The organism is Nonomuraea spiralis, from assembly GCF_014648435.1.
Classification (GTDB): Bacteria; Actinomycetota; Actinomycetes; order Streptosporangiales; family Streptosporangiaceae; genus Nonomuraea; species Nonomuraea spiralis.
This window is the reverse complement of the sequence record NZ_BMRC01000005.1, coordinates 355,040-410,789: the sequence shown is the minus strand read 5'-3', so window position 1 is coordinate 410,789 and position 55,750 is coordinate 355,040. Positions and strand designations below refer to the sequence as shown.

Sequence of the window (55,750 nt, the reverse complement as noted above, 5' to 3'; positions counted from 1 at the left end):
CCGCTCGCGCACCTTGCCCGCGGGGCCGCACATGGTCATCGCGTCCACGAGCTCGTCGGGCAACATCGCCATGGCCTCGCCCTGCCGCCCGTCCAGGAAGGCTTCCCGCATGCGGGCGGCCTCCTGCTCGAAGCCGAGCGTGGCGGCCAGGCGATTGTAGAAGTTCGTCCGGCGTGAGCCCATGCCGCCGAGGTAGAGGGCGAGCATGGGCCGCATCATGTCGTAGGCCAGCTCCTGGTCCTCCTCGACGAGGGTGAGCACCATGGGCGCGATGTCGAGGTCGGCGCCGTTCAGGTGTTTGGCCATCTCGGCCAGGTGGTCGGGCGGGAAGTGGATGGCCAGCCAGCCGTCGGCGAGCTCGCCGGCCAGCGCGACCATCTTGGGGCCCATCGCGGCCAGGTAGACCGGCAGCCGTTCCTGCACCGGCGAGACGGCCAGCGTCAGTTCCTTGCCCTCGCTGCCGGGCAGGGGCAGCGACATCGTGGCGCCGTCGTGCCGTACGGGCTCGCTCCGCAATGCCTTGCGCACCACCTGGAGGTAGTCGCGGGCGCGGGCCAGCGGCCGTTCGAAGCGTTCGCCGTGCCAGCCCTCGACCACCTGCGGGCCGGACAGGCCGACGCCCAGCCGGGCGCGGCCGCCGGAGAGCTGGTCGAGGGTGGCCGCCGTCATCGCGGCGACCACGGGTTTGCGTCCCGTCATCTGGAGCACGCCGGTGCCCAGCGCGATGCGCTCGGTCTGGCCCGCGATCCAGGCCAGCAGGCCGGCCGGGTCGGTCCCGTACGTCTCGGCCGCCCACACGGACGAATAGCCGAGGGCCTCCGCCTCCCGTACCAGCGCCAGGTGGTCGGCCGGGCCGAGGCCCGCGCCACCCCAGTAGCTCATGCTGTAACCGAGGCGCATCCCATCTCCTCAGAGATCGCGGCGGCCAGGACGTCTGGAGTGTCCTCGGCCAGCCAGTGGGTGGAGTCGAGTTCCCGCAGCGAGGGCCCGTGCTCGCTCTGCCGCCGCCAGCCCAGCAGGCCGCCTCTGGTCAGCGAGGCGTCGCGGGCGCCGTACAGGACGGAGACGGGCACCGGCAGCGGCGGCCCGGGGCGGTGGTGGTAGCCGGCCAGCAGCCCGAAGTCGGCGCGCAGCGCCGGCTCCAGCACCGGCCAGAGCGCCTCCCGGTCGGCCAGCTCCGGCGGGACGCCGCCCAGCTCGATCAGCTGCTCCCAGAACAACCACGACGGCAGCGACGGCAGGCGGCGCAGCAGCAGGGTCACGTCCGGCGCGGCGAACGAGCCGACGATCAGCCGTTCCGGCCGCCCGCCCAGCTCGACCACGCGACGGCCGACGAGGTAGGCCAGCAACGCCCCGCTGCAGTAGCCGAACAACGTGTACGGCTCGCGCCACCCGGCGAGCTCGCGCGCCAGGTCCTCGACCAGCCCGTCGAGGTCGGTCCGCGGCTCTTCGGCGAGCCTGGCCTGCCGCCCCGGCAGGTTGACCGACCACAGGCCCACCTCGGGCGGGAGGTGTCCGGCGAGCTCGCCCAGCGAGGCCGGCCCCCCACCCGCGTGCGGGAAGGCGACCAGCGCCCGTTCCCCCTCCTTGACCTGGACGAACCACGGCGTCATCGGGCCTCCCCCAGATGCTGGGCCAGTTCGGCCGGCGTCGGATGGTCGAACACGGCCCGTACCGAGACGGCACGCCCCGCCAGCTCCTCCAGCGGCCCGATCAGCCGCACGGCCAGTACGGAGTGGCCGCCGTTGAGGAAGAAGTTGTCGTGCGGGCCCAGGCCGGGTCGCTTGAGCGCGTCCCGCCACAGCGCCACCACCTGCTGGACCAGCCCGTCGCCGGCCTCCCGCGCCGGGGCGCCGTCGTCGGCGGGCACCACCAGCTCGCGATAGGCGATCTTCCCGTTGGCGGTGGTCGGGAGCCTGTCGGTGACGAGGTAGCGGGTGGGGACGGCGTAGTCGGGCAGCCGCGTCCTGGCGAAGCGCCACAACTCCTCCTCGGCGGCCTGGCCGGTGACCTCGACGAAGGCGACGAGCCGTCCGTCGGTCTGCGGGTCGCCGTCGAGGATCACCGCGGCCGTCCGCACCGCGTCGTGCTCGTGCAGTGCCGCCTCGACCTCGCCGAGCTCGATGCGGTGGCCGCGCAGCTTGATCTGCCGGTCGTCGCGGCCGAGGAGCTCCAGCGTGCCGTCGTGGCGGACGCGCGCGCGGTCGCCGGTCCGGTAGAACCTGCCGTACCGGTCGTGCTGCCCGAAGCGCTCGGCCGTCAGCTCGGGCCGGTCGAGGTAGCCCGCGCTCACTCCCGCGCCGGCGACGCACAACTCGCCCGGCACGCCCGGCGGCAGCTCACGGCCCGCGGGATCGGTGACGAAGATCTGGGTGTTGGCCAGCGGCTCCCCCGCGGGGACCGGATCGAGCGGCGGCTCGCGCAGCTCGGCGGCGGTGGACCAGATGGTGGTCTCCGTCGGGCCGTAGACGTTGAACACCCGGCAGCCCAGCTCCAGCAGGTCCCTGGCCAGGGCGGCGGGCATCGGCTCGCCGCCGCACAACACCGTGCGCCCGGCCAGCTCCCGCCGGGCTTCCGGCGCGACCAGCCGCCACGCGGTCGGCGTCGCCTGTACGACCTGGACGCCGGTGTCGGCGATCAGCTCCAGGAACCGGTCCGGCTGCAGTTGGTCCTCGTCCGAGGCCACGACCACGGTGCCTCCGGAGGCCAGCGGCAACAGCAGTTCCAGCCAGGAGATGTCGAAGGAGGTGGTGGTGGACCACAGGACGCTGGTGGGCGCGCCCAGCCGGTCGGCGAAGTCGAGCACCAGGTTCGTCAGGTTCCCGTGCGTGACCTGCACACCCTTGGGCCGCCCGGTGGAACCGGAGGTGTAGATGACATAGGCGATATTTCCGTACTCGACCGGTACGGGTTCCCCCAGCGTGCCGGGCATCGGCGTGACCGGCGTGTCGCCCGCCCACCGCGGCGTGCCCGCCCCGACGACCAGCCGCGCACCCGAGTCGGCCACCTGGTAGGCCAGGCGCGACTCCGGTTGCCGCACGTCCAGCGGCAGGAACGCCGCTCCGGCCTGCCACACGCCCAGCACCGCCGCGACCAGGTCCGCCGAGCGGCCCAGGGCCAGGGCGACGACGTCGCCGGGCCGTACCCCTCGCTCGCGCAGCAGGTCGCGGACCGCGGCCGCGCGCCCCAGCAGCTCGTCGTAGCCGACCTCGCGGCCGCCCTCGCGCACCGCCACGGCCGGGCCCGGCACGATGCGCCCGGCCAGCGTGCCCGGCCAGTCGCGGCGTGTGTCGTTGACCCGGCCGAGCAGCGCCCGGTCGGCCGGCGAGAGCACGTCCGGCACCCGGCCGCGCGCCGCCCGCCGCACCACCGCGCACATCCTGGCCGTGAACGCCGCGATCTCGTCCTCGTCGTGCACCTCGGTGCTGTGCACCATGCGGACGGTCAGCCGGCCCGGCTCCTGGATGACGTTGCACTGCATGTCCAGGCGGCTGCGGTCGATCAGGTTGTCGACGTACCCGGGCACCTCGCCCTGGACGTGCACCTTCTCGTCGCTCCAGGGCCGGTAGTTGAACATGTGCCGGAACAGCGGGACCCGCCAGTCGTCCGTGCCGTGCCCACGGCGGGTCAGCACCGCCTCCACCGAGGCGCCGGCGTGCTCGACACCGTCCGCGAACGCCTCCTCCACGCGCCTGGCGACCTGCTCGAAGTCGTCGTCCAGCTCGACGTGGACACGCAGCGGCAGCGTGCTCACGGCGTAGCCGACGCGCCGGTGCTCCTCGCCCGTCTTGGTGCTGACCGGCATGCCGATCACCAGGTCAGGACCGGCGCCGTGCCCGCGCAACGTCAGCAGGAAGGCGGTGGCCAGCACGATGTTGCCGGTGGTGCGCAGCCTGGCCCGCAGGTCGTCCAGGGCCGCCACCGTCTCGTCGTCCACCTGCCACGAGCAGGTGTGACCGGCGAACGTCGGACGGACCGGCGAGTGCCTGCTCCCCGGCAGCACCATGGCGTCGGGGTCCACGCCGTCGAGCCGGTCCAGCCAGTAGCCGATCGACTCCTCCGACGGCTCCGACGGCTCCAGCATCGGCGCGGGCCCCGCCAGCTCGGGGGGCAGCGTGCCGTGCCCGGTCTGGCTGTCGTAGAAGCGGCCCAGTTCCTCCACCAGGAGCTGCATGGAGGTGCCGTCGATGATGATGTGGTGGCCGGCCAGGCACACCACGGTCCCGGCGCCGTCGGGCAGCGTGAAGTGTCCCACCCTGATGAGCAGGTCGCGGCCCAGGTCGAAGGGCTCGTCCAGGAAGGACCGCAGGTCCGCGACCAGTGTCTCCTCCGTCGTGGCCCGCGTCTCGACCTTGAGCTGGGCGTCCTGGGGCGCCACCAGGTGCCTGACGGGCGTCCCGTCCACCACGGGGAACCGCAGGCGCAGCGCCGGATGCCGCTTGATCAGCCGGTTCACCGCGATCTGCAGCGGCAGCCTGCGCAGCGGTGTCACGAACCTGAGCGCCACCGCCAGGTTCGAGACGCCGCTGTCCGGCGCGAGCTGCTCCAGCACCCAGAACGAGTACGGCACCGCCGACAGCGGACGCGGCTCCTCCACCGGGGCGGGCAACTCCGGCTGCGGACGCGGGACGGGCACACGCTGCAGCGGATGATCAGGGTCGAGCGCGGCCCAGTCCACCCGTCCGCCGCCCGTCCAGAACCTGGCCACGGCGGCCAGCAGCCCGGCGAGGTCGCCGCCCACCGGGATCTCGGTCCCGGCCGTCTCCCGCGTGCCGAGCACGTCCTCCAGCGGACGGTCGCCCGCGAGGAGCGCCGGATCCGGGGCCTGCGCCCGGACGCCCCAGGCGGCGAGCGTGGCGGCCAGCCCGTACGCGGCGGTGAAGCCGGGTGGCGCCTCGACGCCGCGCGCTTCGAGGGCCTCCTCGCACACGTCCACGGCCTCGGTGAACACGCGTTCCACGCCGTACAGGCCGGACGCCTCGGCGGAGCCGGACAGGTGCACCGGCCCCTGCTCGTAGGTGTGCTCGCGGCCCAGTGCGAGGGCGGCCTCGGCGGCGCCGCAGCAGACCACCGCACCTCTCACGGGGTGGTGGACACGTCCCTGCTGCAGGGTGCCGGCCGCGTCGGCGTAGCGGTCCTCCGGCAGCCCGGCGAAGAAGCCGGCCAGGCTCCGCCGTACGGACTCGGCCTCCTCGCGGGTACGGCCGGACCACACCACGACCCGGGGGCGGCCGTCGCCCGGGGCGTGCACCTGCGGATAACCGTCCTCCACCTCAAGGTCGTCAGGCCAGATCACCCGGTGGACCAGGTCGCCGTCGAGCAACGCCCGGTCGAGCAGCCGCAGGACCAGGGTGCCGCGCAGCGTGCCCGGCGGCAGCTCGCCGGCGTCGGTCACGGCCAGCTCGCACTCCCCGGCCAGCAGCGCCGAGCAGGCCTTGCCCACCCCGCCGTACAGCCGGACGGCCTGCGCCCCGGGATCGTGCCCGGCCTCCTCGGCCGCGCCCACCTCCAGCGGGAAACGTCCCATCGCGATCACGGCGACGGGCTGATCGTGCGAGGTCACCGACCGTCCTCACGGATCCTGGCGCGCACGTCGCGGCGGCTGCCGCCGAGCGGACGGCGACGGGCGCCGCCGTCCTGCCTGGCGGGCGCCTCGCCCTGGGTGATCAGGTTCGCGAGCGCACGCAGGTTCGGGTGGGTGAACATGGCGGTGACCGGCAGCTTCAGGCCCAGCGTGCCGGTGATCTCCTCGTGCAGCTCGACCAGGGCGAGCGAGTCGAACCCCGCTTCGAAGAAGTTGAGGTCGGGATCGAGAGCGCGGCCTAACCTGCGCTCCACAAGAGATGCCACCGCGTCGGCCTGGGTCATCCGGCGTCCTTTGTCTCGCCTGCGATCGGACGGGATCACCGTCCACGTCCCAGCAATCTTGCCGAGTGCCATAATCCACCACAAGCCCGTATTTATTGGGATTTCGGACACGCACTGTGGTCATCACCGGGCCGGTAGCACAGCGTGGCCGTCCCCGGACCGGTGTCGATCCTCACCGCATGAGCTGGGCGGTGTTGATCTTCACCTCGAAGACGTCGCGGTACGGGCTCGACCCACCGCCCACGGGCCACAGGTAGGGCAGCGGCTGGGTCAGGTCGAAGGAGATGGTCGGGTTGGTCGGCTGGACGGTGTCGACCGGATAGATGGTCCATCGCGGGGTCGCCGGTTCCGGGGTCCCGGGGGAGGGTTGCGGGTCGGCGGGGGTGGGACGGGGGCCGGGGTTCGTGGGCTGGGACAGCGGCGGGTCGATGTTGACGTAGGTCATGGTCGAACGCGGGCCCACGTTGGGGGTGCTGGTGCCGCCTCCCCCGCCGCCGCCCGTGCCGCCGGTCGACCCGCCGCCGCTCTGGGTGGCCTTGGCGGGCAGGTAGTGGCGGTCGCTGTGGTCGGGGTCGCACGGCTCCGCCGCCCTGGCCGGTGGAGGCGCCCCGTCGGACGCCTTGAGGCGCAGCCCGAGCTCGCCTGCGATCATCAGGGCGTAGTGGCCCGCCAGCGCCTTCTGCCCCTCCTGGTTGGGGTGTCCTGACTGCTGCGTGCGGTTGAAGGAGTTTCCTTGCACCGCGGGGCTCCAGGCGACGCCACGAACGTAGGGGGTTCTGGTTCCCAGCTCGTGGCCGGCGAAGGCGTTCGCGATGTCCAGCATGTCGGTGGCCATCCCATGGTCGGCCAGGACCTGTTGCGCCTTCTTGATGGCAGCGGTCAGCCGAGGGCCGAGAGCGCGGAGATGCGCCCAGTCCGCAGGACGCACCACCCATCCCATCAGGCCTCCAGGTTGGAGACCGTCCGCGAAGGGCTGGGGATAGTTGACCATCATGATCCTGGCCTTGCCGCTGGTGGCGCCGTTCATCGCCCGCACCAATTGCACCAGCCGCGCCGAGATGGTCGACGGTTGCGTCAGCGGACGGACGAACGGCGGACGCGGTGGTTCCGAGTCCGCCCATTCCTGCTCGGAGGTGCGGGTGACGTCGAGCAGCGGCGCGATCTCCGCCTCGATGCTGTTCAGGGTGCTCGTGCTCTTGTCGAGCACGGCCCTCAGCATGGGCCCGAAGCGGGCGTCGTTGCCGCCGAAGCCGGAGATCACCAGGTCGGTGGCGGCGTCCAGCCCCTCGTTCTGCGGCAGGTTGACGCGGCCCTCGTCGTTCTGGCCCACGAAGAAGTGCTCGGTGGCCGCGCCGGAGGAGGCATTGAAACGGACGTCGAAGAAGACCTCGGGATTGGCGCGACGCAGCAGATCGATGGCCTGCAGAACCGCGGCGTTGGCCGAACGGTGACGGAAGTCCTCGTCGTAGTCGGCCTCGCTGTGACCCTCCGCCGGGATGCGGCCGCCGTTGGGCCCTGGAAGGAAGCGCATGGGTTCGGGAAGGAAGCCGCGCTTGTTGTAGTAGTTTCCCGCCCCCTCTCCCGACATGTACGAGTCGCCATTGATGACGATCTTCACGATCCGCTGCCCCGGCCGGGGGACCCCCTGGCGGAACTGGACGGGCTTGTCGTCCCCCCAGAACAGCGGTCCGCCCGGCCCGGTGGCGACCGGCGGGCAGGTGTCGGTCGGCGCGTACCGCTGAGCCAGGTACTGCAGGCCGCCGACGGCCGGGAGGTTCGCCAGCGATTCGGCGTCGTAATCGTCGAGCAGCGGGATGTCGGTGATGGGGGCGGCGCTCGCGGGGGTGGAGCCGGAGCTCGCGACCAGGGCGATGGCGAGGGCCCCCGCGGTGAGGGCACGGGGCAGGGGCCGGCGTAAGGATCTTCGCGTCATGCCGTCAACTATGAGCAACCCTCACTTGGCCTGCCTCCTTCTGGGGAACGAGGCCGCTTCTCCGCCAACTGGCCGCCCGTCCTCCTACGACAGGCCGGTGCCCACCCGGCCGTCGCATATTGCACCAATCGATGCAAAACCGGTAGCGTGCTCGTATGGCAAGGCCGAGATCGTTCGACGAAGACCGGGTCCTGGACACTGCGATGCGCACGTTCTGGGCCAACGGCTACGAGTCCACCTCGACCAGGGACCTGTGCGAGGCACTCGGCCTGGACCGCAGCAGCGTGTACAACGCCTTCACCAACAAGCGCGAGCTGTTCAAACGCGCGCTGACCCGCTACATGGACGCCACCACCGCCGACCAGCAGCGGATCCTCGACGATGACGAGCTGCCGGCGACCGAGCGGATCCGCGCGCTGTTCGCCAGGATCCTCCGGACGGAGGCGGAGAACCGGCGCGACGGCCACGGTCTCGGCTGCCTGACCGTCAACACCACGATGGAGCTCGCCGGCCGCGACCCGGAGATCGCCCTGATGCTGGCCCGCGACACCGAACGCCGGATCGCCGGCCTGACCACGGCCATCAGGAACGGCCAGCGCGCCGGCGACATCGGCTCCACCCGCGATCCCGCCGAGCTCGCCAGGTTCGTCAACGCCGTGATCGCCGGGATCCGGGTGGCCGCCCAGGGCGGCGCCGACGACGCCACCATCGAGGCCGTCGCGGCCACGGCCATGGACGCCCTGGCCTGACCTCTGCTTTTTTCATGCCCGAGTTCTACACCGATTGATGCAAAAAGGAGTCCCCTTGCCCAGAGCCGTCTACGTGCTGGCCATCGGCATCTTCGCCATGGTGACCAGCGAGTTCGCCGTCGGGGGCCTGATGCCCGAGTTGGCAGGCGGACTCGGCGTGACCATCTCCCAGGTCGGCTATCTGATCACCGCCTTCGCGGTGGCCATGGCGGCGGGCGGCCCACTGATGACCGTCGCACTGGTACGGATCCGCCCGAAACCCGCGCTCATGCTGCTGTTCGCCGTCTTCCTGGCAGGCAACGTGCTCGCCGCCGTCGCCCCCTCCTACTCGATCATGATGGTCGCGCGGCTCGTCACCGGCGTCGCCTCCCAGGCGTTCTTCGGCGTCGCCATCTCGGTGGCGGTCCAGCTGAGCCGCCCGGAGATACGCGGCCGCGCCCTCGCCGTCGTCCTGAACGGGCTGATGCTCGGCACCCTGCTCGGCCTGCCGCTGTCCACGCTGATCGGCGGGCAGTTCGGCTGGCGCGCCGCCTTCTGGGCCGTCGGCGCCCTGACCGTCGTCGCCGCGCTCGCCACGATGGCGGGCGTCCCCAGGCTCGGGCGCACCGACGGCGGCGACGGCGACTTCAGGCAGGAGCTCGCGGTCTTCAGGAACGGCCGGCTCTGGCTGGCGCTGGCGACCAGCACGCTCATCATCGGCGCGACCTTCGCCGCCTTCAGCTATCTCAGCCCGATCCTCACCCAGGTCACCGGGTTCACGTCGAAGGCCGTCCCCCTCCTGCTCGTCGCGTACGGCGCGGCCACCGTGGTCGGGAACTTCGTCGTCGGGCGCCTGGCCGACCGGCACACCATCGGCGTCCTGCTGTCCGGGCTGGTCCTCAACACGGTCTTCCTGGCCGGGTTCGCGCTGTTCGCCCATCTCAGCGTCCCGGCGGTGCTCGCCATGCTGGGCGTCGGGCTGGTCGGAGTGACCATGAACCCGGCGATGGCCGTACGGGTCCAGCGCGCGGGCAACCCGGGGCCGCTGGTCAACACCGTCCACGCCTCCTTCATCACCCTCGGGGTGATCATCGGCTCCTCGGTCGGCGGGCTGGTCATCGACCGGTTCGGGCTACGGGCTCCGCTCTGGCTGGGCGTCGGGCTGGCCGTACTGGGGACGGTGTCCCTCCTGCCCGAGCTGGCGCGTACCAGGGCCAGGTCGTCGGCGCAGAGCCCCGCCCAGGAGCACGCCGAAGCCGCCACTCCCTGACCTGGCGCCCGCGACAGGTGGGGCGGTCCACTGAGTGGACCGAACGTTGCCCGTCCACCGCGCCCGCCAACAGCATGGACGCGACGTAAGTGATCGCTCACATACGGCGACGTCCCGCGAGGCGGGCGGGCCGTTCCACGGAAGGACGAGCAGCATGAACGACAGATCGGCGAAGGCCCTGTCCCGGGCCCTGATCGCGGCGGCGGTGGCGGGGGCGGCGGTGCTGGCGCCCGCCGCGGCCGGCGCGAGCGTCGTCCGGGCCGCGGCCGACCCGACGTGCGGGAGCCGGGTCTCCAGCCTGGTCTTCCCCGGCCTTTCGGCCCGGGCCTGCATCTGGGGGACCGGCGCCTCCTGGAAGCAGGCCCAGACGGAGGTCTTCAACGGGACGGGCTTCGCGGTGCGGGTCGAGACCCTGACCGCCGCGCTCGACCCGCTGCCCGGGAACGCCCGGTGCACCGCCATCGACCTCCAGAACGGGCAGACGGCGTTCTGCGCCACCCAGGTCGTGCCCGACAACAACCCCTTCCAGTTCGACCGCGCCATCGGCTCCACCGAGATCAGCGTGCCGGGCCGGCGGGAGCAGTTCGCCTTCTCCTCCCCCTTCGTCGGCTGACCGGGAAGAGCCGGACCGGCTCTTCCCGGTCAGCCGTCCGCGCGACGGCTACTTCTCGGCGATGAACTCGTGGTACCGGCCCATCCAGTACGGGAGCAGGTACGAGGTGCCGTCGTTCTCGCCGTAACCGTCGCCGCCCTGGTCCAGCTTGTACGGGTCGTGGTTCCAGTGGCTGACCACCCGCTCGTCGACCGGGAGCACGGTGCCGCCACGGAGCATGCCGAGCTTCTTCGGGTCGGCGTCCGGGCGGATGTGCTGGCCGAGGTTGACGATGTCGAGGCGCTGGCTGTTGCTCTGCTTCCAGTCGATCATGTTGAGCGGGAACCGCTTCAGCGTGTCGATCGACTGCCGCAGCCAGGGCCCGTTCATCTCCAGCGGGAACGGGCCGTAGGCGTCGGTCCAGACCTGGTCCTTCAGGGTGACGCCGGCGATGAAGTTGAAGAACGGGTTGAGCTCGTACTGCTCCTGCTGCCAGTAGTCGTAGAGGGAACGGGCCCAGGTGGCCTTCAGGCCGGCGTCCTGCTCGTAGCGGAGCAGGTGGTAGTAGTTCATGAAGGCCATCTCGTCGTCGGACTGGTTGCCGCCGCCGACGCCCGGGGTGACCTTGGGCTGCTGGGTGTTCAGGTCGTAGCCGTCCTCCTCGATGAGCTTGGCCTTGGCCTGCGCGTACTTTTCCGGATTTTTCGCGACATGCTCGGCGATCGTGAGGAATGTGATGATCGTCTGGCTGTTGAGGCCGCGTTCCTCCCTCCGCCACGGGTTGCCGTTGAGCTCCTTCGGGTTGAAGAAGCCCCAGCGGGTGGGCTTGCCGTCATGGTCGGTCAAGGAGAAGTCGTGGTCGATCAGGTGGTCGGTGAGCCTGGTGACGACGCCCGCGACCTCGTCCTTCTCCGTGCCGGTCGCGACCAGGTCGTAGTAGAGCGCGTAGAGGAAGTAGTGGCCCACCAGCTCGTCGGAGCTGGCGTCGGTCTTCCAGAACCACTTGCCGTCGGCGCTCTTGGGCCAGCGCGGGACCAGGATCTTCCAGTACGCGTCGCCCTTCTGCTTGTCGCGGTCGTGCTGCTCGTTGTCCTTGATGTTCGGGTCGGTGGCCGTGGTCTCCAGGATCGTCCGGGCGATGAACCCCTTGGGCGCCGGGTTGGTGCCGCTCTGGGTGACGTCGCCGAGGAACTTCAGGGCCTCGAACGCCTTCCGCGCGTTGGCCTTCGCCGTGGCGTCCTTGGTGGCGGCGTACTTGAACACCTCGGCGGCGCCGTACATGCCGGTCCACAGGCCGTCGTTGTCACTCGCGCCCTGGCCGTACTGGGTGAGGTCGCCCGGCCTGGCCAGCCCGATGCCCTCGACGAATCCGTACGGGGTGCGCTTGTGCCTGGCCTGGATGGCCTGCTCGTAGACGGCCGCCTTCTCCGCCAGCGTGGTACGGCGGGCCTCGATGACGCCGGCGGCCGTGGCGGTGCCGAAGTAGGCGTTGGCGTTCCCGTCCACGGTGACGGCGGTGACCGTGTCGTCCGGCAGCCAGCGGCGGCCCTGGCGGTACTCCCAGGTGGTGCCGTCGAAGTGCACGGCGCCCTTGGCCGTGCCGAGCCAGACGTCGCCGTCGGCGCCGGGGGCGATCGCGGTGAAGCCGAGCATGGGCAGGCCTTCGGCGGGGCCGTACTGCTTGAGGGTGGCGCCGTCCCTGAGCCCGAGGCCGGTGGCGCCTGCGAGCCAGAGGCGGCCCTTGGAGTCGTAGGCCAGGTGGGTGGTGCCGACGGCGGGTGAGATCTGGGTCCACGTTCGGCCGGTCGTCTCGAAGACGGCCGTGGCGGTGGCGACGGCGACGGCGCCGGACCTGGCGCGGGCCACGGCGGTGGCCTGGCCGGGCAGCCGGTCGGGACGCCACGAGCCGCCCGGTCCCTTGCGGTAGAGGCGGTCGCCCTGGACGAGGATCAGGTCGTCGCCGCCGACCAGCAGGGCCGTGGCCGGGTCGGTACCGGGCGGGAGCCGGTCGGCGCCTCCCTTGGTGGCGTCGGCCCCGCCCTGGCCCTTGGCCGCGTCCCTGATGGTCAGCAGGCCGTCGGCGGTGAGGGCGACGAGGTCGTCGCCGCGCCAGACGACCTTGTGGGCGGGCGTGGCCGACAGGGACGTCCAGGCGCCCGAGGCGTACAGGGCGACGCCCTTGTCGTGGGCGGCGGCGACCACGCCGCCGGGGCCCGCGGCGAGTGCGGTGATCTTGCCCTGCAGGGCGGGCAGCGTGGCGCCGACCTGGAGGACGAAGGGGTCGACGACCGTCGCGGCCTCCGCGGGTACGGCCGTGGCGGCCGGTCCCACGGTGAGCGCGACGGTCGCGGCGAGCAGGAGGTTCTGGAGTCGTGCCATGGGTGTTCCTCCGGATCAGGGGGCTGCGAGATACAGTAAAGAGTCTTTATTGCATTCGGGCAAGAGTCTTTACTAGAATTCGCGTCATGTCCCAGCATGCGACGCTCACCACCCTGCGCGAGATCAACGCCTCCGTGGTCCTGGAGTCCATCCGGGCCGACCCGCCGATCTCGCGGGCCGAGGTGAGCCGCCGCACCGGCATGACCAAGCCGACCGTGGCCAACGCCCTCGACCTCCTGGTGTCCGCCGGCCTGGTCCGCCAGGCCGAGCCGCCCGGCGAGATGCACTACGGCGCGGTCTACTTCGAACCGGTGCACACGTTGGCCCATGTCCTGGCCCTGGACATCGGCACCCGCTTCGTCCGCGGCGCGCTGAGCGACCTGCGCGGCACGATGCTGGCCAGGCACGACGAACGCATCGACGACTCCGACCCGGCGACGATCCTGCGCGCCGCCGTGGCCGTCCGCGACGCCCTGTCCCCCGGCGGGCCCCCGGGCGGCGTCCCGCCCGGTGGCCCGGCGGGCGGGGGGATCGAGCTGGTCGCGGCCGGGGTGCCGGGTGTCGTGGATCCCGAGGAAGGGGTCATCCGGCAGAGCAACCGGCCCGCGCTGGAGGGCATGGCGATCCGGACCGAGCTGGAGGCCGCGCTGGGAGTGCCCGCCGAGGTCGAGACCGACGCCAACCTGGCGGTCATCGGCGAACACGCGCTGGGGGCCGGCCGGGGCGTCGCCGACTTCGCGTTCCTGTCCATCGGCGCCGGGGTCGGGGCCGGGCTGATCCTGGGCGATCGTGCGCATCGAGGGCATCGGGGGGCCGCGGGCGAGGTCGACGATCCCCCACCCGGGGAGGACGAGCTGCCCGACAGCCCCTCCGGCGACGCGCTGATGAGCTGGGCCCGTACCTGGATCGCGGCGGGTCTGCGCGACGGGGACACCACGCTGCGGCTGGACGCCACGCCGGAGGCCATCTTCGCCGCCGCCTCCCAGGGTGACGGCCTGGCCTCGGCCATCGTCGCCGAGGAGGCCCGGCGGATCGCGTCGCGGATCGCCACCATCTCCCGGGTCGTCGACGTCGAGCTGGTCGTGCTCGGCGGCGGCATCGGGCTGGCCTGCGCGGGCATCCTGCCCGAGATCGACGCCGCGCTGGCGGGCATGCTGCGGCACCCGCCCCGCGTCGAGGTCTCGGCGCTCGGCAACGCCCCCGTGCTGACCGGCGGCCTGGCGCACGGCACCCGCCTGCTGAGGGCGTCGGTCGCCACCCGTCGTATCTCGGCGGCGGCCAAGGTCTCCGGGGCGGCGAAGGCCACCATCACGGGTTCCGGATCGGAGGGACGATGAAGATCACCGTCGTCGGGGGCGGCTCCACGTACACGCCCGAGCTCGTCGGGGGGCTCGCCGAGCTGGAGCTCGAAGAACTCGTCCTCATGGACCCCGACCGGGAACGCCTCGACGTCGTCGGCGGCCTGGCCACCCGGATGCTGCACGACAGGAAGACGCGCGTCAGGCTCACCACGCACCTCGACGACGCCGTCGAAGGCGCGGACGCCGTGCTGCTGCAGTTGCGGGTCGGCGGGCAACGGGCCCGGCACGGCGACGAGACCTGGCCGCTGGAGTGCGGCTGCGTCGGCCAGGAGACCACGGGCGCGGGCGGCCTGGCCAAGGCGATGCGGACCATTCCTGAAGTGCTCCGCATCGCCGAACGGGTCCGCGTCCTCGCCCCCGACGCCTGGTTGATCGACTTCACGAACCCGGTCGGCCTCGTGACCCGCGCCCTGCTCGACGCCGGTCACCGCGCCGTCGGGCTGTGCAACGTGGCCATCGGGTTCCAGCGCCTGTTCGCCCGCCTGTACGGCTGCGCGCCGTCGCAGCTCACGCTGGGACATGTCGGGCTCAACCACTTGTCGTGGGAGCGTTCCGCGTGGGTGGACGGGGTCGACGTGCTGCCCGGACTGATCGAGCGCCACGCCGCCGCGCTGGCCGGCGAGTGCGAGCTGCCCGCCGAGCTGATCACCGCTCTGGGCGTCGTGCCCTCCTACTACCTGCGCTTCTACTACGCGCACGACCAGGTGGTGGCCGAGCAGCTCGGACGTCCGACGCGGGCGCAGGAGGTGCTGGAGCTGGAACGGCAGCTGCTGGCGATGTACCCGGCGCTGAACGACAAACCGGACCTCCTGGAGCAGCGGGGCGGGGCCCACTACTCGACGGCCGCGGTCGATCTGCTCGCCTCGCTGCTCGACGATCGGGGGGACGTCCAGGTGGTCAACGTCCGCAACGACGGGACCCTGCCCTTCCTGCCCGCGTCCGCGGTGATCGAGGCGCCGTCGCAGATCACCGCCGCCGGGGCCGTGCCGCTGGCCGTACCCGAGGTGGAGCCCTTGCAGGCCGGGCTGATCGCGCACGTCAGCGCGTACGAGGAGCTGGCGGTACGGGCGGCGTTACGCCCTGATCGGGCGCACGTGGAGGCGGCGCTGCTGGCGCATCCGCTGGTCGGGCAGTACGACCTGGCGCAGGGGCTCGCCGACCGCCTGCTCGCGGCCCACCAGGTCTGGGCCTCGTGACCCGGCCTGCGGTCCTGGCGGTCGACGCGGGCAACAGCAAGACCGACGTCGCCCTGGTCGGCTCGTCCGGCGAACTGCTCGCCTGGGTGCGCGGCGGCGGCTTCCAGCCGCACGGGCCGAAGCTTCCCGCCGCGATCGGCCTGCTCGCCGACCTCGTGGCGGCGGCCGTACGGCTCGCGCAGGACGGCGGCGCCCCCTCTGACGGCGCCGGGTACGTGGCCCAGCGGGTGTCGGCGTTCCTGGCGCACTGCGACCTGCCGATCGAGCAGGAGATCCTGCAGACGGCCGTCGAAGCGCGGGGGTGGGCGCCCGCGGTCACCGTGGACAACGACACCTTCGCGATCCTGCGGGCGGGGGCGGGCGTGCCGTACGGCGTGGCGGTCGTGTGCGGCGGCGGGATGAACTGCGTCGCGCGCGGCCCCGACGGGCGGGTCGCGCGCTGGCCCGCGCTGGGGCGACGTTCGGGCGACTGGGGCGGCGGCGAATGGCTGGGCGAGGAGGTGTTGTGGTGGGCCGTGCGCGACGAGGACGGACGCGGACCGCGCACCCTGCTGCGCGAGGCCGTGGCCGGCTGGTACGGCCTGGCGGACGTCACCTCGGTGTGCGTCGGCTTCCACCTCGGGCACCTGCCCGAGGAACGGCTGCACGAGCTGGTGCCGGTGTTGTTCGAGGTCGCGGGACGGGGGGACGCCGTCGCCGTCTCTCTGGTGGAGCGGCTGGGCGACGAGGTCGCCGCCTGGGCCGGCGCGGCGCTCGGGCGGCTGGACTGGGGTGAGGTGAGCGTGCCCGTCGTGCTCGGGGGCGGGGTGCTGACCGGCGGGGACGCCCGGCTGCTGGCCCGGATCGGCAAGGGCCTGCCGGGGGTGGACGTACGGGTGCTGGACGCGCCGCCGATCGTGGGGTCGGCGCTGCACGGGCTGGACCGCCTCGGAGCGACCTCCGAGGCGGTGGAACGGCGGCTCAGAGCCGGGTTCGCCACTCGGCGGCCGTCATGCCCATGAACAGAACCGTGTCCTCACGCTTGAGCTCGGTGAAGCCGAGCTTCGTGTAGAACGCGACGGCCCGGGTGTTGCGCGCGGAGACGCCCAGGTGGACGCCCCGGGAGCCGCGTTCGTCGAGGGCCTGGAGGAGCCTGGCGACGAGCCTGCTCCCCCAGCCCGCGCCCTGCCATCGGGGCAGCAGGTCGATGTGCAGGTGCGAGGGGTGGTTCGCGACGATCTCGGCGGGGGCCGGCCGAGGGGCGGCGAGGTGTTCGGCCAGCCAGCGTTCGGGCTCGGTGACGTGCCGGTATCTCTCGCGGAGCGGCGGCCACCACAGGCGTTCGCAGTCGGCCTCGAAGTCCCGCGTGTCCAGGGCCCCGAGGACGTAACCGCCGGGACCGCCCGCGGGACGCCCCCTGTCGCCGCTGTCGCCGCCGCCGTCGCCGCTGTCGTCGTCGCTGTCGTCGTCGAGCACCCAGGCCAGGGACGGCTGCAACGCCAGGTAGGGGCCCACGAAGATGTCCGCCAGCAGGTGGCGTGTCGGGTAGACGGCTGAGGCGTCCTGGCCGTCGAGGCCGGTACGAAGGCAGACTTCGTACAGAGCTGTTTCGTCGCCCGGTCGGTATGTCCTGATTCCCATGAGTCTAGTAAAGACTCTTGCCTAGATGGAATAAAGACTCTTTACTGTCTTCATGAAGTCAGCAGGCTTTGCGGTCCGTGGGGTCATCGAAGGGTTCTACGGACGGCCATGGAGTCACGAGCAGCGGCTCGACCTGCTCGGCTTCCTCGGCGCCCGGGGCATGAACACCTACGTCTACGCCCCCAAGGCCGACCGGCCGTCGTGGCGGGAGACCGGTACGCGGGGGCTCGGCGAGCTGGCCGAGCGGGGCAGGCAGGCGGGGGTCGACGTCGTCTACTGCCTCTCGCCCGGCCTGTCGCTGCGCTACTCCGACGCCCGTGACGTCCGGACGCTGTGCGAGGCGTTCGAGCGGGCCATGGAGGCCGGGGCCGCCGGGGCGGGGCTGCTGCTCGACGACATCCCCATGCGGCTGCGGCACCCCCAGGACGTCGGCGCCTTCGACGACCTCGCCGAGGCTCAGCTCGCGCTCGTCGACGCCGTCTTCGCGCGTACCGGACGGCTGATCGTCTGCCCCACCGTCTACTGCGGCGACGCCGACGACCCCTACGTACGGGCCATGGGCCTGATCGACGCCCGGGTCGAGCTGTTCTGGACCGGCCGGAGCATCTGCTCCCCCACCATCGACCTGGCCGACGCCGCCGCCGTCGCCCGGGCGCTGAACAGGTCCCCGATCTACTGGGACAACTACCCGGTCAACGACGTCGCGATGGGCCACGAGCTGCACATCGGCCCGTACCGGGGCAGGGACAGGCACCTGTACCGGTTCGCGACCGGGGTGGTGGCCAACGGCATGGAGCTCTACGAGTCATCGAAGATCGCCTTCGCCACGGTCGCCGACTACCTGCGCGACCCGGAGGGCTACGACCCGGAGGAGAGCTGGGAGCGGGCCCTGGCCGACGTCGTCGGCGACGGCGAGGACCTGGCCGCCTACCGGGTCTTCGCCGACAACGTGCGCGGCTCCTGCCTGGAGCCGCACGACGCGCCCAGGCTCACGGGGGTGCTGGAGCAGTGGGCGTTCGAGCGCGAGTCCGGTGACGCCGCGGCGGCGGGGCGGCTGCTCGCCGTACACGCGCAGGAGCTGCTGGACGCGGCCGGGCATCTGCTGCGCGGGCCGGTGCGGCGGCGCGCGCTGGTGGAGGAGGCCCGGCCCTGGCTGGAGGAGTTCGAGCGGGGCGCGCTGGCGTTGCTGGCCGCCGCTCGACAGGACGTACGACCGCACCCCCGTCGCCCCGCCCGCAAACGGGTGTTCGGCGACTGTCTTGAGGAGTTGTCATGGTGAACAGGACGGCCGGGGCGCTCGCCCTGGTGTTGCTGGTGTCGGCCTGCGGTGGCGGCGGACAGAGCTCGGCCACCGACAAGGTGTTACGGATCGCGATGAGCTCCCCCGGCGAGGAGCAGATCAAGGTCTGGAAGGACGTCGCGACCCAGTACGAGAAGACGCATCCGGGCGCCAAGGTCGAGCTCAACTTCCAGGAGGACGACCTCTATCAGACCATCGGCCTGCAGAACCTGCTCAACGGCCGGCAGGCGCCCGACATCTACTTCGAGTGGGCGGGCGACCGGCTGCGCACCCGGGTCAAGGACGGCTTCGCGGCCGACATCTCCGCCCAGGTCACCGGAGGGCCGCTCAAGGGCGTCATCCCGGACGAGGCGTACAAGCGCACCACGGTCGACGGCAAGACGGTCATGGTGCCGTTCGCGGCCGACGTGACCAACGTCCTCTGGTACAACACCAAGATCCTGGCCGACGCCGGGGTGCAGCCGCCCAAGACGTTCGAGGAACTGCTCACGGCCTGCGACACGCTCAACGCCAAGGGCCTCACCCCGATCGCCTCGGGCAACAAGGACCTGTGGGCCGCCGGCAACTGGCTGTCCCACCTGGTCTCCCGGGTCGTCGGCGAGCAGTCCTACCAGGACGTGTTGTCGGGCAAGACCCCCATGGCCAACCCCGACTGGGAACGCGCGCTCGGCTACGTGGCCCAGCTCCGCGACCACAAGTGCGTCAACAGCAGCGCCAACGCCGCCAACGACAACGAGGGCGCGCAGCTGTTCTTCCAGGGCAAGGCCGCCATGCATCCGATCGGGTCGTGGCTGGTCAGCTGGGCCCTGGACGAGGCGCCCAAGCTGAACTTCGACTACGTCAACCTGCCGGCGATGACCGGCGGCGCCGGTGACCAGGACAGCGTGATCGGCGTCGTCACCGGCTACGTGATCAACGCCAAGAGCAGGAAGGTCAAGGAGTCGGCCGAGTTCCTGGCATTGCTGAACTCTCCGGCCAACGCCGCCGCGTTCGTCAAGGCGGGCACGGTGCCGCAGGCCAAGGCGGAGGGCGCCGAGCAGGTCGACGCGCGTACCACCCGGCTCAACGAGCTGCTGGCGGATGCCAGGACGGTGGTCTCCCCGCCCGACACCGGCTACGACCTCAAGCGCGCCGACGCGCTCTACCGCGCGCTGGCCGCGGTGCTCGGCGGGGCGAAGTCTCCCAAGGAAGCGCTGGCCGCCGCGGGATGAAACGCAAGCTCATACCGTACGCGTTCGCCGCCCCGGCGCTGCTGGTGTTCGGCTTCGCGGTGCTCGCGCCCGCGCTGGCGACCGGGGCGTTCAGCCTGACCGAGTGGACCGGTTTCGGGCCGATGGAGTTCGTCGGCTTCGACAATTTCCTCAGAGCAGCCCAGGACACGATATTTCTGGACTCGTTCGTTCATGTCGGCATCTATATTCTTGTCACGATTGTCGTGGAAGTCGCCGTGGGTCTCGTCCTCGCCGGGCTGCTCGTCACCCGGCGCGGCGGGGCGCCCTGGTTCCGGGTGGCGCTGTTCACCCCGGTCATGTTGCCGATGGTGGTCGTGGCCGTGCTCTGGGCGTTCGTCTACAACGCCGACTTCGGGCTGGTCAACGCCCTGCTTGAGGTCGTCGGCCTGCCGGGCAAGGTCTGGCTGGGCGACGAGAGCACCGCGCTGCTGGCCGTCTGCGCGGTCTCCGGCTGGGTGTACGCCGGGTTCTACATGGCGATCTTCTACGCGGCCTTCGCCCAGATCCCGTCGGACGTGGTCGAGGCCGCCCGTCTCGACGGCGCCGGCGAACTGGCCATCTTCCGCCGGATCAAGGTGCCGATGATCAGGGACGCGGTCGAGGTCTGCCTGCTGCTCTGCGTCACGGGCGGTTTCCAGACGTTCGACCTGTTCTACGTCATGACGGGCGGCGGGCCGTACAACGCGACGGAGATCCCCACCACCTACCTGACCCGGGTCGTCTTCCGCGACGGCGAGGTCGGCTACGGCTCGGCCATGGCGGTGCTGATGACCGCGGCCGTCGTGCTCATCGGGCTGGCCTTCATGCGCCTGCGCAGGAGGACGGCCCGATGAGAAGGCTCACGACCGTGCTGCTGGCCGTGGTCTCGGCGGCGTTCTTCCTGCCGTTGTTGTGGATGGTCGCCTCCAGCTTCAAGTCCAACGCGCAGATCTTCGCCGACCCGTTCGCCCTGCCCGCGACGCTGGACTTCGGCCGCTGGGCCGAGGCGTGGGAGGTCGGCGGCATCGGCGGGTACGCGCTCAACAGCGTGATCGTGACCTCGGTGTCGGTGCTGCTGATCCTGGCGCTGTCGTCGGCGGCGGCGTTCGCGTTCAGCCGGTACGAGTTCCGCGGGCGCGGGCTGCTCATGGGCCTGCTGGCGCTCGGGCTGCTGCTGCCCTTGCAGTCGTACTTCATCGCCCAGAGCACGATGTTCACCGAGCTGGCGCTGAGCGACACCCGTTGGGCGTTGATCATCCCGTACGTGGCCATGGGGTTGCCTCTGGCCACGTACCTGATCAAGGTCTACCTGGACGCGCTGCCGCGCGAGCTGTTCGAGGCCGCGCACATCGACGGCGCCTCCGACCTGCGGGTCTACCTGCTGATCGCGCTGCCGTTGTTGCGGCCGGGGCTGGCGACGGTGGCGGTGTTCTCGGCGCTGTCGTGCTGGAACGAGTTCCTGCTGGCCCTGCTCTACATCCAGGACGACTCGCTCAAGACGATCCCGACCGGCCTGCTGGCCTTCTCCAGCCGCTACGTGACCGACTACGGGCTGCTGTTCTCGGCCCTGTCGATCATCACGCTGCCGATGATCGCGGTCTACGTGGTGTTCAACCGCCAGGTGGTGAGCGGCATCACGGCGGGCAGCCTCAAGTAGGACGACGAGCCCCGAAGTCGCCCGTACCGCCACGATGAGGTGGCGGGCGCGGGACGACCTCGGGGCGTGCCCTGTGTGCTCGGGACGCCGGGGGGGCGTATCCCGTGGTCAGGAGCCGTCCGCCAGTGTTCCGATCGCGGCCACGGTGTGCCCGCCCGCGGCCTTGCACGTCCACAGCGCCGCCCCACGCACCCGCTCCGGATGCAACCCGAAAGAATGCGCCGGACAGGTCGGCCAGATCCTGCCCTCCTGCTCGGCGATCACCTCCTGGGCGAGATCGGCGATCAGCACGAGGGTGGCGACCGGTTCGTGCGCTTCGTCCGCACGCAGCCCGTAGCTGGAGTACTGCCCCTTGTACTCGACGCGCAGGTAGCCCAGGTCGTCCCACTCCGGGGAGTCGAAGCCGAGCCGCCCGGGGACACCGGTCGCCTCCATGTCGCGTCGAACGGCGAGCACCGCGCCGTCCAGCACCTTGTTGGTGGTCATATCCCCCATCCTTACGGACTTCCACCTCTGTCGGGGCCGAACGCCGATACGCGCAGGAATTGAATTCACCGGCGGACGGCCGCTTTCCGGGCCCGGCTTGACAATTTCCGAAACAGCCATCTGCAAATCAGCCACATTGGGCCCGAATTTCAGAGCAGCAATCCCCGGAGAAGTCAACCGCGCTTTTCGTGTGGCCTGTCCCGGTAATGCGTGATATCAAATTGGGCGTCAATCCTCGCCATTCCCGGAAGGACCACGCCATGAACGAGCCGTCGGCCGACGCCGCCTGGCACGTCGATCGTCGCTGCACCAACTGCGACACCGCCCGGCAGCTGGCCCCCGAACTCCTCGCCGAGGTCGCCGGGCGTTCCGCGGTCGTCCGCCAGCCGCGCACGGACGCGGAGGAAAAGGCGATGTACGCCGCGGCGTTCGCCTGCCACACCCGATCGATCCGGCGCGGCACACGCGGGCCGGACCCCGCGCTCGACCCTTTTCCGCTGCCGCTCACCGAGCACGTGCACCTGTGCGGGCACAATTCGCCGCACACCGCAGGCGCGAACGCCTATCTGCTGCGCCGCCCGGCCGGAAACCTGATGATGATCGACACGCCGCGCTGGAGCAGCACCCTGGCCGCGAAATACGCCGCGCTCGGCCCGATCACCGACGTGCTGCTCACCCATCGCGACCACGCCGCGCACGGCCGCCAGTACGCCGACCGTTTCGGCGCCCACCTGTGGGTCCACGAGGGAGACCTGTCCGCCGCCCCGGACGCCGACCGCGTTCTCCGGGGCGCCGAGCCGGTCGAGATCGCCGACGGCGTGACGGCCCACCCGCTGCCCGGACACACCGAGGGCAGCACGCTGTACGTCGCCGACGAGACGTACTGCTTCAGCGGCGACAGTTTCTACTGGTCCCGCACCCTCGGCGACCTGGCCGTCGCCGAGTCGGTCACCTGGTACTCCATCACCGAACTGGCCACGTCGCTGGCCCGTACGGCGCCGCGGATCCGCTTCGAATGGCTGCTGCCCGGCCATGGCGACCGCAGGCGGCTGCCCGCCGGGGAGTTCGCCCGCCGGATGCGCGACCTGGCCGTCCGCACCGCGGCACTCGCGCCCCGGCCGATCGACTTCTCCGCGCTGTCCTGGTAGGCCTCGCCGAACGTACACCGCCTTGATCCCGTGTTTCGGGTTCGTGGTGAGATGGCAGCCATGGATACGGTTCTTCGTAAGGCGTCGGAGTCATTTGGGGTGCCGCTCTCGGAGGCGGTCGATCTGGGAGGGTCTTCGCGGTCCACGGTGATCCGGTGCCGTACGGGTGACGGGCGGAGCGTGGTGATCAAGGCGTACAAACCGGATGCCTTCCGCCATTTCACCGCGGAGGCCGCCGGGCTGGCGCTCGGCGCGGGCTCGGGCCCGCGGTTGCTCGCGGTGGACACCGCATATCCGCTGCTGGTCATGGAGGACCTCGGCGAGGCGCCGAGCCTGGCCGACGCGCTGCTCGGGGAGAACCCCGGAACCGCCCGCGCGGCCCTGCTCGCCTGGGCGGTCGCCTACGGCCGGCTCGCCGCCGAGACCACCGGGCGCGAGGACGAGCTCGCCGCGCTGCGCGCCCGCTACGACCGGGGAGAGCAGCAGTGGGGCGAGGACCCCGCGCTCCGTGCGGCGGCCGAGGCGCTGCCCGGCGTGCTCGACGCGCTCGGCGTGACCACCCCGCCCGGCCTGGCCGCAGAGTTGGCACCGATCGCCGATCTGGACAAGGGGCCCTACCCGGTCTACTCCCCCGGTGACATCTGCCCGGACAACAACCTCATCTTCCCGGGCGGCATGCGTCTGCTGGACTTCGAGGGCGCCGGCTACCACTCCGTGTTCCTCGACGCCGTCTACACCCGCATGCCGTTCTCCACCTGCTGGTGCGTCTTCCGGCTGCCCCCGGCGATCCAGGAGGAGATCGAGTCCGCGTACCGGTCCGAGGTGGCGAAGGGCCACCCCGACCTGCTCGACGACGAGGTGTGGCGGGCGGGCATGCGGCTGGGCACGATCGCGCTGACGGTGCAGATGACGACGCTGGTGCCGCGCGTACTGGCCGGGGACCGGCCGCTGCATCCCACGCGGCAGGCGCCGAGCATGCGTCAGCTGTTGCGTCACCGCTGGCAGGCCCTCCTGGCCGACCTCCCGTCCGACTCCGCCGTCGCGGAGGCCATGCGCGGCCTGCTCGCGGCGACGGAGAAGTGGGACTGCCCCGCCCTGCCGCCGTATCCGGCGTTCGCCGGCTGACCGGCCGGCAGGCGCTCTGGCGTCTTTCAGTCACTGGCCGCTGCCCGTTACGCAGATTTAGTACGGTATGTCGTCTGCGTAACGGAAGTGGCAAAATGCAACGCATGATGCTCAGGTGATGAGAGGCGCGCTGTTTGAACGACGAGTTCCGGCTGACCATCGAAGGGTTGGCCAAGGAGTACAACCGGCAGGCCGGAGAGCTGCGCGCGGCCTACGGCAGGCTCTCCGAGCTGACGGGGACCGCCGAGTCCGCAGACCGCCTGGTCCGCGTGACGGTGGGCCCGCGTGGTCAGGTGCAGGAGATCGAACTCGACCCCCGGGTGTACCGCAAGCTCGCGCCGTCGCAACTCTCCCGCGAGATCCTGCAGCAGATCGGCGCCGCCACGGAACAGGTGGCCGACCTGACGAAGGAACTCATGGCGCCGTTCATGCCGGAGGGGCTGCCTCTGGAGGAGGTCCTGGGCGAGGGGGCGAGCATCGACGCGTTCCTGCCCCGGCCGGTGGAGCTGCCGGCCGAGGACGGGGACGTGCGTGGGTGACACCCGCGCCGGCGGCTACCTGGCCGTCTTCAGCGGCCTGCGGTCACGTTCCGCGCAGCTCGACGACAGCGTCGAGCGCGCGTGGGAGCTGAAGGACCGGCTGTCCGCCGTCTTCGCCCACGAGGGCAACCCGCTCGGCGACGACCAGTACGGCGCGGAGCTGGAGAAGAACCAGTGGATCATCGAGAACGGCATCCTCGTGGCCTTCGACGAGTACATCGCCGAACTGGAGGACCTGCGCGACGGATTACGGGCCAGCGCGACCAATTACCAGGACGCCGAGGGCTACGGAGATCCCGGGTACGGCACCGGTGACGACCCGGCCTACCCTCGGGGCGGGTGAGCCGCCGTGGGATTCGACGGTTTCCTCGTGCCCGACTGGGCCAAACCGTTCGTCGGCTATGCCGTCGGCATGGACTGGCCCGAGGGCGACGAGGACGGCTGTTTCCGGCTCGCCGACGCGTGCGCGGCCACCGCGCAGGACGTCCTGGACGGCTGGGGTCTGGCGGACTTCACCCGGATCGGCGACGACTGGGACGGCGACGCGCTGAAGGAGTTCGTCACGCGGGTCCAGTCGGTGTCGGACCCGGCGCTGGTCAAGCTGATCGAGCAGCTCGTCTCGGCCGCGCTCCGGTACAACGATCTCGGCGTCCAGGTCCAGTACACCAAGCGGATGATCGAGGTCTCAGTCTGGTTCCTGATCTTCCAGATCATGTGGTTGCTGGCCGCCACCGCAGGCCCCTGGGGACCGGCGGCCGCGGCCATGGTCGGCGCCCGGGTGCAGCTGACCCGGCTGGCCATCGCCCAGCTCGCCAAGCGGCTGCTGATCAACATCGCCCTGTTCGGCGGCCTGATGGGCGGCATGGACCTCGCGGTGCAGGCGTCCCAGTCCCGGCGCGATCACCTCGACTGGGAACAGATCATGGCGTCGGCCGGCACGGGAGCACTCCTGGGCGCCTTTCTGACGGGCTTCACCGGGATCGTGCCCGCCAGGTCCATGTGGGGGCTGATGGGCCGGTCCGGCTTGGCGAGCAGCGCCACCGACCTGACCACGCAGATCAAGAGCGGGCAGCCGCTCGACCTGGACAGGCTGTTGAAGAGCTTCACCTCGGGCGTGCTGGGCGGCGCGGACGCCCACTGGGCGAGCTGGAGCCCGTTCGCGCAGGGCAAGTCGGGCCCGGGGCCGTCCGGGCATCCGCTCCCGGAGAACTCCGGGCCGCGGGTCCACGGGGACGGTGACGGCACCACGCTCGCCGACGCCGGGGCCAGGCAGGACGTGTCGTTCAGGAACGAAGCCGGCGTCGACGCCCTGATCAACGGCTCTCGGAGCATGGAGCGGCCCGGGTCCTCCCACGCGGGCGACACCACGCTGTCCGGCCACAGCCCGTTCCAGCTCCTGGAGTATTCCGGCCGGCCCGGCGACGGATACGTGAACGGGAACCTGTGGGGCAGGTACGGCGCGGCAGGCGTCCTGATCAGGGGCATGGACGAGCAGGGCCAGCCGCGATACCTGCTCATGCAGCAGAGCCAGTACGTCTCCAACCCCGGCAAGTGGCAACTGCCCGGCGGAGCCCTCGACAGCCTCGAACGTCCCGTGAACGCCGCCGCCCGCGAGCTCAGTGAGGAACTGGGCGTCGGCCAGCGCTACCTCGACCGGCTGAAGCTCAGGGGCGAGCACGTGACGGAGGTCGGCGGCACCGGCTGGAAGTACACCAACCTGGCCGCCGACGGGCCGATGTTCACCCCGAGGCTCGACTCGTTCGAGGCCAGTGGCGCCAAGTGGTTCACGCTCAAGGAGCTCGCCGCGATGGCGAACCAGGGCGACCTGCATCCGGCCCTGGCCAGGGCCCTCCCCGACCTGCTGGCCCGCTTCCACGACGACGGGGGCGCGCCCACCGCCGCGCACACCGGGGCGGGGGCGGGGCATCCGGGCCTGGGGCAGACCATCCGACGATCCGGGTCGGGCCTGTACTACACCGCGCCCTCCCCGCACGTCCCGCTGGACGCGCCCTTCGGCAGCCGGGCCGTCAGCCCCACGTTCGGGGACGTGGTCTGGACGGGAGTCCGCGACGACATGTCGCCGGCCGAGCTGGACGCGGCCCGGCGCTACGCCTCGGGCAGACACAGCCTGATCAACCGGTTCCTGCGCATGGGCGACGACGCCTTCCAGCACTACCGCGAACACGAGATCCCGGCGGAGCGGGCACGCACCGTCGAGCAGATCGAGATGCTGACCTCGCTCCTGGAGCGTCAGCCGGTCCCCGAGACGATCGACGTGATCCGGATGCTGACCTTCCATCCGGACCTGTTCAGCGTGCCCATCGAAGAGCTCGTCGGAACCGTGCAACGTGAGCCGGGATTCCTCTCGACCAGCCTCGGCGACGAGGCGAGGTACCTGGGGGACGTGCACCTGCACCTGCGGGTGCCCGAGGGCACCCCGGCCTTCTTCCTGAAGCTGATCAGCAAGCTCCCGGACGAGGAGGAACTGCTGCTCGGCCCGAGCCTGGCGTGGTTCGGGGAGGACGTACGGCTGATTCACGGCGAATGGCACATCTACGGCCGGGTGCTGACGCCGGAGGAGATCGGCCGCTGATGGAGGAGACGACCCCTTGTCACTGAAGGACCAGCCCGTCTTCCGGACGGTCCAGGCCCCGGACTCCTATCCGCGCACGACGTCCGCCGCGGTCCGCTACGTCCCGATCCTCAAGGACGAGGTCGTCATCGGCTACCTGTGGGCCGCGACCACGGACGACGCGGCCCGGTACGTGCCGCGCGAGCAGGCCGGTGACGCCGCCTTCGACGCCGCCGTCGCCTGGACGCAGCGCCTGCGCTGGGCCAAGGCCAACGGCGTGACCCCGCTGCGGGCGCTGCGTCACTGGGCCGGCGAGGCCGAGGACCCGCGCGCGGGCCGCGTCCCGGTGGGGAGGCCCTTCGAGCTGGCGTCCTTGGAGGCGCTGGTGGAGCTGGCCGCCGACGGATGACGGGTACGCGACCGCGCGGGCGCGATCCGGCTCGGGTCTCCCGGGGTGGTTCAGGGGACGGCGTACTGGTCGTGCCTGGCGTACAGCTCGGTCCATTCGTCCTCGGTGAGCCGGCGGCCGGACGCGACGATGTCGGCGAGTTCCTGGAAGTACGCCTCCCGGGGGGCGCCCGGCGTGAACAGCACCAGCATGGAGGCGGGCGCGTCGGAGTTGTTGCTGAAGGCGTGGACGCCGCCTGGCGGCACGTACAGGAAGTCGCCGGGGGTCGCGTCCCGCCATCGGTCGCCGTCGTACAGCGAGACGGTGCCCTCCAGGACGAAGAACGACTCGGAGATGGTCCGGTGGAAGTGGGCGCCGGGGCCGTTCGGGATCGCGGCCATGTCCCAGCGGTAGAGGCCGAACTGGCCGTCCGTGCTCGCCCCGGTGGCCAGGTGGCCGACCCGGGACTTGACCCCGATCGTGAGGTCCGGCGGCGCGTCGGCCGGGCGGAAGGTCGCGCTGGCGATGCCGTGTTCCTTCAGGTATCGCGGCGGCGGATAGGACATCGTTACCGGCTCCTTGCGGTGGATCGAGCTGGGCGGCATGACTCTAGAGGACGAAGTGGCCCGGCCGGCAGATCCAATTCCCGCCCGTTCGATGGAGCCAAGTCCTGCCCGTTCGATGGAGCCAAGTCTTCCGTGAGGGAGTAGCGGTTTTCCGTAAGAAAGGCGGAGGGAGTCCGCAATGGTCGCGGCATGAGGGTTGTCCATAGCGTTGGCGGGTGTTCCGAAACGTTGTCGCCGTTCTCTGCCTCGCCCTGCCGCTCGCGTCCGGCCCGGCCCCGCCCCACGACCCCGCCCCCTCGTCGGTGGACGCCTTCGTCGCGGCCTACCGCGAGGCGACGGGGCTCCCCGGGGCCGCGGTCGCGATCACTCACGGCAGGCGGGTCGTCCACGCCGCCGGGTACGGCGAGACCGCCTCCGGCGAGCCGGTGACGGCCGACACGCCCATGGCCGTGGCCTCGGTCAGCAAGTCCTTCACCTCACTCGCCGTCATGCAACTGGTGGAGAAGGGCGAGGTCGAGCTCGACCGGCCGGTACGCGGCTACCTGCCCGAGTTCACCATGGCGGATCCCAGGGCCGCGCGGATCACCGTGCGGCAGTTGCTCAACCAGACGTCCGGCATGGCCGACTCGGCCTTCCGCGAGAAGAGCCTGCCCCAGCCCGACACGCTCGAAGGCGCCGTGGCCCGGCTCAGGACGGCGCGGCTCGCCACGGAGCCGGGCACCGCCTTCAGCTACCACAACACCAACTACCAGGTCGCCGCGCGGCTCGTCGAGGTGGTGAGCGGCCGGCCGTTCGGGGCGTACCTCGACGCGAACGTCTTCACGCCTGTCGGCATGCGCGACAGCAGGACCGTCGACACCGACCGCGACCTGCCCGGCAGTGCCCGCGGCCATCTGGTCGTCCTCGGCCGGGCCGTCGCCGTGCCGGAGCCGGCCGGGTTCGGCAACGGCTCCGGCGGGATCCTCAGCACCGCCGGTGACATGGCCCGCTGGCTGATCGCGCAGAACAACGGCATCCTCTCGCCTCAGAGCGTCAAGGAGATGCGCACGCCGTCCGAGCAGAGCGGGGAGTACGCCCTGGGCTGGATGATCGGCAGGACCGGACGCGGCACTCCCGTCGTCCAGCACGACGGCGACCTGTTCACCTCCACGGCCGCCCAGTTGCTGATGCCGGAGTCGGGGTACGGCGTCGCCGTCATGGCCAACACCGGAACGGCCTTCGGCGACGCCGACGCGCTCATGGACGGCCTGGTCGCCATGATCGAGGGAGGCACGCCGGAGATCCCCTCCTCGCCGCCCTTCCTGGTCACCGACATCCTGTTCGCACTCCTGACCCTGGCGACCGCCGGGCTGGCCGTACGGGGGGTGGCCCGCGCCCGGCGGTGGGCCGCCACGCACAGTCGATGGCGGCTCCTGCCGTACATGGTCCCGCTCGTGCTGTGCGTCATGGTCGTCCCGATCATGCGCGTGCTCCTCCGGGGCGGCGACATCATGTGGGTCCAGGTGGTCTACCTCTACCCGACGTTCATGATCTGGTTGGTGACGGGCGCGGTCGCGGGCACGGCGGTGGCGGCCGCACGACTCTGGGCCCGCCGCCGGGCATCGATGGAGATCGTCGTTGAGTGAGAGGACGGGAAGACGTGGACGTGTATGAAGCCGTGGACAGCCGGCGGGCGGTGCGGGCGTTCAGTGACGAGCCGGTTCCCAAGGAGGTGCTCGAACGCGTGCTGACAGCCGCCACGCGGGCGCCGTCGAGCGGGAACCTCCAGCCCTGGCACCTGTACGTCGTGGCCGGCGAGCCCTTGGCCGAGCTGAAACGGCTGGCGACGGCCAGGGCGCTGGCGGGAGACCCGGGTGACGAGCGGGAGTATCCGATGTACCCGGCCGAGCTGACCTCGCCGTACCTGGACCGTTTCGCCGCCGCGGCCGCCCAGCGGTACGAGGCGCTGGGGATCGAGCGCGACGCCCCTGACCGGCCCACGAGGATCGCCGCCCTGAACTCGGAGGCGTTCGGGGCGCCCGTCGTCCTGTTCTGCTACCTGGACCGGGCGATGGGCCCAGGGCAGTGGGGGGACGCCGGGATGTACCTGCAGACAGTCATGTTGTTGCTGCGGGCGGAAGGGGTGCACAGCTGCCCGCAGGTGATGTGGACGATGTACCGCGAGACGGTCGGCCGGATCGTCGGCGCCGATGACGGGCTGGTGCTGTTCTGCGGGGTCGCGGTCGGCTTCGAGAAGGAGGACGTGCCGGGGCTGCGTACCGGGCGGGCGGACCTGGCGGAGACCGTGAGCTTCGTCGGAGTGTGAGGCGTGGGCCGCCGGAGCGGGGGCAGAGCTTCCCGCCCCCGCTCCGGCGGTCACTTCACGAGGTAGGCGTCGGCGAGAACCTGCTGGACCGAGTTGCCGTCCCGGTCCTTCGCCTCGACCTTGATCGAGACGCTGCCCGGGCCCTTCGGGTTGAGCGCGAGCACCTTGTCACCGGGCAGCACCTTGGCCGGCGTCCAGTGCGCGCCCTTGTCGTCGGAGATCCAGACTCTCTCCAGCGACGGCGACCTGCCGCCCTCGGGCCTGACGGTGAAGGTGAAGGGCCTGCCGGCCTGGACCGTGTCGTTCTCCGGCAGCTTGAGCCCGTACTTGAGGCGGATCAGCGGCGCCTGGGCGCAGGGCTGCTTGTCGCCCCACAACACGGTGTCCAGGCAGGGCTGCGGGGCGTCGCCGGCCGTCGGGCGGGCCGAGCGGAACGTCCAGGTGGTCTCGACGCTCGTACCGGGGTGCTTTCCGGCGAAGGCGTCCTTCCACGAGTCCGTGAGCCGGTACGCGCCGGATCCGGCGGGGACGGCGTAGTAGGGCAGGCCCAGGTCGTCGTACTGCGGCTCGACCTCGGTGGTGCCGCTGAACAGGTGGATCTCCTCGGTCCCCTGCGCGCCCTGGTACATGTGGCTCGGGTCGGAGGCGTCGGAGTAGTACCCGAAGCCGAGCGGGCTGAGCGCGCGCAGCCTCAGCCGGTCGCCCTGGCGGCAGCCGTCGCAGTAGACGGCCTGGCCGGCCCAGTCCGGCAGGTCGGGACCGGCGGTGAACTGCGCGGGGACGACGGCCTCGTTCCAGTCCTCCCGCTCCTTGGCGGCGCGGGTGAAGCCGCGGGCGGAGGAGGCGAAGCGCGCGCCGCCCGTGGCGAGGTCGAGGAAGGCGTAGTCACGCTGCCACAACACGTCCCGGCCGGGCGCGTTGTAGTACTCGGTCCTGGCGGCGGGCCCGGCGAAGCTGTGCGAGCCGCGGATGCTGAGGCGCTGGTCGGGCGTGTAGGTGTGGTTGACCTCGGTGAAGTTCGCGCTCGACCCCCACGTGCCCGCCGGCGCGGGGAACTGCGCGTGGTAGGTGGTCTCGATCTCGGTGAGGTCGCGGGCCTTCGGGGCGAAGTTCAGCCGGCCCGCCGTGGTGCCCTTCACGTAGTAGGCCAGTTTGTACTCGAACGGGGTGGTGGGCGTCACGTGCAGAGCGGCGCCCGGGTACGGCTTGCGGGCCAGGGCCTTGCCGAGCCGGTCGGCCTCGCCGCTGTCGATCCACAACAGCGGGATCTTGTTCTGGGCCTCGTACGCCGGGTCGGTGAGCAGCCAGGCGAACCGGTCGCTGGTGACCACGCCCGCGGCGCCGGCCTTGATGGCCAGGTCGAGGTCGGCCAGGAAGAGCGGGAGCGAGTCCCTGGCGGGGAGGTGGACGAGCTTGCCGCGCGCGTCCGCGCCGCCGCGCAGGTCGTCGCCCGTGGTCAGGCTCAGGCGCCGGTCGGCGGCGAACTTCGGCACCGCCGCGTCCTGCTCGCTGACGTAATGGGGGGTGAGCTGGAGCCCCGGCACGGTCAGCTCGACCTCGGGAGCACGGCGGACCTGGTCGAACAGCACCGTGAAGGTGCCCACCGCGGGCGCCTTCCGCACCCGCGTGACGCAGTACCTGCCCCTGTTGACCGGCTCGTAGCTCAGCAGCGACGCGTCGGCGTACATCTGGCCCGAGGCGGTCGTGCGCAGGACCATCACGTTCATGAACGCCCCCTCCGACGTGCGGGGGGTGCTCACCTGGATCGGCTCGGCGTCGGTCGCGTCCAGGGTCACCGTGGTGTCGCCGTCGAGCTTGACCTCGGGGGCGAGCAGCGAGGTGTACTGGAGCTGCCGGTCCGGCTTGGTGAACCAGGTGGGCGTGGCGCCGATGGAGTAGACGCCGCCGTGCGCGAGCTTGAGGTCGGTCTCCAGCGTGCCCGGCGTGTCGGTGGTCCGCCAGTCCATGGTGGCCAGGGTCATCGGCTCCCCTTCGAGGAGGGGGTCGGTGTCGCTGACCCGCAGGGCGGACAGGACGCCCGGCAGGATCGTCCATTCCGGCCTGCCGGCGAGCCTGACGCGTACGGTGTCCATCTTGGCGCCCTTGCGGAAGGCGATCGGCGCCGTCAGGCGGGTGGTGCCGGCCGTGGCCGTCAGGCGTCCCTCGTACCAGCCGGGGTCGCCGAGCGTGGGCTCGACGGTGAGGTCCGCGCTCGCGGACCCGCCCGCGGGGACGGTCAGCGACGACGGGCTGAGCGTGGCCATCCCGGCGGGCGCCTGGGCCTCGCCGCGCTTCAGCGCCAGGGACAGGTCCAGCGTGACCGGTTCCCCGCCGGTGTTGCGGAAGGTCACCTTCCTGGTGAGCGTCTGGCCGGCGTACGGGTCGGTGAACCCGGCGTAGACCGTCGCCAGGTCGTCGAAGACCTGCTGGGTGACGGCCTGCCCGAGGTCCAGCCGGCCCGAGCCCTGGTCGTAGGCCGGGGCGTCGCCCGGCTTCGCGGTGCCGGTCAGAGCGGTCTTGAGCTGCTCGGGCGTCCAGTCGGGGTGCTGCGCGGCGAGGATGCCCGCGGCGGCCGCCACGTGCGGGGCGGCCATCGAGGTGCCGGACGCCGCGGTGTAGTTGTCGTCGATCGGGCCGCCGCCCGGGACGCTGCTGCCCGCGCCCAGCGAGGTGCCCGCCGCGCGCGCCGCGATGATGTTCACGCCGGGCGCGGTGATCTCCGGCTTGATCGCGAAGTCGTCGCTCACGCGCGGACCGCGGCTGGAGAACGAGGCGATCCTGTCGGCCGAGTCGACCGCGCCGACGGTGAGCGCCGAGTTCGCCGCGCCGGGTGCTCCGACGGTGTACCGGCCGGGGCCGGAGTTGCCCGCCGCGACCACGAACAGCGTGCCGTACCGGGCGGTCAGCTCGTCGGCCGCCTGGCTCAGCGGGTCGGTGCCGTCGGTCGCGGTCTGGCTGCCCAGGCTCATGTTGACCACCCGGACGTGCGCGGTGGCCGCCTGCCACTGCATCGCCGCGATGATCTCGGAGTCGCTGCCGGTCCCGTTGTCGTCCAGCGCCTTGGCGACGGTCAGCCGGGCGCCGGGGGCGACGCCCTTGTACCTGCCGTTCGAGGCGGCGCCGCTGCCCGCGACGATGGAGGCCACGTGGGTGCCGTGGCCGACCCGGTCGGTGACCTCGTCAGGGTTGCCGCCGCCCGGGCTGCCCGCGGGGACGAAGTTGCGGGCCGCGGCGATCCGGCCCTGGAGGTCGGGATGCGCGGTGTCGATCCCGGAGTCGATGATGCCCACCGTCGCGCCCGTGCCGTCGAAGCCGGCCGCCCAGGCGGTGGGGGCGCCGATCTGCGGGTTGCTGACGTCGTCGAGCGCCTTGACCTTGCCGTCGAGCCAGACCTTGCGCAGGCCGCCCGCCAGGGCCTTGGCGTTGTCGCGGGTTTCTCCGAGCGACTGCCCCGGCCCGAGTGAGCGCCAGAACGCGGTGGCCTGCTTCTTGTCCACCTTGATCGCGGCGCCGTCGATGCTGTCCAGCACCGTCGGCTCCGCGCCGCCCTTGAGCGACTTCGCCTTGCCGGCCAGGTCGGCGGCCTTGGTACGGGGGTCGTACTGGACGATGAGGGGGATCTGCGCGGCCTTGGCGTCGCCGTACCCGTTGGCCGCCAGGTAGTCGACGTTGAACAGTTCCTTGTCCAGCAGTCCCTTGGTGACGTAAGGCGAGGCGTCAGCGGGGATGACGTAGTAGCCGTGATCGTTCTGCTGGGCCTGGAACGTCCGCGCCTCCCGGCCGTCGCCGGGCTCCAGCGTGGCCGACGCGCGGCCCTTGCCGTCCTTGGCGTAGACGACGGTGTCCCCGGTGATCAGCGTGATCTTGACGGGAGGCGTGCCGGTCACCCGCGCGTCCGCCTTGGCGGCCCCGGGTGGCGCGGTCGTCGCGGTGGCCGCCGCCGGAGCCGCGACGAGCGGCACGGCGAGTACGGCCGCGAGTAAGGCCGCGAGCCCGCGGCGCCGGGGGGTGGACAGCATGCGCACAACTTTCTCCAGACGTGAGAACACCGGCCATCGTCGCCCGTGCGCGATGGAGATCATTTCTTTGCTGACCTAATCTGGGATTCAGTCAGGGCACAAGTCCGCCGAACGGGCCAAAACCCGCCAGGTGGCGGTAACCCGCCGCCCTGTCTCCGCGAGAAAGGGTGTCGTCGATGCTCGAAGCGATCGGCCTCTCACCGGCCGAGAGCCGCCTGTACGTGAACCTCGTGGACAACCCGCGATCATCCGCCGACGAGCTCGCCGCGCAGTGCGACGTCTCGACGCTCCTCGCCGCCCGTACGCTGGCCTCCTTCGCGCGGCGCGGCCTGGCCAGCAGGCTGCCGGGCCGCCGCGCCCGTTATGTCGCCGTCGCCCCCGACATCGCCATCAGACCGCTGCTCACCCGGCACGAGGAGCAGCTCCAGCAGGTCCGTACGGCGATCCACGAGCTGACCGGCTCGTTCCACCTGGCCTCCCGCTACACGACGCATCCGGCCGAGCAGGTGGAGGTCATCACCGGGACCGACAACATCATCAACCGGGCGTACGCGCTGCAGGACAGCGTCCAGGCCATGTTCCGCAACATCGACAAGCCCCCGTACGCCATGCGCGGTCACGGCGACAACGTCGAGCGCGAGCGGCAGATGCTCAGGTCGGGCATCGACTACCGGACCGTGTACGACCGGGAGTCCCTGGCGGTCCCCGGCAAGTTACGCCTCATCCAGGACTCCATCGCCCACGGGGAGCAGGCCCGCGTGGTGGCCGGGGCGGCGGCCAAGATGTGGATCGCCGACGACTCGCTCGCCCTGATCCCCATCCGCAACGGGTCCAACTCCATCGACGCGGCGTTCGTCCTGCACCGGTCCGCCCTGCTCGACGCGCTGATCGCGCTGTTCGAACTGGAGTGGCGGCGGGCGTTGCCCCTACGCGCGGTCTCCCGGCCGGCCGCGCACTCCGCCGAGTGCACCACGCGTTCCGACGAGCCCGACGAGCCGACCAGAGAGCTGCTCGGGCTGCTCGCGGGCGGCCTGACGGACGAGGCCATCGCGCGGACGCTGGGGCTCGGGCTGCGCACCGTACAGCGCCGCATCCACGCCGTCATGCGCGACCTGAACGCCGTCACCCGCTTCCAGGCGGGCCTGGAGGCCCGCGAACGCGGCTGGGTCTAAGGGCTGGGTCCAGCTGTATCGGCCCGCCGGAACGACCGCCGGCCGGCTGATCAGCGTGGGCGGCTGAGGGCGACCTCGGCCAGATCCGTCCATCGCCCGGCCGAGGAGTGGGGCACGACCACCCAGTCCTTGACCGCGCGGCCCTGCCCCATGGGGTCGAACAGGCACGCCCCGGCCAGCTCGAGCGCGGCCGCGTGCTCAGGGGTGTCCCTGACCAGCCGGAACACCATCGCGCCGTCACGCTGCAGGCTCGCGAACACCTTCCCCGCCTGGTCCTTGAGCGCGGGGCTGCCCATCATGCGGGAAACCCGCACACCCAGGTCGGCCAGCTCGGCGCCGACCCGCTGGAAATCCTCTTCCGCGCTCATGCTCAGTGGTGTCCCCAACGTCGTGGTGGTGTGGGCCGGGCGGCTCGCCGGGGCTCTTCCCGCGTGACACGACCGCCTGGCTTCCCGCCTTCCGGCAGAACGGCGATCAGGCTAGCAGGACCGCACAGATCCGGAGAAACCGCCGGCGCAGGTCGTCCTCCACCAGGCGGAGCTCAGAGTTCGACGGTCAGGCGGACGGTCACCACGTCCCCCACGTCCAGCCCCTCCGCGCTGCGCACCCCCGCCTTGACCGGCACGAGGTAGCGGCCGTCCTTGGGGAACAACGACGTACGCCATCGGGTCTCGTGGATCTGGGCGGTGACGGGGACCATGCCCCAGCCGTAGCTCACCGAGGCGGCGGTCATCGCCAGGTCCTGGCACTCCTCGTCGGGGACGGTGACGAAGTGCCAGGGCGCGGGCCCCCTCCAGAACCACACCTCACCGCTGAACTCCACCTGCATCGCCACAGCATAGCCACGCGACGATCACCGTCCAGTGCGGCCGCTCAGTCCAAACAGTTGTCACAAACACATGTTTTGCGCATTTGTTCAAAACGTGTGTATGGTCGGCGGCATGCCACAAACAACCGCAACGGCCCCGGCCGCGAGCGACTTCAGCCACCTGTCCAGACGCATCAGGCAGGCCGGGCTCCTCGACCGCCGCCCCCGCCACTACCTGTCCCGGCTCGGCGCGGTGGCCGGCCTCTACCTGGCGGGCGTGGCGGCGTTCTTCCTGCTCGGCGACTCCTGGCTCCAGGTGCCGCTGGCCGCCTGCTTCGCGATCGTCTTCGCCCAGGTCGCCCTCGTCCTGCACGACCTCGCACACCGGCAGATCTTCGCCGCCCGCGGCCCGAGCGAGGCCCTCGGACGCCTCGGCGGCAATCTCGGGATCGGCCTCGGCTACGGCTGGTGGATGAACAAGCACACCCGCCACCATGCCAACCCCAACCACGAAGACCTCGACCCGGACGTCGTCCCCGACGTCCTGGTGTGGTCGCAGCGGCAGGCGCGCGACAGCCGCGGGCCGGCCCGGCTCATCGGCGGCCGGCAGGCCCTGCTGTTCTACCCGCTGCTCCTTCTGGAGGGGCTCAACCTGCACCTGGGCGGCATCCGCGCCCTACGCCGGCCCTGGATGAGACACCGCGCCCTGGAGGGCGCGCTGCTGCTCGCCCACTTCGTCCTCTACCTGGGCGCGCTGGCCTGGGTCCTGTCACCGGGCAAGGCGCTGGTCTTCTTCGCCGTGCACCAGGGGCTGTTCGGCCTCTACATGGGCTGCGTCTTCGCCCCCGGCCACAAGGGCATGCCGACGCTGACCGGGGAGGCCACCCTCGACTTCCTGCGCAAGCAGGTGCTCACCACCCGCAACGTACGCGGCGGCCGCTTCGTCGACGTCGCCATGGGCGGGCTCAACTACCAGATCGAGCACCACCTGTTCCCCAGCATGCCCAGCCCCAACCTCCGCCTGGCGCGACCCATCGTGCAAGCCCACTGCCGCCGGCTGGGCCTGCCGTACCACGAAGTCGGTTTCCTGGCCTCGCACGGCGAGGCCCTCCGCCACCTGCACCACGCCGGTGCTCCCCTCAGGCAGAAAGGCCGCCCATGAAAGCCGGACGCAAGCAGTGGATCGGGCTGGCCGTCCTGGTCCTGCCCGTTCTCCTGATCTCCGTCGACCTGCACGTGTTGTCGTACGCGCTGCCATTCATCAGCGCGAGCCTGGCGCCGAGCGGTTCCCAGCTGCTGTGGATCATCGACGTCTACCCGTTCATGCTGGCCGGACTGCTGCTGCCGATGGGCACGCTGGGTGACCGGGTCGGACGGCGACGGCTGCTGATGGCCGGGGCGGCGGCGTTCGGCGCCGCCTCCGCGATCGCCGCCTTCTCCCCCAGCGCGGACCTGCTCATCGCCACCCGGGCCCTGCTCGGGCTGGGCGGCGCCACGCTGATGCCCTCGACGCTGTCGCTGATCCGCAACATGTTCCACGACGACGGCCAGAGGCGGATCGCGATCTCCATCTGGACCGGCGCGTTCGCCGGGGGCGCCATGCTGGGCCCGCTGATGGGCGGCGCGCTGCTGGAGCACTTCTGGTGGGGTTCGGTGTTCCTGGTCAACCTGCCGGTGATGGCGTTGCTGCTGCTCCTGGCGCCCCTGCTGCTCCCCGAGTCGCGTGACCCGCACCCGAGCCGGTTCGACCTGCCCGGCCTGGTCCTGTCGCTGGGCGCGATCCTGCCCGCGATCTACGGGATCCAGCACATCGCCCAGGAGGGCTTCGGCCTGCCGCCGGTCCTGGCCGTCGTGACCGGCCTGGCGCTGGGCGTCGCCTTCGTACGCCGCCAGCGTTCGATGCCCGATCCGATGCTGGACGTGCGCCTGTTCGGCAGCCGCGCCTTCACCGCCGCCGTCGGCGCCAACACCCTCGGCGTCTTCGCCATGGTCGGCTCCAGCCTGTTCACCACCCAGTACCTGCAGATGGTCATGGGCGCCCGGCCGCTCGTCGCCGGCCTGTACGCGCTCCCCTCGGCCGGTACGGCGATGCTCGCGGCGGGGCTGGCCCCCGTCCTGGTCCGCAGGGTCCGTCCCGGGGCGGTGGTCTGCGCCGGATTGCTCGTCGGCGCCGGCGGGTTCGCGCTGCTGTCCGGGCTGGACGTGACCGGCCAGGCCGGCCTGCTGGTCGCCGGGATCATGCTGATGGCCGGCGGCGTCACCCTCGTCCTGACCGTCTCCGCCGACCTGATCATCGCCACCGCCCCGCCGGAGCGGGCCGGCTCGGTCGCCGGACTGTCGCAGGTGGCCACCGAGTTCGGCGGCGCGCTCGGCATCTCCGTGCTGGGGAGCATCGGCACCGCCGTCTACCGGGGGCGCCTCGGCGACGCCGGCGCGCCCGCCGCCGCGCTGGACACCCTCGGCGGCGCGCTGGAGGCGGCGCGGCACCTGCCGGAACCGGCCGGGACCGCGCTGGCCGCCGCCGCCCGCGCGGCCTTCACCCAGGGCCAGCACCAGGCCATGATCGCCGCCGCCGCGGGCCTGTGCCTGATGGCGCTGGTCGCGCCGGTCATGCTGCGTTCGGTACGGCGTGCGCCCCGGCCGCAACCGCGCCCGGACCAGTCCGGACGGCACGTGCTGCGTTAGCCGGCCGCCGCCACCGAACGGATGCCGGCGGCCAGGTCGTGGGCCGTCGGGGCGTTGTCCGGATCGACCTGCCAGCGCACCAGCAGGCCGATGAACAGCGTCAGCACCACCTGGGCGCCCGCCTCGTCCTGGCGCGGCAGGCGCCGGGCCAGCTCACGCAGGGCCAGCGCCTGCCCTTCGGCCAGGCGGGCGCGTACGTCGGGAAGATGCGGCGCCTGCGCCAGCGTCTCGACGTTGGCGCGCCACACCATCGGATTGGCCCGCAGGGACACGATCAGTTCCGCCAGGAACGTCTCGAGCCATTCCCTGGAGTCGTCCGGGAACGCCTTGAGCACCTCCGCGACCGCTTCGCCGGTCACCTCGATCATCGCCTGGGTGAGCAGGGCGTCCTTGGAGCGGAAGTGATAGTTGATCGCGGCGAGATTGCTGCCGGAGACGGCGACGATGTCCCGGACCGTCGTGCGGGCATATCCGCGTTCGGACAGGCACTGCTTTGCCGCGGCCAGCAAATCCTCAGGAACTCCCACACGGTGATCTTATCAGCGCCGCGAACAAGCGTTTCAAACATCTGCTTGACTCTCGGTGTCGTTGGTCCAGTTTCGCCCGGAATGAAACCATGATGTGCCGATGCCGCTTATGGCTAGCGTGGCTGGGGTGCACACAGTGATCACTGAAGCGGGCCGCACCCTTGCCGTGGAGCAGTGGGGCGTACCCGACGGGACGCCCGTCTTCTACCTGCACGGCAGCCCCATGGGACGTCTGGCCCGCCATCCCGACGACGCCCTGTTCACCGGGCTCGGCATCCGGCTGATCACCTTCGACCGGCCCGGCTTCGGGGGCTCGACGCCGCTGCCGGGGCGGCGGGTGGTGGACGGCGCGGACGACGTCGCAGCCGTCGCCGACGCGCTCGGCCTCGACCGTTTCGCCGTCTACGGGGTCTCCGGCGGCGGGCCGCACGCGCTGGCGTTCGCCGCCCGCCACCCCGACCGGGTCAGCCGGGTCGCCTCGCTGGCGGCGCTCGCCCCGCGCGACGCCGACGGGCTGGACTGGACGGCCGGGATGATGGAGGGCAATCAGCGCAGCGCCGCCGTCGCCCTCCAGGACCGCGACGCCATGATCGCCCACCTGGGGACGGACTCGTCCGGGCCGCCGCAGTTGCCCCCGGCCGAGGCCGCCGTGCTGACCCGTCCCGAGATCAGCGCCATGCTCGCGGCCGCGTACGCCGAGGCGGTTCGTCCCGGACTCGGCGGCTGGGCCGATGACGTCATCGCCCTCTTCGGCCGCCCGTGGGGCCTGGACCTCGCCTCCATCACCGTGCCGGTCCGGCTGTGGCACGGCGCGCTGGACGGGGTCGTACCGGTCGCGCACGCCCGCTGGCTCGCCGCCCACATCCCCACCGCCACCCTCACCGTCCAGCCCGACGCCGGGCACGCCGGTCACTTCGACGCCACCCCCGCCACGCTGGAATGGCTGCTGAACGGCGACGAACCCCGTGGCGACAGGAGCCCGGCCGCGGCCGTCACGAGCTAGGCGGCGCCGCGCCGGCGTCAGGCCCTCCGGGTCAGGTGGCCGAGCGTGAGCGGCGGCGGTGGCGGCAGCGGTTCGGCGTGCCCGGCGCCGAAGGACTGCAGCAGGTACGCCACCAACCGCCGCGACGCCGCCTCCACCCCCTCCCCCGCGCCGGCGATGAGGCCGCAGTTGGCCCTGAACAGCAGCACCAGGTCGGCGACGTCGAAGTCGGCCCGCAGCCGGCCCGTGGCCTTGGCCCGCCGTACCATCTCGGCGAGGCCCCGCTCGGCCCGCACCCGCGTCCGCTCGTAGTCGACCGCGTCCGGGAACGCGGTGAGGAAGGCGTCGGTGAACCCCCGGTCGGCGACCTGCATCGCGCACACCTTCTCGATCGCCGCGCGGAACCCCCGCCACGGATCCGGGTCGGCCAGCGCCTCGTCCACGACCGACGCGCACGCCGCCAGCTCCTCCCCGAACACCTCCGTGATCAGGGACTCGCGGGACGGGAACCGCCGGTAGAGGGTGGCCACCCCGACCCCGGCGCGCCGGGCGATGGCCACCATCGGCGCGTCCAGACCGCGCGCCGCGAACGTCTCCCGCGCCGCGTCGAGGATGCGTGCCCGGTTGTGCCGCGCGTCCGCCCGCAATTCCCTGGCCGACGCCAACTGAGAGGGATGATCAGCCATATTTCTCACATTAGCGTAAGTGGACAGCCCCGTCCGGTTAGCGGGCTAGCGTCGTCCGTATGGAGACGAACCAGATGCGCGCGGCCCTGTTCGACCGGTACGGACCGCCGGAGGAGCTGTACGTGGGCACGGTGCCCAAGCCGGTCCCCGCCCCCGGACAGGTGCTGGTCCGGGTGCACGCCGTCAGCGTGAACGGCGGCGAGGTGCACGGACGGACGGGCCGGCTGCGCCTGGTGACCGGGCTGATGCAGCGGGGCTTCCCGAAACGGGTCGGGATCGACCTCACCGGCGAGATCGTCGCCCTCGGCCCCGGGGTGACCGGCCCGAAGGCGGGCGACCGGGTGTGGGGCGCGCTGGGACGCACGTTCGGGAGCGCCGCCGAGTACGTGGCGATCCGCCCCCGCCGTCTGGCTCCGGCCCCGGCGGGACTCGACCTGGTGACGGCCGCGGCGCTCCCTGTGGGCACGACGGCCATCACGGCGCTGCGCGACCTGGCCGCGCTCAGGCCGGGCGAACGCCTGCTCGTCCGGGGTGGCAGCGGCGGTGTGGGCGTCGTCGCGGTACAGCTCGGCCGGGCGCTCGGCGCCCACGTCACCGCCCTCGCCGGGGCACGCAACCTCGACCTCGTCCGCGACCTCGGCGCGCACGAGGCGTACGACTACGCCGCCGCCCCTGCGGACCTGGGCAGGTTCGACGTGATCCTGGACACCGCCGGCACCGAGCACGCCGCCTTCCGCCGCCTGCTGACGCCGTCCGGCCGGATGGTGGCGATCGCCTTCGACCAGCGCAGGATCGCGGCGTCCCTGGCCTACATCGCCGCCTCGGCCGTCCACGGACGGCGGCGGGTGCGCTTCTTCAGCGGCAACCCCACCACCCGGCTCTTCACCGACCTCACCCGGTACGTGGACAGCGGCGCCGTCCGCCCGGTCGTGGACACGGTGTTCCCCTTCGACGACATCGCCCAGGCGCACCGGACGCTGGAGAAGGGCGGGGTACGCGGCAAGGTCGTCGTACGGATCGCCTGAAAGCGCGGCGAGGTCACCGTCGCCCGGGCCAAGGGGTCAGCGGCCGATCTTGTCCAGTTCGGCGAGGTCCTCGTCCGAGAGCGGCAGTCCCGCGCCCGCGACGTTCTCGCGCAGGTGGGCCACCGACGAGGTGCCGGGGATCAGCAGGATGTTCGGCGAGCGCCGCAGCAGCCAGGCCAGGGCGACCGACATCGGCGTGGCCTCCAGCCGGGCGGCCACCGCCGTGAGCGCCGAGGACTGCAGCGGCGTGAACCCGCCGAGCGGGAAGAAGGGCACGTACGCGATGCCCTGCTCGGCGAGCTCGTCGATCAGCTCGTCGTCGTGGCGGTGGGCGAGGTTGTACATGTTCTGCACGCACACGATCGGCGCGATCGCCCGCGCCTCGGCGACCTGGTCCGGCGTCGCGTTGCTGACGCCGAGGTGCCGGATCAGGCCCTGCCGCCGGAGTTCGACGAGCGTGCCGAACGCCTCGGCGAGCGAGCCGGGCCGAGGGCCCTGGGCGTCGCCGAGGCGGAGGTTGACCACGTCCAGCGTCGCGAGGCCGAGGTTCTCCAGGTTCTCGTGCACGGCCCGGCGCAGCTCGTCGGGCCGCCGGGCCGGAGGCCAGCCGCCCTCCCGGTCCCGGGTCGCGCCGACCTTGGTCACGATGTGCAGCGAGTCCGGGTACGGGTGCAGCGCTTCGCGGATCAGCTGGTTGGTGACGTGCGGCCCGTAGGCGTCGGCGGTGTCGAGGTGGGTGATGCCGAGGCCGGCGGCCTCGCGCAGGACGGCGAGCGCGCCGTCGCGGTCGGCGGGCGGGCCCATGACGCCGGGGCCGGCGAGCTGCATGGCGCCGTAGCCGAACCGGGTGACGGTCAGATCGCCCAGGGTCCAGGTGCCGCCGGGAAGCGTGCCGCTCATGTCGTGCCTTTCGTGTCGAGCCAGCGGGTGGTGCCTCGTGGCGCCTTGCATCATCATTGGGGTGTAGCTTCCTGATGGGAAGTAGGCACTCCGGAGTGCGTAAGGCGCCCGCAGGTGAGAGGAACGGCCGATGGCGACAACGACGGCGGCCCAGCAGAGGGCACAGGCGAAGGTGGCGTACGACGCCTTCGTGGCGGCCTGCCCCAGCCGCAGGCTGCTCGACCGGATCTCCGACAAATGGGTCACGCTGATCCTGTCCGCGCTCGGCAGCGACGCCCCGCACCGGCCCGGCGCCGACTGCGCCGGCGAGCCCCGGGCGATGCGCTACTCGGAGCTGCTGCGCCTGCTGGCCGGCGTCAGCCAGAAGATGCTCACCCAGACGCTGCGCTCCCTGGAACGCGACGGCCTGGTGACCCGTACCGTGACGCCGACCGTGCCCGTCACGGTCTCCTACGAGCTGACCGACCTCGGCCTGTCGCTGTACGAGATGACGCGCGGCCTCAAGTCCTGGGCCGAGCGGCACATGGACGAGGTCCTCGCCAACCGCGAGTCCTACGACACCCGCACCACCTGAGACGCGCGGCGACGCCGGCGAGCGGTCAGACCACCTCGAACGTGCTCATCATGGCCATGTCCTCATGTTCGAGATTGTGGCAGTGCATGACGTAACGCCCGCGGTAGCCGGTGAAGCGGGTGATGATCTCCACGGTCTGCGCTTCCCGCAGCTCGACGGTGTCCTTCCACTCCGCCGGCCCGCTCGGGCGTTCGCCGCCGATCGAGAGCACCTGGAAGGGCGCCAGATGCAGGTGGACGGGGTGGGCGACGTCGCTCGTCACCCGCCAGATCTCCACCTGGCCGAGCTTGGGCCGGGCGTCGACGCGGCGGGCGTCGAAGGGCTTGCCGTTGATCAGCCAGCCGGTCTCGCCGTGCAGGTCGCCGCTGTTGAACTCGAAGTCGCGGGTCACCGTCGCCTGCGCCGGGTCGAGACGTTCGACGCGCGAGAGCGTCGGCGGGATCGCCGAGTCGTCGCGGGCGTCGCGCTCGACGGTGAAGCGCATCACCTGGGCCTGCGGGCCCTCCTCCAGAAGGTTGCGCAGCTCGACGTGGTCGCCGACCCGGTAGGCGGCGAAGTCGACGATCACGTCGGCGCGCTCACCCGGGGCCAGGCGTACCTGCTGCAAGGGGCGGGGCGCCGCGAGCAGCCCGCCGTCACTGGCGACCTGGGTCAGGGTGCCGCCGGGCGACAGGGCCAGCTCGTAGACGCGGGCGTTGGAGGCGTTGAGCAGCCGCAGCCGGTAGCGGGCGCGGTCCACCCCGAGCTGCGGCCAGGGCGCGCCGTTGACCAGGATGACGTCGCCCAGCACGCCGCCCATGAACGCCATGCGGGCGCCGGGGCCGTCGTCCCTGACCGGGTAGGGCATGGTGCCGTCGGTGTGGAAGGAACGGTCGCAGATCAGCAGCGGCACGTCACGTTCGCCCGACGGGAGCGGCAACCTGTCCTGCTCGTCGTCGACGACGAGGAAGAACCCGGCCAGGCCGCGCCAGACCTGCGGCCCGGTGTAGTCCATGCGATGGTCGTGGTACCAGAGCGTGGCCGCGCGCTGTTGCAGCGGGAAGACGTAGTCGCGCTGCGTGCCCGGCTGGACCAGGTCGGTGGGATAGCCGTCGGACTCCGGCGGGGTGTGCCCGCCGTGCAGATGGGTGACCGTCGGCGCGGCCAGGCGGTTGGTGACGCGCACGACGGTCCTTCGGCCGCTGCGCGCCCGGATGGTGGGCCCGGGGAACTGCCCGTCGTACCCCCAGATCGGGGTACGCAGGCCCGGCAGGATCTCGGCCTCGGCAGGTCGCTGGACGAGTTCGTAGTAGTCGGTGCCCGCGTCGGTCCGTACGGGCTTGGCCACCGCGGGCAGTGGAAGCGGCACGGTGTACGGCTTGGGCAGCGGCGCGCCGCTCGTCAGGAGCTGCGGCAGCGGCGTACGGCCCACCAGTGAGCAGCCCGAGACGGTCAGCGCCGCGCCCAGGCCGAACAGGCGCAGCGCCTGCCGTCTCGTCATCCGGGTCGCGGTCATGCCGACGCCGTCCGGGCGCGGGCGGCGGACCAGACCCGCGTCATCTGCACCATGCTGCCGCCGAACATGAGCACGCCGAGCGGCACGTGCAGGATCTTCACGTGTGCCATGCCGAGCGCCATCTGGACCAGTGTCATCACCAGCATGCCCGCGGCGGCCATGATGGCGGCCCGCTCCCGGGTCATCACGGCGGCGACCAGGTACAGCAGCACGGTGGCCGCGACGGCCAGGGCCGTGGCGCTGTGCACGGCCCGGCCGCCCGCCGAGGACAGCAGCAGCCCGGCGGTCACCGCCTGGATCAGGAGGGCGACGGTCTGGGCGGCGAGCGCGATACGCAAGAACATGATGGCTTCCTTAGCGGGTGGAGGGCCGGGCGACGAGCGCGGCGGTGACGATCAGCACGAACGCGGCCAGCGCGGTCAGGGTGCGCAGGGTGTGGAACAGCTCCCACCGCTGGAAGGTCTCGGCGTAGCCGGACGGGACCGGGCCGGCGGCCCACTTCCGGAACTGCGCGTGCAGCGGGACGTTGCCGAACACGGTGATCAGCAGCGAGGCCAGCGCCGCCCCACCCGCGCCCAGCGCCAGCAGGCGCGGCCGGCCGCGACCGGCGACGGCCAGGCCGAACGTGGTGAGGATGGCCAGGGCCATCGCGCTCTGCATGACCGGCTCGTTGACCTTCATCATCGTGGTGTGGAAGGTCAGGCGCACATCGAGCGGAACGGCGTCGAACGTGGGGATCACGTTGGCCGCGCCGTACCCGAACGCGCCCGCGAGCAGTCCGGTGGCCACCAACGCCGCGCCCTGGGTGTACCTGACAGCGGTTCTCATGAGCAGTAATCGTCGTCCGGGCGGGGCCGCGGCGCGTCCCACGTGCGGACTCATCTGCCGCTACCCCAGCGGGATCACAATTCCGGCCGGACTACGACCGCGGAAGTAGTCCCGCCCCGGCCGATCCGGCGCACCCGACGGTGACGGCGTACTCGCCCGTACGCTCTGTGTCGTACGGCGACCGCGGCACGCTTCCGCGACGAGGCCACCGGGGTGACTATCGTTGCGGAAACCGGCACCCCCGCGGTTACCGTCGGCGCAGCGATCGGCGACCTCATCGCCGATCCTGTCGATCGGAGCGTCCGTGATGAACGTCGATGTGATCGTCGTCGGAGCCGGCCCGACCGGGCTCATGCTCGCCGCAGAACTGGGCCTCGCCGGAGTGAACGCCGTGGTCGTCGAACGCCTGGCGCAGCGCAGCGGGCAGTCCAAGGCGCTCGGCATCCAGCCCCGCTCCGCGGAGGCACTCGAATTACGGGGGCTCCTGGAGCCCCTCATGGACCGGGCGATCCAGCGGGTGGCCGGCGGGCACTTCGCCGGGCTTCGACTGGATTACACCGCCTGGGACACCCGGTACCCGTACTCGATCGGCATCCCTCAGGGGCGCGTCGAGGCGCTGCTCGAAGAGCGGCTCGGCGAGCTGGGCGTGCGGGTCCTGCGCGGACGCGAGGTGACCGCGCTGTCGCAGGACGCCGACAAGGTCGAGGCGACTCTGCGCGGCCCCCAGAGCGAGTCGCGGCTCACGGCCCGCTTCCTGGTGGGCTGCGACGGCGGCCGCAGCACCGTCCGCGAACTGCTGGGCATCGGCTTCCCCGGCCTGGACGGGAAGCTGCTCTCGGTGGTCGCCGACATCACGATCTCCGACCCGGACGACGCCGTGCCGGAGACCTGGACCCTGCCCGTCATGACGCCCGACAAGCACGGCAAGGGCTACATCGCTCCCATCGGCGACGGCGTCCACCGGTTCCTGTTCTACGGGCCCGAGCAGCAGAAGCTCCCCCGCGACACCCCGATCACCGAGGAGGAGGTGCAGCGGGCCCTGCACCACGAGTTCGGCCCGGGGGTACGGCTCACGGGCATCCGCTGGGCCTCCCGGTTCAGCGACGCCTCACGTCAGGTCGAACGGTACCGCCACGGGCGGATCCTGCTCGCCGGGGACGCCGCGCACATCCACTCCCCCTCGGGCGGCCAGGGACTCAACCTCGGCCTCCAGGACGCTTTCAACCTGGGCTGGAAGCTCGCCGGCGAGATCGGTGGGTGGGCGTCCGACGGGCTGCTCGACACCTACCACTCCGAACGGCATCCGGTCGCCGCCCGCGTGCTCGCCAACACCCGTGCCCAGGCCGTCCTGCTCGTCCACGACGAGGAGAACCTGGCCCTGCGCGACATCGTCGAGCAACTCGTACGGGTGCCGCAGGCCAACCGGATCGTCGCCGGCATGATCTCAGGACTCGACATCCGCCACGACCTCCCCGGCCCCCGGCACCACCTGCTCGGACGCCACGTCCCCGACCTCGACCTGGAGACGCCGTCCGGACCGGACCGCGTGGCCCGGCTGCTGCGCGACGGCCGCGGCCTGCTGCTGACCACCGCCGACGAGGCCGCGTTCACCGAGGCCGCCGGGCCGTGGTCGGCCAGGATCGGCCGCGCGCACGTGAAGGCCGACCTCGGCGCGGACGCCGTACTGATCCGCCCCGACGGCTACATCTGCTGGGCCGGCTCCGCCACCGGCACCCCCGGCCTCACCGAGGCCCTGACCCGCTGGGCGGGTCCCCCCGCCCGCCCGTCCTGACCCGCGCTCCCGGCCCTGCGATCCTCGGCGAAACACGCCCCTGGACCAGGCTCGCGGCCGGTTCGCCTACGGATGCACCCCGGTCAACGCCAGGCCGAGCAGCCGCTCGGCCTGAGCCCCGGCGTCGGGTTCCTGCTCAACGGCCAGGCAGATGGCGTTGACCAGTTTGAGTAGATCCGTGATGGAGACGTCGGCTCTCGCGGCGTTCGCCTCACGGGCACGGGCCAGCAGGCCCGCTCCGGCATCGGTGATCATGCTGTGACAGGTGGCCCCCAGGGCGGGATCGCCGTCATGGGCTCCCCGCATCATCGCGGTGGCCAGCCCGCGGTTGGACACGGCGTGCCGGGCGACGGCTCCGAGCCAGGACGCCAGCGCGCGTCCGGGGTCGGGCCCGGCGGCCAGGTCTACGGCGGTGTCGCACAGGGCCTCGACCTTGCCCCGGAAGACCGCCTCCAGCAGTCGCTGCCGGGAAGGAAAGTGCCGGTGCAGCGTCGCCGAGCCCACACCGGCGCGCCGGGCGATCTCCTCCAGGGACGCCTCGGCCCCGTGCTCGGCGACGGCCTCGGCGGCCGTGGCCAGGATGCGGTCGTAGTTGCGGCGCGCGTCCGCGCGCATCGGCCGCTCGGTCGAGGTCGTACGGCTGTCTGGCGGCATGAGATCTCCGGCTTGCAAAAACGGGGTGGCCCTCCATATCGTACACAGCGATAACCGGAGGGCCACCCCAGTTAAGTGGGACGGCCCTCGCACGCCTGCCTTCTGGAGACACATCGTGAGGACCATCGTGGTGACCGGGGCCACCGGCCCGCAGGGCCGGGCCGTGACGACGCGGCTGCTCGCCGGCGCGGGCCGCCACGACACCGAGAAACCGCCGCGGAACACCGTCAGCAAGTGGCGGATCGAACAGCACATCACCCGGCTCGGCCTGCCCGCGACCTTCCTGCGCCCGGTCCCCTTCATGGAGAACCACACCGGCTCCTACCACCTGCACGACGGCGCCGTGGCGGCCTTCGCCCACCCGGGCGAGTGGATCGGCCGCGCGGTCGGCCTGGCCGGGGACGAACCGACCCCACGCCGTATCGCCGCGCTCATCTCCGAGGCGATCGGCCGCCCGCTGCCGTACGTCCAGATCCCGATCGAGGTGATCGCGCAGGCAGGCCAGGAGTTCGCCGTCGCCCGCACCTGGCTCAACGAACGCGGCTACCGTGCCGACGTCGCCTTCACCCGCGCCACGCACCCGGGCCTCATGGATCTGCGTACCTGGCTGGAGCGCACCGGAGCGGCCCGGATCGCCGATTTCCCGGCCGCGCGGGACACCGCCGGGCAGGCCCGATGAACACGCCCGACCTCGGACGCGTCGGCATCTGGGCGGGCGACATGGACCGCCTTTCCGCCTCCGCCCTGCGCCAGGCAGCCGCCGCCGTCGAGGACCTCGGCTTTCCGGCCCTGTGGTTTCCCGAGACGACCGGCCGCGAGGCGATGGCCCAGGCCGCCCTGCTGCTGTCGATCACCCGGCGGACGGTCGTCGCCACCGGCACCGCCGCCATCTACGCCCGCGACGCGATCACCACCGCGGCCGCGCAGCGCACCCTCGCCGAGGCCTTCCCCGGACGGTTCCTGCTCGGCCTCGGCGTCAGCCATCCCAGCCTGGTCACCGAGGTACGCGGCCACCGCTTCGGCCCGCCCGTGGCGACCATGCGCGCCTACCTGGACGCGATGGACTCCGCGCCGTTCGGCCCGCCGGTCCCCGCACCGCCGAGGGTGCTGGCCGCGCTGGGCCCGAAGATGCTCCAGCTCGCCGCCGTACGCGCGCAGGGCGCCCACCCGCTGGGCATGCCGGTCGAGCACACGCGCCGGGCCAGAGTCCTGCTTGGGCCGCGGGCGCTGCTGGCGGTCACCCAGCTCGTCGTCGTGGACCCGTCCCGGGCCCGCGCGTCCGAGCTGGCCCGCGCCCACGCGGCCGCCGCCCTGCCCAACCGGCTCGCCCTGCTCCGCGGCCTGGGCTTCGACGATGCCGAATCCCTCGACGGGCGACTGGTCGACGCCCTGGTCGCCACCGGCGACCCCGAGGACGTCGCCCACCGGGTCGCGGAGCATCTCGAAGCCGGCGCCGACCACGTCAGCCTGCACGTCCTGACGACCACCCCGGACCAGCCACCCCTACGTCAATGGCACGAGCTCGCCACGCGGTTGCTGTGAGCGGGCGTCGCGGCAGCTCACCGGCTCTTGGTACGGCGATCGTTGACTCATAGTAAAAACTTGCCTACCGTCAGTGTTCGACATGACCCAAGTTCATCGAGGGGGGAAACTCATGCTCAGACGAGTCGAATCCGACCGGTGGCAGGAAGCGCTCGACGTCAATCCCCTGTACAACGGGCTGGTGCCGGAAGGCGGCGTACCCCGTTTCAAGATGCCGACCAGTCCGATGAATCCCAGCGCCGCCCAGGCGCTCATCCGCGACGAACTCCTGCTCGACGGCAACGCCCGGCTCAACCTGGCCACCTTCTGCACGACCTGGATGGAGCCGCAGGCCCGCGAGCTCATCACCGAGACCCTCGACCGCAACCTCGTCGACCACGACCAGTACCCCCGGACGGCCGACATCGAGGCGCGCTGCGTCAACATGCTCGACCATCTGTGGGGCGACCCCAACGGCGTCAGCGTCGGCTGTTCCACGGGCGGCTCCAGCGAGGCGGCCATGCTCGGCGCGCTGGCGATGAAGTTCCAGTGGCGTGAACGGCGCAGAGCGGCGGGGCTGTCCATCGACAGGCCCAACCTCGTGATGGGCACCGCCGTCCACACCTGCTGGCCGAAGTTCTGCCAGTACTGGGACGTGGAGCCGCGCTGGATACCGATCGAGGAACCGGCCTACACCCTGTCCGCCGACCGGCTCGCCGAGTTCTGTGACGAGAACACCATCGGGGTCATCGGCGTGCTCGGCTCCACGCAGTGCGGCAAGTACGACCCGATCGAGCAGATGTCGGCCGAACTCGACCGGCTGGAGGCCGAACGCGGCCTGAAGATACCTCTGCACGTGGACGCCGCCGTGGGCGGCTTCATCACCCCGTTCCTGGAGCCCGACAGGGTGTGGGACTTCCGGCTCCCCCGCGTGCAGTCGATCAACACCTCGGGACACAAGTTCGGCCTGGTCTACCCCGGTGTCGGCTGGATCGTCTGGCAGGAGCCGGACGCCCTGCCGCAGGACCTGGTGCTCTCCTGCGACCTGCTCGGCGGCAACATGGACACCTTCACGCTCAACTTCTCCCGTTCCGGTGCCCCGGTCGTCGCCCAGTACTACAACTTCCTGCGGCTCGGCTTCGACGGCTACCGGGCCGTCCAGCAGACCTGCCGGAACGTGGCGACCTACCTCGGGGAGGAGATCGCGAAGCTCCCCGAGCTCTCGATCATCGCCGACGGCTCCGAACTACCGGTGCTCGCCGTACGGACCGCCCCCGGTTACGACGGTTTCACCGTGTTCGACCTGGCCGACCGGCTGAAGATGCACGGCTGGCAGGCCCCGACGTACTACCTGCCGCCCAACCTGGAGCACATCGCCGTCATCCGCTTCGTCATCCGCAACGGCTTCAGCCAGGACATCGCCGCCAAACTGCTGGAGAGCGTACGCACCGAGGTCGAGTACCTGCGTACCAATCCGGTTCCGCGCCCCCGCGTGGCCCCCGAGGAGCCCGGCGTGCCGACGGCGAGACGGCCTCGATGAACGACCCCACCGCCCCGCTGTGATCGTTCCGTAGAAGATCTCCGGAGCGCCCGCGCAGCCGCACCTCCCTGGGAGCACCTGCGGCTGCGCGGTGTCATTTCCGCTCCGGGTCCACGATCGGGCGCCGGCAGACGTACGTGCGGGCGGGCGGCAGGTTGCGCCAGACGGTTCTGGTGGTCAGCACCTCGTCGAAGGCGGCGCCCAGCCGTCCGCGGAACCGCCTGCCGGGCCCGAGACGAGTGCCGGTCAGGTAGGCGATCGTGGTGAAGCTGCCGCCGGGCGCCAGGACACGCGAGACCGCCGCGAGGATGCGTACCTGGGCCGGTTCGGGGATGAGCGTCCACGGCAGGGCGCTCACCACGGCGTCCACCTCGCCCTCACCGATGCGCGACCCCAGGTCGGCGGCGTCCATGTGCAGCACCTCCAGCCACGGGCGGGTCACCGCCAGATGGTCGACCATCGCACGGTCGGTCTCCACCGCCACGAACCGCGCCCGGGCCGGCAGCCGCGATCTGATCAGCCCGCTGATCACCCCCGTCCCCGGCCCCAGTTCCAGCACGGTCGGCGCGCCGCGCTTCGGCACCACCTCGACCAGTTGCGCGGCCAGCAGTTCCGACGTGGGCGCGAACGCGCCGATCACCAAGGGCCTGCTGGCGGCCGCCTTCAGGAAGACGCCAAGATCAGATCGCATGTCTCGACGCTAGTGACGCGGCGGTCCGGCCGACTCCTGCCTGATGTCGATCCCCTGCCTCCGCCCATGAGCCGGGCCCCGCGGCCGACCGGTCGGCTCCGTCCTCCTCCTGGAGGACCCACCGGTCCCGGGTCACGCTTGCACCCGACGGGGAGCCGGATGGCTCGGACACCCACCCGCCACGAAGGACGACGTACGATCCGGAGCCTGCGCGGCACCGAGGAGATCGGCCGACCGGCGGATCTGGAGCCGATGCGGGGCGGCGTCGATGCCGACCGGGAGGAGGACGCGGTGGCACGGTCGTTGCTGATCTCTCTGGAGGCCGCGCCTTCGCGCAGCTCGCACGCCACAGGCCGCCTCGGCCATGTCGGCGGTGCCGGTCCATTCGGGACGGCATGCTGTCGACTGGTCAGATGGTGAAGTGGTCGGTACGGCCGAACATGGTGGTGGTGGCGGCGCCGCAGTCGATGACCGGGTCGAACAAGGTGTTGCGGAAGACCTCCCTGCCCTGTCCGGCGCCGGAGGTGACCAGGCCGACGCTCTTCTGGCGGAACCGGACCAGGTTCCCGCTGACCTCGCGCGTGGTGATCACACGGACGTAGTCGACGACGCTGCTCCGGCCGTCGTTCCAGGTGTAGGTGACGGTCTCGATGCTCTCCAACGGGAACGGCTCGGCGCAGGAGGCGTCCACGGTGACGGGGCCGGTCGTCGCGGTGCCCGACGACACCGAGCCGGTGCAGTTGTTGTAGCCGGCGAAGTGGGTACGGGCGCTCGGACGCGGAGGCTGAGCCGGAGCCGGAACGAACCGGTACGCTTCGACCGGGTTCGTCCGTGCCGAATCGCTCCAGGCGCAGAACACGGTGAAGTCCGCGCGGGCGGCGGAGGCGGCGGGTGCGGCGGCCGGCACCGCGGCCAGCATGATGAGCGAGCCCAACACTGCTCGCAGCCGACATGACATGGGTGCGCTCCTGTCTGGCGAGGGCGGGTCACCCATACTGTCCGCCACTCCACCCAACCCCCGAAGACGCCTCACAGTGACAGAACGATTACTCACAGTGCCGACGCACGCCTGCCCGGCCTGGCCTCAGGTGCGGCCATCGCCCCTTCTGTTGAACCACGAAGGCGGGAGGCAGGTCGCTCAGCCCGACGGAGAATCACCGCATATGGCTCACCGAGGGGGCGGCGGTCTAGGGTACGGATCATCATCCGACACGGGGAAGAGGACGGGGACGTAAATGATGGCAAACGATCCGGCGCGGCCGACGTTGATGACGCGGATGATCGCGGCGTACAAGGGTGAGGTACGCGCGGACGAGCTGGAGGCGTACCGGCGGGCGGGGGGCCTGGTCTACACCGAGCTTGAGCATGCCGAAGAGCTCCGGTTACGCCTCGCCCAGGAAGGCGTCAACCTCTGGCACGGCCCGCAGGCGGCCTCCGGACAGCTGCTGTGCACCTGGAACGCGTTCGTGCTGCAGACCATCGGCGAACAACTGCTCGACGCCGACTACACCGCCGACCCGCGCACCGCGGGCTACGTGCCGCCGGTCACCAGCCAGCAGGTGGCCGCCTGCTTCGACCAGGTGGAAGGCTGGGTGTCGCGGGCCCGGCAGGCGGCCGGCAACACCCGCTACCTGGTCGAGACAGAGCTCCAACTGCCCGCCGACCTGCCCGAATGGGCCGAGGCGGACCCTTGCCCGCTCCCTCATCTGCACGGCATGCTGGCCGCCGCCCGCGCGATCCGCCAGCACGCCGAGGTGGCGTTCGGCGTGTTCGAGCAGAGCATCGCGGACACCCACGACCACCAGCCCGACCTGCAACGTCTGCGCCAGCTCGTGGCCGAGGCCGCCACCGCCGCCGACTACGCCGAGGGGCTGCTCAAGGGCAATCCCCAGCCGAGCCTGCACGAGGCGATCGAGCAGCGGCTCCAGCGATCGTTGGAGCTCTACTATCACGTGGGCCAGCTCATCGCGATGCCCACGCACATCGCCACCTACCAGGGCACCGCCGCCAGGTCCGCCACGACGTACGAATCCCTCAACGTGAACGCCCGCGACTTCGACGCCTGGTGCCTGACCGACCCGCAACGGCGGGATTTCTGGAAGGCCGACCCCAAGGCCCGGCAGGCCATCAAGGAGATGTGGGAGTACGACCCCGACCCGGCCGCCACTCTTCGCATCCAGGCGCAGATCGACGCCGCCTTCCGTGACGGCCTCATCGTGTACGCCGTCAACGCCGCGGGCAAGTCGCTCGGCAGCTACTACTGCTGTCCGTTCCCCGCCATCTACGAGGTGCGCAGGCCGGTGGTCATCGGCGGCAAGCGGCTGCGCCCCATGCAGCAGTTCACCTACGAGGCCTCCGCCGAGGAGATGGAGAGCGGCGGGGCGTTCAAACGCGAGCTCATCGTGGCCAACTTCAAGCCGACGAACCAGATCGACTACTGCGACCCCGACGGGCTCCACGGCGACTAGGACGTTGAGGGCATAGTCGGCGTTCCCCGGCCGCTGCCGTCGGAGAGCGTTCGCCACGGCGGACGCCGCCCTGTTGCGACATCCACGGACCGAACGAGAAAGGAGCGTCCCGGGTGCGGACACGGCAAGGAGCTCGAACCGTCTTGCTGGATCCCGATGACCGGCTGCTCATGATTCGGGTCCAGAACGACGGCGTCATCGTCGTCCCCGGTCATCCCGCGCCGGCGTTTTTCTGGATCCTGCCCGGCGGCGGCCTTGAGCCCGGCGAGACCTTCTCCCAAGCCGCCCGCAGGGAGCTGTTCGAGGAGACCGGCCTGACCGACGTCGACTGGGGCCCGTGTCTGTGGATTCGTGATGTGGACGCGTACTGGTCGGGCCGGCCCGTCCATGCGCAGGAACGGTTCTTCCTCGCCCGGATCCACAACGACCAGAGCATCAGCCGAAGGCATATGGAGCCCGCGGAACACGATTCGATCATCGAACACCGGTGGTGGCCACTCGGGGAGCTGATCGCCGCCCAGGCCACGCAGACCTTCTTCCCACCCGGCCTGCCCAAGCTGCTCGGTGACGTCCTCAACGGAAGCGGGCGCCTCCCGAGCGAACCCACGGACTGGGGCCGGTCTTGGAGCGGGTCACCGCAGGTCGCTGAGGGTCTTCCCAGGCCCCTAGCTAGTAGCTGTGGAGATCAGTCAGGTAGGCGCGCCAGAACAACGTCGCAACCGTTTGGTGCCTTCATGGAACGCCGTCGCTCAGGCTCGTGAGCCTGCCAGGAGGAGGAACAGTGGAACGCGCTGGCGACGTGCGAGTGCGGCCATGTCGCCATTGAAGCGATCGGGGCGAGGAGGGCATTCGCGCAGCGCGGTGATGGCGAACTGCGCGCGTGCCAGGGCGGTGACGTAGTCCTCGATGGTCCGGTGATGCCAGGTGACGGTGTTGCCCAGCCAGTCGCGCTGGCGGGTTCCGGGGTGGAAGTAGTCGTCGACGACCCAGTCGGTGCGTGCTTGTTCTGTGCTCTGGTGAGCTTCGTGGGAGGTGATGACAGGGTGAACGACCGTGATCAGCAGTCGTCCGCCTGGTGATAGACAGTGCCGGCAGGCCGCCAGGACGGCGTCGAGATCGTCGACGTAATGCAGCGCCAG

General features: G+C 71.4%; 51 protein-coding genes and 1 pseudogene (1 of these 52 only partly in view). 30 read left to right on the top strand and 22 right to left on the bottom strand.

What is annotated here, in order from left to right; all coding sequences use genetic code 11:
• From IEZ27_RS14950 to IEZ27_RS14930, 5 genes are all read right to left on the bottom strand, one after another.
• A protein-coding gene (locus IEZ27_RS14950) for an LLM class F420-dependent oxidoreductase (protein ID WP_189647731.1) crosses the window boundary here: on the bottom strand, positions 1–900 show its 5' portion. It extends 120 nt beyond the left edge of the window; the window shows 900 of its 1,020 coding nt (coding positions 1–900); its start codon is at positions 898–900; the stop codon falls past the left edge of the window.
• On the bottom strand, positions 879–1,613 hold the full coding sequence (locus tag IEZ27_RS14945; RefSeq protein ID WP_189647730.1) for a thioesterase II family protein: 735 nt from the start codon (positions 1,611–1,613) through the stop codon (positions 879–881). Before IEZ27_RS14945 ends, IEZ27_RS14950 begins: the two co-directional genes overlap by 22 nt.
• Positions 1,610–5,563, bottom strand: coding sequence for a non-ribosomal peptide synthetase (locus IEZ27_RS14940; RefSeq protein ID WP_189647729.1), 3,954 nt, complete (start codon positions 5,561–5,563; stop codon positions 1,610–1,612). Before IEZ27_RS14940 ends, IEZ27_RS14945 begins: the two co-directional genes overlap by 4 nt.
• Positions 5,560–5,868, bottom strand: a complete 309-nt coding sequence (locus tag IEZ27_RS14935) for an acyl carrier protein (protein ID WP_189647728.1) — start codon at positions 5,866–5,868, stop codon at positions 5,560–5,562. The genes IEZ27_RS14940 and IEZ27_RS14935 overlap by 4 nt, the downstream gene beginning before the upstream one ends.
• A gap of 172 nt (positions 5,869–6,040) precedes the next feature.
• Positions 6,041–7,801 carry an SGNH/GDSL hydrolase family protein gene (locus IEZ27_RS14930; RefSeq protein WP_189647727.1) on the bottom strand — a complete coding sequence of 587 codons (1,761 nt, stop codon included), beginning with the start codon at positions 7,799–7,801 and terminating at the stop codon, positions 6,041–6,043.
• A 155-nt stretch (positions 7,802–7,956) separates the two neighbouring features.
• Between IEZ27_RS14930 and IEZ27_RS14925 the strand changes: the two genes are divergently transcribed.
• The 3 genes from IEZ27_RS14925 to IEZ27_RS14915 all read left to right on the top strand — a co-directional run bounded on the left by IEZ27_RS14925 (position 7,957) and on the right by IEZ27_RS14915 (position 10,412).
• Positions 7,957–8,550 (top strand): TetR/AcrR family transcriptional regulator, encoded by a 594-nt coding sequence (locus tag IEZ27_RS14925; protein WP_189647726.1) that lies wholly within the window; start codon positions 7,957–7,959, stop codon positions 8,548–8,550.
• Positions 8,551–8,605: 55 nt separating this feature from the next.
• On the top strand, positions 8,606–9,799 hold the full coding sequence (locus tag IEZ27_RS14920; RefSeq protein ID WP_189647725.1) for an MFS transporter: 1,194 nt from the start codon (positions 8,606–8,608) through the stop codon (positions 9,797–9,799).
• A 154-nt stretch (positions 9,800–9,953) separates the two neighbouring features.
• Positions 9,954–10,412, top strand: a complete 459-nt coding sequence (locus IEZ27_RS14915; RefSeq protein WP_189647724.1) for a hypothetical protein — start codon at positions 9,954–9,956, stop codon at positions 10,410–10,412.
• Positions 10,413–10,460: 48 nt separating this feature from the next.
• Here IEZ27_RS14915 and IEZ27_RS14910 read toward each other — a convergent pair whose 3' ends face one another.
• Positions 10,461–12,770 (bottom strand): hypothetical protein, encoded by a 2,310-nt coding sequence (locus tag IEZ27_RS14910; RefSeq protein WP_189647723.1) that lies wholly within the window; start codon positions 12,768–12,770, stop codon positions 10,461–10,463.
• An 86-nt stretch (positions 12,771–12,856) separates the two neighbouring features.
• On the opposite strand from IEZ27_RS14910, the gene IEZ27_RS14905 reads away from it, so the two are divergent.
• Genes IEZ27_RS14905 through IEZ27_RS14895 form a run of 3 tightly spaced genes read left to right on the top strand, consistent with a single transcriptional unit; the run spans position 12,857 to position 16,328 of the window.
• On the top strand, positions 12,857–14,107 hold the full coding sequence (locus tag IEZ27_RS14905; protein WP_189647722.1) for an ROK family transcriptional regulator: 1,251 nt from the start codon (positions 12,857–12,859) through the stop codon (positions 14,105–14,107).
• On the top strand, positions 14,104–15,327 hold the full coding sequence (locus IEZ27_RS14900; protein ID WP_189647721.1) for a family 4 glycosyl hydrolase: 1,224 nt from the start codon (positions 14,104–14,106) through the stop codon (positions 15,325–15,327). Before IEZ27_RS14905 ends, IEZ27_RS14900 begins: the two co-directional genes overlap by 4 nt.
• The gene (locus IEZ27_RS14895) at positions 15,324–16,328 is read left to right on the top strand and encodes an N-acetylglucosamine kinase (RefSeq protein WP_189647720.1); all 1,005 of its coding nucleotides are present in this window, start codon (positions 15,324–15,326) and stop codon (positions 16,326–16,328) included. Before IEZ27_RS14900 ends, IEZ27_RS14895 begins: the two co-directional genes overlap by 4 nt.
• Here IEZ27_RS14895 and IEZ27_RS14890 read toward each other — a convergent pair.
• Entirely contained in the window at positions 16,288–16,947 is a 660-nt protein-coding gene (locus tag IEZ27_RS14890) for a GNAT family N-acetyltransferase (RefSeq protein ID WP_189647719.1), read from the bottom strand. The genes IEZ27_RS14895 and IEZ27_RS14890 overlap by 41 nt on opposite strands.
• A 52-nt stretch (positions 16,948–16,999) precedes the next feature.
• On the opposite strand from IEZ27_RS14890, the gene IEZ27_RS14885 reads away from it, so the two are divergent.
• Genes IEZ27_RS14885 through IEZ27_RS14870 form a run of 4 tightly spaced genes read left to right on the top strand, consistent with a single transcriptional unit; the run spans position 17,000 to position 21,115 of the window.
• Positions 17,000–18,226 (top strand): beta-N-acetylglucosaminidase domain-containing protein, encoded by a 1,227-nt coding sequence (locus tag IEZ27_RS14885; protein ID WP_189647718.1) that lies wholly within the window; start codon positions 17,000–17,002, stop codon positions 18,224–18,226.
• Complete coding sequence (locus IEZ27_RS14880) at positions 18,220–19,458, top strand: ABC transporter substrate-binding protein (RefSeq protein WP_189647717.1); 1,239 nt, start codon at positions 18,220–18,222, stop codon at positions 19,456–19,458. Before IEZ27_RS14885 ends, IEZ27_RS14880 begins: the two co-directional genes overlap by 7 nt.
• Positions 19,455–20,312 (top strand): carbohydrate ABC transporter permease, encoded by an 858-nt coding sequence (locus IEZ27_RS14875; RefSeq protein WP_189647716.1) that lies wholly within the window; start codon positions 19,455–19,457, stop codon positions 20,310–20,312. The genes IEZ27_RS14880 and IEZ27_RS14875 overlap by 4 nt, the downstream gene beginning before the upstream one ends.
• Positions 20,309–21,115: a carbohydrate ABC transporter permease gene (locus tag IEZ27_RS14870; protein ID WP_125634437.1), complete on the top strand. Its 807-nt coding sequence runs from the start codon at positions 20,309–20,311 to the stop codon at positions 21,113–21,115. Before IEZ27_RS14875 ends, IEZ27_RS14870 begins: the two co-directional genes overlap by 4 nt.
• Before the next feature lie 108 nt (positions 21,116–21,223).
• On the opposite strand, the gene IEZ27_RS14865 is transcribed toward IEZ27_RS14870, so the two are convergent.
• Positions 21,224–21,601 (bottom strand): hypothetical protein, encoded by a 378-nt coding sequence (locus tag IEZ27_RS14865; RefSeq protein ID WP_189647715.1) that lies wholly within the window; start codon positions 21,599–21,601, stop codon positions 21,224–21,226.
• A gap of 260 nt (positions 21,602–21,861) precedes the next feature.
• Here IEZ27_RS14865 and IEZ27_RS14860 point away from each other — a divergent pair, with 260 nt between their 5' ends.
• From IEZ27_RS14860 to IEZ27_RS14835, 6 genes are all read left to right on the top strand, one after another.
• Positions 21,862–22,749 carry a 4Fe-4S domain-containing protein gene (locus IEZ27_RS14860; RefSeq protein WP_189647714.1) on the top strand — a complete coding sequence of 296 codons (888 nt, stop codon included), beginning with the start codon at positions 21,862–21,864 and terminating at the stop codon, positions 22,747–22,749.
• 180 nt (positions 22,750–22,929) lie between these two features.
• The gene (locus IEZ27_RS14855; RefSeq protein WP_229823988.1) at positions 22,930–23,874 is read left to right on the top strand and encodes a hypothetical protein; all 945 of its coding nucleotides are present in this window, start codon (positions 22,930–22,932) and stop codon (positions 23,872–23,874) included.
• A 134-nt stretch (positions 23,875–24,008) separates the two neighbouring features.
• Positions 24,009–24,413, top strand: a complete 405-nt coding sequence (locus tag IEZ27_RS14850) for a YbaB/EbfC family nucleoid-associated protein (RefSeq protein ID WP_189647712.1) — start codon at positions 24,009–24,011, stop codon at positions 24,411–24,413.
• On the top strand, positions 24,406–24,756 hold the full coding sequence (locus tag IEZ27_RS14845; protein ID WP_189647711.1) for a hypothetical protein: 351 nt from the start codon (positions 24,406–24,408) through the stop codon (positions 24,754–24,756). Before IEZ27_RS14850 ends, IEZ27_RS14845 begins: the two co-directional genes overlap by 8 nt.
• Before the next feature lie 6 nt (positions 24,757–24,762).
• The gene (locus IEZ27_RS14840) at positions 24,763–27,006 is read left to right on the top strand and encodes an NUDIX domain-containing protein (protein WP_189647710.1); all 2,244 of its coding nucleotides are present in this window, start codon (positions 24,763–24,765) and stop codon (positions 27,004–27,006) included.
• Between the two features lie 16 nt (positions 27,007–27,022).
• A complete protein-coding gene (locus tag IEZ27_RS14835) occupies positions 27,023–27,394 on the top strand; it encodes a hypothetical protein (RefSeq protein WP_189647709.1) in 372 nt (123 codons plus the stop codon).
• A gap of 50 nt (positions 27,395–27,444) precedes the next feature.
• Here IEZ27_RS14835 and IEZ27_RS14830 read toward each other — a convergent pair whose 3' ends face one another.
• The gene (locus IEZ27_RS14830; protein ID WP_125634422.1) at positions 27,445–27,939 is read right to left on the bottom strand and encodes a cupin domain-containing protein; all 495 of its coding nucleotides are present in this window, start codon (positions 27,937–27,939) and stop codon (positions 27,445–27,447) included.
• 215 nt (positions 27,940–28,154) lie between these two features.
• On the opposite strand from IEZ27_RS14830, the gene IEZ27_RS14825 reads away from it, so the two are divergent.
• The gene (locus IEZ27_RS14825; protein WP_189647708.1) at positions 28,155–29,564 is read left to right on the top strand and encodes a serine hydrolase domain-containing protein; all 1,410 of its coding nucleotides are present in this window, start codon (positions 28,155–28,157) and stop codon (positions 29,562–29,564) included.
• Between the two features lie 14 nt (positions 29,565–29,578).
• The gene (locus IEZ27_RS14820) at positions 29,579–30,244 is read left to right on the top strand and encodes a nitroreductase (protein ID WP_189647707.1); all 666 of its coding nucleotides are present in this window, start codon (positions 29,579–29,581) and stop codon (positions 30,242–30,244) included.
• A gap of 50 nt (positions 30,245–30,294) precedes the next feature.
• On the opposite strand, the gene IEZ27_RS14815 is transcribed toward IEZ27_RS14820, so the two are convergent.
• Complete coding sequence (locus IEZ27_RS14815) at positions 30,295–34,263, bottom strand: S8 family serine peptidase (RefSeq protein ID WP_189647706.1); 3,969 nt, start codon at positions 34,261–34,263, stop codon at positions 30,295–30,297.
• A gap of 176 nt (positions 34,264–34,439) precedes the next feature.
• Between IEZ27_RS14815 and IEZ27_RS14810 the strand changes: the two genes are divergently transcribed.
• Positions 34,440–35,435 (top strand): helix-turn-helix domain-containing protein, encoded by a 996-nt coding sequence (locus IEZ27_RS14810; RefSeq protein WP_189647705.1) that lies wholly within the window; start codon positions 34,440–34,442, stop codon positions 35,433–35,435.
• Between the two features lie 50 nt (positions 35,436–35,485).
• Here IEZ27_RS14810 and IEZ27_RS14805 read toward each other — a convergent pair whose 3' ends face one another.
• Both IEZ27_RS14805 and IEZ27_RS14800 read right to left on the bottom strand, forming a co-directional pair.
• Positions 35,486–35,803, bottom strand: a complete 318-nt coding sequence (locus tag IEZ27_RS14805) for a hypothetical protein (protein WP_189647704.1) — start codon at positions 35,801–35,803, stop codon at positions 35,486–35,488.
• Between the two features lie 173 nt (positions 35,804–35,976).
• The gene (locus IEZ27_RS14800) at positions 35,977–36,264 is read right to left on the bottom strand and encodes a DUF1905 domain-containing protein (RefSeq protein WP_189647703.1); all 288 of its coding nucleotides are present in this window, start codon (positions 36,262–36,264) and stop codon (positions 35,977–35,979) included.
• A gap of 112 nt (positions 36,265–36,376) precedes the next feature.
• Here IEZ27_RS14800 and IEZ27_RS14795 point away from each other — a divergent pair, with 112 nt between their 5' ends.
• Together IEZ27_RS14795 and IEZ27_RS14790 are read left to right on the top strand one after the other, a co-directional pair.
• Positions 36,377–37,405: a fatty acid desaturase family protein gene (locus IEZ27_RS14795; RefSeq protein WP_189647702.1), complete on the top strand. Its 1,029-nt coding sequence runs from the start codon at positions 36,377–36,379 to the stop codon at positions 37,403–37,405.
• Positions 37,402–38,928, top strand: coding sequence for an MFS transporter (locus IEZ27_RS14790; RefSeq protein ID WP_189647701.1), 1,527 nt, complete (start codon positions 37,402–37,404; stop codon positions 38,926–38,928). The genes IEZ27_RS14795 and IEZ27_RS14790 overlap by 4 nt, the downstream gene beginning before the upstream one ends.
• On the opposite strand, the gene IEZ27_RS14785 is transcribed toward IEZ27_RS14790, so the two are convergent.
• Complete coding sequence (locus tag IEZ27_RS14785; protein ID WP_125634404.1) at positions 38,925–39,455, bottom strand: TetR/AcrR family transcriptional regulator; 531 nt, start codon at positions 39,453–39,455, stop codon at positions 38,925–38,927. The genes IEZ27_RS14790 and IEZ27_RS14785 overlap by 4 nt on opposite strands.
• Before the next feature lie 136 nt (positions 39,456–39,591).
• Between IEZ27_RS14785 and IEZ27_RS14780 the strand changes: the two genes are divergently transcribed.
• Complete coding sequence (locus tag IEZ27_RS14780; protein ID WP_229823987.1) at positions 39,592–40,458, top strand: alpha/beta fold hydrolase; 867 nt, start codon at positions 39,592–39,594, stop codon at positions 40,456–40,458.
• 17 nt (positions 40,459–40,475) lie between these two features.
• Here IEZ27_RS14780 and IEZ27_RS14775 read toward each other — a convergent pair whose 3' ends face one another.
• Complete coding sequence (locus IEZ27_RS14775; RefSeq protein ID WP_189647699.1) at positions 40,476–41,123, bottom strand: TetR/AcrR family transcriptional regulator; 648 nt, start codon at positions 41,121–41,123, stop codon at positions 40,476–40,478.
• Positions 41,124–41,182: 59 nt separating this feature from the next.
• Here IEZ27_RS14775 and IEZ27_RS14770 point away from each other — a divergent pair, with 59 nt between their 5' ends.
• Complete coding sequence (locus tag IEZ27_RS14770) at positions 41,183–42,148, top strand: NAD(P)-dependent alcohol dehydrogenase (protein ID WP_229823986.1); 966 nt, start codon at positions 41,183–41,185, stop codon at positions 42,146–42,148.
• A gap of 36 nt (positions 42,149–42,184) precedes the next feature.
• Here IEZ27_RS14770 and IEZ27_RS14765 read toward each other — a convergent pair whose 3' ends face one another.
• Positions 42,185–43,048, bottom strand: coding sequence for an aldo/keto reductase family oxidoreductase (locus IEZ27_RS14765; RefSeq protein WP_189647698.1), 864 nt, complete (start codon positions 43,046–43,048; stop codon positions 42,185–42,187).
• Between the two features lie 130 nt (positions 43,049–43,178).
• Here IEZ27_RS14765 and IEZ27_RS14760 point away from each other — a divergent pair, with 130 nt between their 5' ends.
• Complete coding sequence (locus IEZ27_RS14760) at positions 43,179–43,622, top strand: winged helix-turn-helix transcriptional regulator (RefSeq protein ID WP_189647697.1); 444 nt, start codon at positions 43,179–43,181, stop codon at positions 43,620–43,622.
• A 25-nt stretch (positions 43,623–43,647) separates the two neighbouring features.
• Here the strand turns inward: IEZ27_RS14760 and IEZ27_RS14755 are convergent, their stop codons facing one another.
• The 3 genes from IEZ27_RS14755 to IEZ27_RS14745 are packed head-to-tail and all read right to left on the bottom strand — an operon-like array spanning position 43,648 to position 45,945.
• Positions 43,648–45,117 carry a multicopper oxidase family protein gene (locus IEZ27_RS14755; RefSeq protein ID WP_189647696.1) on the bottom strand — a complete coding sequence of 490 codons (1,470 nt, stop codon included), beginning with the start codon at positions 45,115–45,117 and terminating at the stop codon, positions 43,648–43,650.
• Positions 45,114–45,461 (bottom strand): hypothetical protein, encoded by a 348-nt coding sequence (locus IEZ27_RS14750; RefSeq protein ID WP_189647695.1) that lies wholly within the window; start codon positions 45,459–45,461, stop codon positions 45,114–45,116. Before IEZ27_RS14750 ends, IEZ27_RS14755 begins: the two co-directional genes overlap by 4 nt.
• Before the next feature lie 10 nt (positions 45,462–45,471).
• Positions 45,472–45,945 carry an anthrone oxygenase family protein gene (locus IEZ27_RS14745; RefSeq protein WP_189647694.1) on the bottom strand — a complete coding sequence of 158 codons (474 nt, stop codon included), beginning with the start codon at positions 45,943–45,945 and terminating at the stop codon, positions 45,472–45,474.
• A 307-nt stretch (positions 45,946–46,252) separates the two neighbouring features.
• Here IEZ27_RS14745 and IEZ27_RS54950 point away from each other — a divergent pair, with 307 nt between their 5' ends.
• Positions 46,253–47,737 carry an FAD-dependent monooxygenase gene (locus IEZ27_RS54950; RefSeq protein ID WP_189647693.1) on the top strand — a complete coding sequence of 495 codons (1,485 nt, stop codon included), beginning with the start codon at positions 46,253–46,255 and terminating at the stop codon, positions 47,735–47,737.
• A 66-nt stretch (positions 47,738–47,803) separates the two neighbouring features.
• Here IEZ27_RS54950 and IEZ27_RS14735 read toward each other — a convergent pair whose 3' ends face one another.
• Complete coding sequence (locus tag IEZ27_RS14735; protein WP_229823985.1) at positions 47,804–48,391, bottom strand: TetR/AcrR family transcriptional regulator; 588 nt, start codon at positions 48,389–48,391, stop codon at positions 47,804–47,806.
• Between the two features lie 115 nt (positions 48,392–48,506).
• Between IEZ27_RS14735 and IEZ27_RS14730 the strand changes: the two genes are divergently transcribed.
• The 3 genes from IEZ27_RS14730 to IEZ27_RS14720 all read left to right on the top strand — a co-directional run bounded on the left by IEZ27_RS14730 (position 48,507) and on the right by IEZ27_RS14720 (position 51,452).
• Positions 48,507–49,070 carry a Rossmann-fold NAD(P)-binding domain-containing protein gene (locus IEZ27_RS14730; RefSeq protein WP_189647692.1) on the top strand — a complete coding sequence of 188 codons (564 nt, stop codon included), beginning with the start codon at positions 48,507–48,509 and terminating at the stop codon, positions 49,068–49,070.
• On the top strand, positions 49,067–49,933 hold the full coding sequence (locus tag IEZ27_RS14725; protein WP_189647691.1) for a TIGR03620 family F420-dependent LLM class oxidoreductase: 867 nt from the start codon (positions 49,067–49,069) through the stop codon (positions 49,931–49,933). The genes IEZ27_RS14730 and IEZ27_RS14725 overlap by 4 nt, the downstream gene beginning before the upstream one ends.
• A 112-nt stretch (positions 49,934–50,045) precedes the next feature.
• Positions 50,046–51,452 (top strand): glutamate decarboxylase, encoded by a 1,407-nt coding sequence (locus IEZ27_RS14720; RefSeq protein WP_125634382.1) that lies wholly within the window; start codon positions 50,046–50,048, stop codon positions 51,450–51,452.
• A 94-nt stretch (positions 51,453–51,546) separates the two neighbouring features.
• Here IEZ27_RS14720 and IEZ27_RS14715 read toward each other — a convergent pair whose 3' ends face one another.
• Both IEZ27_RS14715 and IEZ27_RS14710 read right to left on the bottom strand, forming a co-directional pair.
• Positions 51,547–52,143 carry a class I SAM-dependent methyltransferase gene (locus IEZ27_RS14715; protein WP_189647690.1) on the bottom strand — a complete coding sequence of 199 codons (597 nt, stop codon included), beginning with the start codon at positions 52,141–52,143 and terminating at the stop codon, positions 51,547–51,549.
• Positions 52,144–52,552: 409 nt separating this feature from the next.
• Positions 52,553–53,080 (bottom strand): hypothetical protein, encoded by a 528-nt coding sequence (locus IEZ27_RS14710; RefSeq protein ID WP_189647689.1) that lies wholly within the window; start codon positions 53,078–53,080, stop codon positions 52,553–52,555.
• 298 nt (positions 53,081–53,378) lie between these two features.
• Between IEZ27_RS14710 and IEZ27_RS14705 the strand changes: the two genes are divergently transcribed.
• Together IEZ27_RS14705 and IEZ27_RS14700 are read left to right on the top strand one after the other, a co-directional pair.
• A complete protein-coding gene (locus IEZ27_RS14705) occupies positions 53,379–54,611 on the top strand; it encodes a hypothetical protein (RefSeq protein WP_189647688.1) in 1,233 nt (410 codons plus the stop codon).
• A 113-nt stretch (positions 54,612–54,724) separates the two neighbouring features.
• Positions 54,725–55,372: an NUDIX hydrolase gene (locus IEZ27_RS14700; protein ID WP_268246060.1), complete on the top strand. Its 648-nt coding sequence runs from the start codon at positions 54,725–54,727 to the stop codon at positions 55,370–55,372.
• On the opposite strand, the pseudogene IEZ27_RS14695 reads toward IEZ27_RS14700, so the two are convergent.
• Positions 55,361–55,750, bottom strand: a pseudogene (locus IEZ27_RS14695) (hypothetical protein); the annotation flags it as partial. The gene IEZ27_RS14700 and the pseudogene IEZ27_RS14695 overlap by 12 nt on opposite strands.

Bases quoted from the DNA above. Each gene is read 5' to 3' on its own strand.
- IEZ27_RS14750 (WP_189647695.1), bottom strand. From the start codon at position 45,461: ATGTTCTTGCGTATCGCGCTCGCCGCCCAGACCGTCGCCCTCCTGATC.
- IEZ27_RS14890 (WP_189647719.1), bottom strand. From the start codon at position 16,947: ATGGGAATCAGGACATACCGACCGGGCGACGAAACAGCTCTGTACGAA.
- IEZ27_RS14870 (WP_125634437.1), top strand. From the start codon at position 20,309: ATGAGAAGGCTCACGACCGTGCTGCTGGCCGTGGTCTCGGCGGCGTTC.
- IEZ27_RS54950 (WP_189647693.1), top strand. From the start codon at position 46,253: ATGAACGTCGATGTGATCGTCGTCGGAGCCGGCCCGACCGGGCTCATG.
- IEZ27_RS14910 (WP_189647723.1), bottom strand. From the start codon at position 12,770: ATGGCACGACTCCAGAACCTCCTGCTCGCCGCGACCGTCGCGCTCACC.
- IEZ27_RS14720 (WP_125634382.1), top strand. From the start codon at position 50,046: ATGCTCAGACGAGTCGAATCCGACCGGTGGCAGGAAGCGCTCGACGTC.
- IEZ27_RS14775 (WP_189647699.1), bottom strand. From the start codon at position 41,123: ATGGCTGATCATCCCTCTCAGTTGGCGTCGGCCAGGGAATTGCGGGCG.
- IEZ27_RS14900 (WP_189647721.1), top strand. From the start codon at position 14,104: ATGAAGATCACCGTCGTCGGGGGCGGCTCCACGTACACGCCCGAGCTC.
- IEZ27_RS14860 (WP_189647714.1), top strand. From the start codon at position 21,862: ATGAACGAGCCGTCGGCCGACGCCGCCTGGCACGTCGATCGTCGCTGC.
- IEZ27_RS14815 (WP_189647706.1), bottom strand. From the start codon at position 34,263: ATGCTGTCCACCCCCCGGCGCCGCGGGCTCGCGGCCTTACTCGCGGCC.
- IEZ27_RS14880 (WP_189647717.1), top strand. From the start codon at position 18,220: ATGGTGAACAGGACGGCCGGGGCGCTCGCCCTGGTGTTGCTGGTGTCG.
- IEZ27_RS14885 (WP_189647718.1), top strand. From the start codon at position 17,000: ATGAAGTCAGCAGGCTTTGCGGTCCGTGGGGTCATCGAAGGGTTCTAC.
- IEZ27_RS14725 (WP_189647691.1), top strand. From the start codon at position 49,067: ATGAACACGCCCGACCTCGGACGCGTCGGCATCTGGGCGGGCGACATG.
- IEZ27_RS14795 (WP_189647702.1), top strand. From the start codon at position 36,377: ATGCCACAAACAACCGCAACGGCCCCGGCCGCGAGCGACTTCAGCCAC.
- IEZ27_RS14800 (WP_189647703.1), bottom strand. From the start codon at position 36,264: ATGCAGGTGGAGTTCAGCGGTGAGGTGTGGTTCTGGAGGGGGCCCGCG.
- IEZ27_RS14705 (WP_189647688.1), top strand. From the start codon at position 53,379: ATGATGGCAAACGATCCGGCGCGGCCGACGTTGATGACGCGGATGATC.
- IEZ27_RS14935 (WP_189647728.1), bottom strand. From the start codon at position 5,868: ATGACCCAGGCCGACGCGGTGGCATCTCTTGTGGAGCGCAGGTTAGGC.
- IEZ27_RS14805 (WP_189647704.1), bottom strand. From the start codon at position 35,803: ATGAGCGCGGAAGAGGATTTCCAGCGGGTCGGCGCCGAGCTGGCCGAC.
- IEZ27_RS14755 (WP_189647696.1), bottom strand. From the start codon at position 45,117: ATGACCGCGACCCGGATGACGAGACGGCAGGCGCTGCGCCTGTTCGGC.
- IEZ27_RS14735 (WP_229823985.1), bottom strand. From the start codon at position 48,391: ATGCCGCCAGACAGCCGTACGACCTCGACCGAGCGGCCGATGCGCGCG.
- IEZ27_RS14930 (WP_189647727.1), bottom strand. From the start codon at position 7,801: ATGACGCGAAGATCCTTACGCCGGCCCCTGCCCCGTGCCCTCACCGCG.
- IEZ27_RS14810 (WP_189647705.1), top strand. From the start codon at position 34,440: ATGCTCGAAGCGATCGGCCTCTCACCGGCCGAGAGCCGCCTGTACGTG.
- IEZ27_RS14875 (WP_189647716.1), top strand. From the start codon at position 19,455: ATGAAACGCAAGCTCATACCGTACGCGTTCGCCGCCCCGGCGCTGCTG.
- IEZ27_RS14745 (WP_189647694.1), bottom strand. From the start codon at position 45,945: ATGAGAACCGCTGTCAGGTACACCCAGGGCGCGGCGTTGGTGGCCACC.
- IEZ27_RS14945 (WP_189647730.1), bottom strand. From the start codon at position 1,613: ATGACGCCGTGGTTCGTCCAGGTCAAGGAGGGGGAACGGGCGCTGGTC.
- IEZ27_RS14830 (WP_125634422.1), bottom strand. From the start codon at position 27,939: ATGTCCTATCCGCCGCCGCGATACCTGAAGGAACACGGCATCGCCAGC.
- IEZ27_RS14915 (WP_189647724.1), top strand. From the start codon at position 9,954: ATGAACGACAGATCGGCGAAGGCCCTGTCCCGGGCCCTGATCGCGGCG.
- IEZ27_RS14770 (WP_229823986.1), top strand. From the start codon at position 41,183: ATGGAGACGAACCAGATGCGCGCGGCCCTGTTCGACCGGTACGGACCG.
- IEZ27_RS14765 (WP_189647698.1), bottom strand. From the start codon at position 43,048: ATGAGCGGCACGCTTCCCGGCGGCACCTGGACCCTGGGCGATCTGACC.
- IEZ27_RS14925 (WP_189647726.1), top strand. From the start codon at position 7,957: ATGGCAAGGCCGAGATCGTTCGACGAAGACCGGGTCCTGGACACTGCG.
- IEZ27_RS14865 (WP_189647715.1), bottom strand. From the start codon at position 21,601: ATGACCACCAACAAGGTGCTGGACGGCGCGGTGCTCGCCGTTCGACGC.
- IEZ27_RS14790 (WP_189647701.1), top strand. From the start codon at position 37,402: ATGAAAGCCGGACGCAAGCAGTGGATCGGGCTGGCCGTCCTGGTCCTG.
- IEZ27_RS14760 (WP_189647697.1), top strand. From the start codon at position 43,179: ATGGCGACAACGACGGCGGCCCAGCAGAGGGCACAGGCGAAGGTGGCG.
- IEZ27_RS14905 (WP_189647722.1), top strand. From the start codon at position 12,857: ATGTCCCAGCATGCGACGCTCACCACCCTGCGCGAGATCAACGCCTCC.
- IEZ27_RS14715 (WP_189647690.1), bottom strand. From the start codon at position 52,143: ATGCGATCTGATCTTGGCGTCTTCCTGAAGGCGGCCGCCAGCAGGCCC.